This window comes from Dietzia sp. 179-F 9C3 NHS (assembly GCF_045369825.1).
Classification (GTDB): domain Bacteria; phylum Actinomycetota; class Actinomycetes; order Mycobacteriales; family Mycobacteriaceae; genus Dietzia.
Genome location: NZ_JBIQES010000003.1, coordinates 315440 through 369770 on the forward strand (window position 1 = coordinate 315440; position 54331 = coordinate 369770).

Annotated in this window: 43 protein-coding genes, 1 tRNA gene and 1 riboswitch; of the genes, 24 read left to right on the forward strand and 20 right to left on the reverse strand. The window is 72.7% G+C overall.

Features of this window, described 5'->3' with window-relative positions; translation table 11 throughout:
* The coding region (locus ACH0BZ_RS06085; protein ID WP_406897134.1) for a pentapeptide repeat-containing protein at positions 1-635 on the reverse strand (635 nt) is incomplete at its 3' end.
* A gap of 174 nt (positions 636-809) precedes the next feature.
* On the opposite strand from ACH0BZ_RS06085, the gene ACH0BZ_RS06090 reads away from it, so the two are divergent.
* The 4 genes from ACH0BZ_RS06090 (at position 810) to ACH0BZ_RS06105 (ending at position 3911) form a co-directional block, all read left to right on the forward strand.
* Positions 810-1325 carry an NUDIX hydrolase gene (locus tag ACH0BZ_RS06090; protein ID WP_406897083.1) on the forward strand — a complete coding sequence of 172 codons (516 nt, stop codon included), beginning with the start codon at positions 810-812 and terminating at the stop codon, positions 1323-1325.
* A gap of 33 nt (positions 1326-1358) precedes the next feature.
* Complete coding sequence (locus ACH0BZ_RS06095; RefSeq protein WP_406897084.1) at positions 1359-1967, forward strand: hypothetical protein; 609 nt, start codon at positions 1359-1361, stop codon at positions 1965-1967.
* A 68-nt stretch (positions 1968-2035) separates the two neighbouring features.
* Positions 2036-2668 carry a copper chaperone PCu(A)C gene (locus ACH0BZ_RS06100; RefSeq protein WP_406897085.1) on the forward strand — a complete coding sequence of 211 codons (633 nt, stop codon included), beginning with the start codon at positions 2036-2038 and terminating at the stop codon, positions 2666-2668.
* The gene (locus ACH0BZ_RS06105; RefSeq protein ID WP_406897086.1) at positions 2661-3911 is read left to right on the forward strand and encodes a Dyp-type peroxidase; all 1251 of its coding nucleotides are present in this window, start codon (positions 2661-2663) and stop codon (positions 3909-3911) included. The genes ACH0BZ_RS06100 and ACH0BZ_RS06105 overlap by 8 nt, the downstream gene beginning before the upstream one ends.
* A 5-nt stretch (positions 3912-3916) precedes the next feature.
* On the opposite strand, the gene ACH0BZ_RS06110 is transcribed toward ACH0BZ_RS06105, so the two are convergent.
* The 5 genes from ACH0BZ_RS06110 to ACH0BZ_RS06130 all read right to left on the reverse strand — a co-directional run bounded on the left by ACH0BZ_RS06110 (position 3917) and on the right by ACH0BZ_RS06130 (position 9570).
* Positions 3917-4870 carry an SGNH/GDSL hydrolase family protein gene (locus tag ACH0BZ_RS06110; RefSeq protein WP_406897087.1) on the reverse strand — a complete coding sequence of 318 codons (954 nt, stop codon included), beginning with the start codon at positions 4868-4870 and terminating at the stop codon, positions 3917-3919.
* Positions 4871-5092: 222 nt separating this feature from the next.
* Positions 5093-6166 carry an SGNH/GDSL hydrolase family protein gene (locus ACH0BZ_RS06115; RefSeq protein WP_406897088.1) on the reverse strand — a complete coding sequence of 358 codons (1074 nt, stop codon included), beginning with the start codon at positions 6164-6166 and terminating at the stop codon, positions 5093-5095.
* 178 nt (positions 6167-6344) lie between these two features.
* Positions 6345-7397 (reverse strand): beta-ketoacyl-ACP synthase III, encoded by a 1053-nt coding sequence (locus tag ACH0BZ_RS06120; protein WP_406897089.1) that lies wholly within the window; start codon positions 7395-7397, stop codon positions 6345-6347.
* 105 nt (positions 7398-7502) lie between these two features.
* A complete protein-coding gene (locus ACH0BZ_RS06125; RefSeq protein WP_406897090.1) occupies positions 7503-8576 on the reverse strand; it encodes an NAD(P)-dependent alcohol dehydrogenase in 1074 nt (357 codons plus the stop codon).
* Positions 8577-8604: 28 nt separating this feature from the next.
* A complete protein-coding gene (locus ACH0BZ_RS06130) occupies positions 8605-9570 on the reverse strand; it encodes an SRPBCC domain-containing protein (protein WP_406897091.1) in 966 nt (321 codons plus the stop codon).
* 69 nt (positions 9571-9639) lie between these two features.
* Between ACH0BZ_RS06130 and ACH0BZ_RS06135 the strand changes: the two genes are divergently transcribed.
* Positions 9640-10974, forward strand: coding sequence for an MFS transporter (locus tag ACH0BZ_RS06135; RefSeq protein ID WP_406897092.1), 1335 nt, complete (start codon positions 9640-9642; stop codon positions 10972-10974).
* A 5-nt stretch (positions 10975-10979) separates the two neighbouring features.
* Complete coding sequence (locus tag ACH0BZ_RS06140; protein ID WP_406897093.1) at positions 10980-11798, forward strand: fructosamine kinase family protein; 819 nt, start codon at positions 10980-10982, stop codon at positions 11796-11798.
* A 183-nt stretch (positions 11799-11981) separates the two neighbouring features.
* On the opposite strand, the gene ACH0BZ_RS06145 is transcribed toward ACH0BZ_RS06140, so the two are convergent.
* On the reverse strand, positions 11982-12935 hold the full coding sequence (locus ACH0BZ_RS06145) for a MaoC/PaaZ C-terminal domain-containing protein (RefSeq protein WP_406897094.1): 954 nt from the start codon (positions 12933-12935) through the stop codon (positions 11982-11984).
* Positions 12936-12939: 4 nt separating this feature from the next.
* Positions 12940-14289 carry a 3-oxoacyl-ACP reductase gene (locus ACH0BZ_RS06150; protein ID WP_406897095.1) on the reverse strand — a complete coding sequence of 450 codons (1350 nt, stop codon included), beginning with the start codon at positions 14287-14289 and terminating at the stop codon, positions 12940-12942.
* Between the two features lie 175 nt (positions 14290-14464).
* Between ACH0BZ_RS06150 and ACH0BZ_RS06155 the strand changes: the two genes are divergently transcribed.
* Complete coding sequence (locus ACH0BZ_RS06155; RefSeq protein WP_406897096.1) at positions 14465-15778, forward strand: acetyl-CoA C-acetyltransferase; 1314 nt, start codon at positions 14465-14467, stop codon at positions 15776-15778.
* 268 nt (positions 15779-16046) lie between these two features.
* Positions 16047-17996, forward strand: a complete 1950-nt coding sequence (locus ACH0BZ_RS06160; protein ID WP_406897097.1) for a VanW family protein — start codon at positions 16047-16049, stop codon at positions 17994-17996.
* Between the two features lie 136 nt (positions 17997-18132).
* On the opposite strand, the gene ACH0BZ_RS06165 is transcribed toward ACH0BZ_RS06160, so the two are convergent.
* The 5 genes from ACH0BZ_RS06165 to ACH0BZ_RS06185 form a co-directional block, all read right to left on the reverse strand.
* Entirely contained in the window at positions 18133-18843 is a 711-nt protein-coding gene (locus ACH0BZ_RS06165) for a (2Fe-2S)-binding protein (RefSeq protein ID WP_406897098.1), read from the reverse strand.
* Complete coding sequence (locus ACH0BZ_RS06170) at positions 18836-19618, reverse strand: ABC transporter ATP-binding protein (protein WP_406897099.1); 783 nt, start codon at positions 19616-19618, stop codon at positions 18836-18838. The genes ACH0BZ_RS06165 and ACH0BZ_RS06170 overlap by 8 nt, the downstream gene beginning before the upstream one ends.
* Positions 19615-20676 carry a FecCD family ABC transporter permease gene (locus tag ACH0BZ_RS06175; RefSeq protein WP_406897100.1) on the reverse strand — a complete coding sequence of 354 codons (1062 nt, stop codon included), beginning with the start codon at positions 20674-20676 and terminating at the stop codon, positions 19615-19617. The genes ACH0BZ_RS06170 and ACH0BZ_RS06175 overlap by 4 nt, the downstream gene beginning before the upstream one ends.
* 4 nt (positions 20677-20680) lie before the next feature.
* Positions 20681-21709 carry an ABC transporter substrate-binding protein gene (locus tag ACH0BZ_RS06180; RefSeq protein ID WP_406897101.1) on the reverse strand — a complete coding sequence of 343 codons (1029 nt, stop codon included), beginning with the start codon at positions 21707-21709 and terminating at the stop codon, positions 20681-20683.
* Positions 21710-21820: 111 nt separating this feature from the next.
* Positions 21821-21963, reverse strand: a riboswitch (cobalamin riboswitch).
* Between the two features lie 187 nt (positions 21964-22150).
* Positions 22151-23989, reverse strand: a complete 1839-nt coding sequence (locus ACH0BZ_RS06185) for an acyl-CoA dehydrogenase (RefSeq protein WP_406897102.1) — start codon at positions 23987-23989, stop codon at positions 22151-22153.
* 263 nt (positions 23990-24252) lie between these two features.
* Between ACH0BZ_RS06185 and ACH0BZ_RS06190 the strand changes: the two genes are divergently transcribed.
* A complete protein-coding gene (locus ACH0BZ_RS06190; protein WP_406897103.1) occupies positions 24253-25551 on the forward strand; it encodes a methyl-accepting chemotaxis protein in 1299 nt (432 codons plus the stop codon).
* A gap of 175 nt (positions 25552-25726) precedes the next feature.
* On the opposite strand, the gene ACH0BZ_RS06195 is transcribed toward ACH0BZ_RS06190, so the two are convergent.
* Positions 25727-25800 (reverse strand) — tRNA-Gly (locus tag ACH0BZ_RS06195).
* A 17-nt stretch (positions 25801-25817) separates the two neighbouring features.
* Positions 25818-26132 (reverse strand): hypothetical protein, encoded by a 315-nt coding sequence (locus tag ACH0BZ_RS06200; RefSeq protein ID WP_406897104.1) that lies wholly within the window; start codon positions 26130-26132, stop codon positions 25818-25820.
* Between the two features lie 208 nt (positions 26133-26340).
* Between ACH0BZ_RS06200 and ACH0BZ_RS06205 the strand changes: the two genes are divergently transcribed.
* The 5 genes from ACH0BZ_RS06205 (at position 26341) to ACH0BZ_RS06225 (ending at position 32034) form a co-directional block, all read left to right on the forward strand.
* The gene (locus tag ACH0BZ_RS06205; RefSeq protein ID WP_406897105.1) at positions 26341-27168 is read left to right on the forward strand and encodes a hypothetical protein; all 828 of its coding nucleotides are present in this window, start codon (positions 26341-26343) and stop codon (positions 27166-27168) included.
* A gap of 156 nt (positions 27169-27324) precedes the next feature.
* Complete coding sequence (locus ACH0BZ_RS06210; protein ID WP_406897106.1) at positions 27325-28233, forward strand: hypothetical protein; 909 nt, start codon at positions 27325-27327, stop codon at positions 28231-28233.
* A 376-nt stretch (positions 28234-28609) separates the two neighbouring features.
* Positions 28610-29173: a dCTP deaminase gene (gene dcd / locus ACH0BZ_RS06215; RefSeq protein WP_406897107.1), complete on the forward strand. Its 564-nt coding sequence runs from the start codon at positions 28610-28612 to the stop codon at positions 29171-29173.
* A 103-nt stretch (positions 29174-29276) separates the two neighbouring features.
* The gene (locus ACH0BZ_RS06220) at positions 29277-30665 is read left to right on the forward strand and encodes a UDP-glucose dehydrogenase family protein (RefSeq protein ID WP_406897108.1); all 1389 of its coding nucleotides are present in this window, start codon (positions 29277-29279) and stop codon (positions 30663-30665) included.
* Positions 30666-30720: 55 nt separating this feature from the next.
* On the forward strand, positions 30721-32034 hold the full coding sequence (locus ACH0BZ_RS06225) for a YibE/F family protein (protein WP_406897109.1): 1314 nt from the start codon (positions 30721-30723) through the stop codon (positions 32032-32034).
* A 38-nt stretch (positions 32035-32072) separates the two neighbouring features.
* Here ACH0BZ_RS06225 and ACH0BZ_RS06230 read toward each other — a convergent pair whose 3' ends face one another.
* Both ACH0BZ_RS06230 and ACH0BZ_RS06235 read right to left on the reverse strand, forming a co-directional pair.
* Complete coding sequence (locus ACH0BZ_RS06230) at positions 32073-33326, reverse strand: pyridoxal phosphate-dependent aminotransferase (protein WP_406897110.1); 1254 nt, start codon at positions 33324-33326, stop codon at positions 32073-32075.
* Between the two features lie 89 nt (positions 33327-33415).
* Positions 33416-34504, reverse strand: a complete 1089-nt coding sequence (locus ACH0BZ_RS06235; RefSeq protein WP_406897111.1) for a GAF domain-containing protein — start codon at positions 34502-34504, stop codon at positions 33416-33418.
* A 69-nt stretch (positions 34505-34573) separates the two neighbouring features.
* On the opposite strand from ACH0BZ_RS06235, the gene ACH0BZ_RS06240 reads away from it, so the two are divergent.
* Positions 34574-36391, forward strand: coding sequence for an NAD(P)/FAD-dependent oxidoreductase (locus ACH0BZ_RS06240; protein ID WP_406897112.1), 1818 nt, complete (start codon positions 34574-34576; stop codon positions 36389-36391).
* A gap of 89 nt (positions 36392-36480) precedes the next feature.
* Here ACH0BZ_RS06240 and ACH0BZ_RS06245 read toward each other — a convergent pair whose 3' ends face one another.
* The 3 genes from ACH0BZ_RS06245 to ACH0BZ_RS06255 form a co-directional block, all read right to left on the reverse strand.
* Positions 36481-39627 (reverse strand): (Fe-S)-binding protein, encoded by a 3147-nt coding sequence (locus ACH0BZ_RS06245; RefSeq protein WP_406897113.1) that lies wholly within the window; start codon positions 39625-39627, stop codon positions 36481-36483.
* Between the two features lie 171 nt (positions 39628-39798).
* Positions 39799-41418, reverse strand: a complete 1620-nt coding sequence (locus ACH0BZ_RS06250) for a serine protease (protein ID WP_406897114.1) — start codon at positions 41416-41418, stop codon at positions 39799-39801.
* Between the two features lie 325 nt (positions 41419-41743).
* Positions 41744-43075, reverse strand: coding sequence for a S1 family peptidase (locus tag ACH0BZ_RS06255; protein ID WP_406897115.1), 1332 nt, complete (start codon positions 43073-43075; stop codon positions 41744-41746).
* Between the two features lie 213 nt (positions 43076-43288).
* On the opposite strand from ACH0BZ_RS06255, the gene gdhA reads away from it, so the two are divergent.
* The 9 genes from gdhA to ACH0BZ_RS06300 all read left to right on the forward strand — a co-directional run bounded on the left by gdhA (position 43289) and on the right by ACH0BZ_RS06300 (position 54258).
* Entirely contained in the window at positions 43289-44635 is a 1347-nt protein-coding gene (gdhA, locus tag ACH0BZ_RS06260; protein ID WP_406897116.1) for an NADP-specific glutamate dehydrogenase, read from the forward strand.
* A 367-nt stretch (positions 44636-45002) separates the two neighbouring features.
* Complete coding sequence (gene dnaK / locus ACH0BZ_RS06265; RefSeq protein ID WP_406897117.1) at positions 45003-46862, forward strand: molecular chaperone DnaK; 1860 nt, start codon at positions 45003-45005, stop codon at positions 46860-46862.
* Positions 46859-47056, forward strand: a complete 198-nt coding sequence (locus tag ACH0BZ_RS06270; RefSeq protein WP_406897118.1) for a hypothetical protein — start codon at positions 46859-46861, stop codon at positions 47054-47056. Before dnaK ends, ACH0BZ_RS06270 begins: the two co-directional genes overlap by 4 nt.
* A complete protein-coding gene (grpE, locus tag ACH0BZ_RS06275; RefSeq protein ID WP_406897119.1) occupies positions 47053-47676 on the forward strand; it encodes a nucleotide exchange factor GrpE in 624 nt (207 codons plus the stop codon). The genes ACH0BZ_RS06270 and grpE overlap by 4 nt, the downstream gene beginning before the upstream one ends.
* Positions 47677-47767: 91 nt before the next feature.
* Complete coding sequence (dnaJ, locus tag ACH0BZ_RS06280) at positions 47768-48961, forward strand: molecular chaperone DnaJ (protein ID WP_406897120.1); 1194 nt, start codon at positions 47768-47770, stop codon at positions 48959-48961.
* Positions 48958-49398 (forward strand): heat shock protein transcriptional repressor HspR, encoded by a 441-nt coding sequence (locus ACH0BZ_RS06285; RefSeq protein ID WP_406897121.1) that lies wholly within the window; start codon positions 48958-48960, stop codon positions 49396-49398. Before dnaJ ends, ACH0BZ_RS06285 begins: the two co-directional genes overlap by 4 nt.
* Before the next feature lie 142 nt (positions 49399-49540).
* Positions 49541-52231: an AMP-binding protein gene (locus ACH0BZ_RS06290; protein ID WP_406897122.1), complete on the forward strand. Its 2691-nt coding sequence runs from the start codon at positions 49541-49543 to the stop codon at positions 52229-52231.
* Positions 52232-52321: 90 nt separating this feature from the next.
* Positions 52322-53194 (forward strand): nitrilase-related carbon-nitrogen hydrolase, encoded by an 873-nt coding sequence (locus tag ACH0BZ_RS06295; protein WP_406897123.1) that lies wholly within the window; start codon positions 52322-52324, stop codon positions 53192-53194.
* On the forward strand, positions 53191-54258 hold the full coding sequence (locus ACH0BZ_RS06300; RefSeq protein ID WP_406897124.1) for a hypothetical protein: 1068 nt from the start codon (positions 53191-53193) through the stop codon (positions 54256-54258). Before ACH0BZ_RS06295 ends, ACH0BZ_RS06300 begins: the two co-directional genes overlap by 4 nt.
* Positions 54259-54331 lie beyond the last annotated feature (73 nt).

The following is a 54331-nucleotide window of genomic DNA, read 5'->3' on the forward strand; positions in this document are numbered from 1 at the left end:
TCGGATTCGCTGAAGTCGGATTCCCTGAAGTCGGATTCGCTGAAGTCGGATTCGCTCAAGTCGGATTCGCTGAAGTCTGACTCGCTGAAGTCGGACTCGGGCGATGGGGCGAGTGGTTCGCTCACCTCGATCATTGCTGCTATCACGGCTGGCTCGACGGGTATCTCTTCGGGCGGTTCGCTCAAGTCGGATTCGCTCAAGTCGGATTCGCTGAAGTCGGATTCGCTCAAGTCGGATTCGCTGAAGTCTGACTCGCTGAAGTCTGACTCGCTCAAGTCGGATTCGCTGAAGTCTGACTCGCTCAAGTCGGATTCGCTGAAGTCTGACTCGCTGGACTCCGAGTCGCTGAAGACGGGTGACGGCGGCTCGCTCGCCGAGATCCTCGGCGCCCTGGGCAGCTCGAACAACAGCTCGGTGACCAACATCGTCTCCGGCGGTTCGCTCAGTGGCGGCACCGGCTCGGAGGCCGCTGTCGGCGCTGCCCTCGCCATCGGTTCGCTCGCGGCCGTCGGTGTCGGCGTCCACTCGGTCGCCAACGCCGGCGTCCAGCTCCCGCCGCTGCCGCGGATCAACGTCGCCGCCGTCTGCAACCTGCCGCAGGAGGCCATCGACTTCCTCAAGGACAACGGTTCCATGGAGCAGCAGGAGTGCGAGCCGGAGGACCAGGAGACCAACTGAGTCGCCTCGCCCACGTCCGGCCTGACCGGCACGTGAACGGCTAACTCCCCGCGATCCCCCGCAGGCCACACGGTCGGCGGGGGATCGCGCAATTCCGGGGACCGTACCGGCGCCCGCGTACCGTCACAGTCATGACCATCCCGGACTTCGTCGCCGAACTCCGCCGCCACATGGGCACCGCACCCCTTTGGCTCGCCGGCGCCACCGCCGTCATCCGCGACGCCACCGGCCACCAGATCCTCCTCGTCCGCCGCGCCGACAACGGCTGGTGGACCCCCGTCACCGGCATCGTCGACCCCGGCGAACACCCCGCCCACACCGCACAACGCGAGGCGCGGGAGGAGGCCGGCGTCCGCATCCGCGTCGACCGCCTGGCCTCGCTCGGCGTCTCGCGCATGATCACCCACGCCAACGGCGACCGCGCCCAGTACATCGACCACACCTTCGCGTGCACCCACCTCGACGGCGACCCCCACCCCGCCGACGACGAGAACACCGACGTCCGCTGGTTCCCCGTCGACGACCTGCCCGACATGCCCCCGCACATGCTCGCCCGGATCGACGCGGGCCTCGCGGACGAGGAGCGCACCCGCCTCGCCACCGAGACCGAGACCGCCACCGATACGGCCGGGGGTGTCCCCGGATAGGCTGACCGGCCCGTGACCACTACAATCGTGGTCATGTCCGCCCGACTCCGCTCCGAGGTCCCACCCGTGGTGACCTCGCTCGTCGGAGTCGTGGTGGCGATGGTCAGCGCCGTGTTCGGCATCAGCGCCCACGGCCTCGCCGCGGGCGCCGCCGCCACCGCCCCCACCTCGGGCCAGATCCTCAGCGTGCTCGCCGCCGGCGCGGGCATCGGCGCCGTCACCGCCGCACTCGCCCGCCATCGCTCGCCCGTCCCCGTGGCCGCCGCCGGCCTCGTCGCCGGACAGGGGCTCGTCCACCTGGTGCTGGCCTCCGGCCACGCCCACGGCCCGGCCGGGCACACGCACGGGGCCGACGCCGCCACCGTCCGCGCCGCGATGGACGCGACCGCGGTCACCCCCCACGACCTGTGGACGCCCGCCATGCTCGGCGCCCACGCCGCGGCGATCGTCGTCACCCTCGCCGTGGTGGCCGTCCTCGCGCGCACGCTCGCCTGGGTCGCCGCCCGGGTCGCCCCCCTCCTCGGCCGGATCCTGCTCGCGGCAGCCGACCTCGTCGTCGTCCCCACCCTCCCCACCCCGGTGCCCGACCCCGGGTACCTCCTCGCGCGGGGCGGCACCCGCGCACCGCCCGTGGCCGTGTGAACCGCCCACCCCACACCCCGGCCGGCCGATCGGCGCCGCCGGGTTCACACACCACGTAAGGACACCCCATGCGTAAGACCACGCGTACCGCCGCTGCCGCGGCCTCCGCCCTCGCCCTCGCCGTCGCCATGACCGCCTGTGGTGCCGACGACGAGGCGACCGACACCACCGCGGACACCGGCACGAGCGCCGTCGAGACGGCCACCGACACCGCCACCGACACCGCCGACGCGGACGCCGGTGACCAGCTCGTCGAGTACTCCGACGGCTGGGTCAAGGCCACCGACAAGGACATGACCGGCGTCTTCGGCGTCATCAAGAACACCGGCACCGAGGACCTGCATCTCACCGGCGTCAAGAGCGACCTCGGCAAGCGCCAGGAGCTGCACGAGACCGTGCCCGGGGGCGGCGGCATGATGATGCGCGAGAAGGAGGACGGGTTCGTGATCCCCGCCGGCGGCGAGCTCGAGCTCAAGCCCGGTGGCAACCACATCATGCTCATGGAGCTCGACGAGCCCATCACCACCGGCCAGGAGATCACCCTGACCCTCGAGTTCGAGGGTGGCAAGATCCAGGACGTCACCGTCTCCGCCCGCTCCTTCGAGGGCGGCCAGGAGGAGTACGTGCCCTCCGGTGGCATGGACCACGAAGGCATGGACCACGAGGGCATGGACCATGGAGACATGAACCACGATGGCTGACCCCGCCCCCCGCGGTCTGTCCCGGCGCTCGATCCTCACCGGCGGCGTCGCGGCGGTCGTGGGCGGCGGAGTCGCGGGGTACGCCGGGCGCGTCGTTCAGGAGGACGGCGCGCCCGGCGCCCCGGGCTGGAAGGCGGTCGCCGACTCTCAGGCCGTGGGCGCCGCCACCGAGCCGTTCCACGGCGAGCACCAGTCCGGGATCGTCACCCCGCCGCAGGCCCACGCCGCCTTTGTCGCCTTTGACGCGGCCGACGGCGCCACCCGTGCGGAACTCCAGGGCGTCCTGCGCGCCTGGTCCCAGGACGCCGCCCGGCTCACCACCGGCATGGGCGGCTTGGCCGACCTCGAGCCCGAACTCGCCGCAGACCCCGCCCGCCTCACGGTGACCATCGGGCTCGGCCCCGGCTTCTTCGACGCCATCGGCATGCCCGAGCGCCGGCCCTCGTGGCTCAAGCCGCTGCCCGCGTTCCCTCAGATCGACCAGCTCGAGGACCGCTGGTCCGGCGGCGACTTCCTGCTGCAGATCTGCGCCGACGACCCGCTGATCGTCTCCCACGCCGCCCGCATCCTCGCCTCCGGCGTGCGCGGCGTCGCCGACCAGAAGTGGTCCCAGCGCGGCTTCCGCAAGGCCGTGGGCACCGACCCGAGCGGCCGCACCCAGCGGAACCTCTTCGGGCAGATCGACGGCACGGTCAACCCGCACCCGGACGTCGACTCGGACTTCGATCAGGTGCTGTTCTCGGACGGTTCCGACCAGCGGTGGATGCGCGGCGGCTCGTCGCTCGTCCTGCGCCGGATCCGGATGACCATGGACACCTGGGAGCAGATCGACCGCACCTCGCGCGAACTCTCGGTGGGGCGCACACTCGACACCGGTGCCCCGCTCACCGGGACCGAGGAGCACGACGCGGCCGACTTCGAGGCGATCGACGAGATCGGCCTGCCCGTGATCCCGCACGAGTCGCACATCGCCCGGGCCCGGCAGCGGGACCGCTCCGAGGCCATGCTGCGGAGGCCGTACAACTACGACGACCCGCCCGAGGGCAGCGAGATGAGCAACATCGGCCTCCTCTTTACCGCCTACCAGGCCGACCCCGTGCGGACCTTCGTGCCCGTCCAGCGCCGGCTCGCCGAACTGGACGCGCTCAACGAGTGGACCATCCCCATCGGGTCCGCCGTATTCGCGCTCCCGCCCGGCGCGGCCGAGGGCGAATACGTGGGGCAGGGGATCTTCGAGGGGTAGCTCCCCTAGATCGCGGCCCCGATCGCCTCGGCCATGGCGGTCTGCCCGAGCGTGGTCGGGTGCATCGGCGCCGCGTTGGTGGGCGCACCGCCCTGGAAGTCCGTCCAGCGCTGGTCCGCCGGCGCGCAGGCGCTGCGGTCCACGGTGTCGGTGGGCAGCACCGAGACGTGGCCGTGGCGCTCGGCCGCGGCGTCCACGGCGGCGTTGATCCGGGTGGTCACGTCGCGAGCCCACGCCACGTCGGCCGGGTGGAGCTGTTCGATGAACGCGCACGAGCCCTCGGTGGGCATCAACGGCAGGTACCGAGTAGCGACGACCGTCGCGTCGGGGGACCGCTCGGCGATCGCCGCATAGACGGCTTTGATCGCGCCGCCGTCGCCGTAGACGGCGGCGATGTCGCCGTCGACCTGGTCGCCGATCGCGTCGTCGCAGGTCGTCGTCGCAGGGAGGTCCGCGAACGGCCCCTGCCGGGTGATGCACCCGACCATCGTGCTGAACCCGACGTCGTTGCCGCCGATGGACAGCGTGACGAGGTCCGTCCCGGCGTCGAGGGCTTTGACCTGGCTCTCGAGGACCTGGGGGATCTGCGCACCGCCGCACGAGGCGTCTGTGAGCTCACCGACCCGCGGGTTCGCGTCGAGTTGGTTGGGGTAGTTGGTCGCGCTGTTGTCGCAGTCCTCGACACCGGGCGCGAGCTGCGTCTGGTCACCCAGCGCCGCGTACGAGTCGCCGAGCGCGACATAGGAGTCGTACGTCCGCGGTCCGGGAGCGGGCAGGCTCGAGCCGAGCGAGCCGAGCGGGGCGAACGATCCGGTGGCCTCCACGACGACCGCCGAGCCGAGCGAGCCGGTGTCGAGCGCGCCTGTCTCGGACTGCGCCGACGCGGCGGGGGAGGCGGCGAGGGCTGCGGAGGCTGCCAGGGCGAGGGAGGCGACGAGCGCGCGAGGGGATGTGAACATGGTCACATTCTGCTCGGTCTGGTGCTGGTCCGCGGGGGAATCGCCGTTGCCCGACGCGGGCCCACCGCGCCCCACCAGTTCGCTTCGTTCGCATAAGCGTGCCGACCTCGCCGGAAACGCTGAATCTCATGCGGTTATGCGTACGAAGCGGGGGCGGGGCGACGAAGCAGCGGCGGGGCGACGAAGCGGGGGCGGGGCGACGAAGCAGCGGCGGGGCCGCGCCTACCCGCCCAGCGCGCCGAGCACCCGCTGCGCCACGTGCGCGTGGCCGGCGCTCGTCGGGTGGATGGGCGCCGCGCCGGTCTGCATGCCGGTGAGGTCGACCCAGCGCTCCGCGACGGGCGCGCACATCGAGTGCCCGGGCTCGTCCGGGATGACAGCGGTGGCCCCGTTACGCTCGGCGGCGGCCGCGACGACCCGGTTGATGTCCTCCTGGAAGCGCCGCACGCCGTCGCGCTCCTCGGCCGACACCACCGTGAGCGGCGCGCAGTCCGGTTCCGCGAACAGTGTCGCGTCGTCGGGCACGGCGGTCAGGTAGCCGACGGCCACCACGCGGGCGTCCGGCGAGCGCCGGTGGATCTCCGCGTAGACCTCGTCGAGCCGCGAGTCGAGAGCGGCGAGCGCGGCGGGGGCCTGCCGTTCCACCACGTCGGGGCAACCGGCCCGGGTGTCGAACTTCTCGGCCAGTTCGTCGGCCATCGGCTCGACCAGCGGCAGCACGCCCGCGCGTTCGGCGTTGGGGCGGATGGCGCACGCGTCGATCACGGCGCCGAACCCGACGTCGTTGCCGCCGATCGTCAGCGTGACCAGGTCGGTCCCCGCGTCCAGGGCGTCGAGCTGCGGCGGCACGCCGTCCTCGTTGGGGCCGAGCAGGTCGTCGGTGATCGCGCCGCCGCACGTGGCGTTGACGAACGTCGCGGCCCCGAGCCCGCGCGCGACCAGGGGCGGGTAGGCGTCGGCCGTCCGCACGCACGACGACGGGCCGTCCAGCCACGCCGCCGGCACGATCCTGCCGACCGAGGCGAACGAGTCGCCCAGCGCCACGTACCGCGACGGCGCCCCCGCCGGCGCGTCCGGCGTGCCGTAGACCGCGGGGCCGTCGCCGCCGCCGACGCCCGGCACGATCCCGGTGCCGCGCGTCATCCCCTCGACCGATCCCGCGACCTGCGTGGCCGGGTCGGTCGGGGGCACGGGCACGGGTGCGGGCTCGGTGGCGCCGGCCAGGGGTGGGGCCAGCACAAGACCTGCAGCGAGGGCGAGGGTGAGGACCGGGGAGGACGACGACGAGGCTCGCATGAGGTGAGTGTGCGTCACACGCGACCGTGCCGCCATCGCTTCGTCCACATAAGCGCACCGAATGCGGGGGTATCCCTGACTTTCGTGCGGTTACGGGAACGAGGCGATCGAGGTCGAGGCGATCGAGGGATGAAGCGATCGAGGGGACGATGCGATCGAGGGTCGAGGCGCCCGAGGGTCAGTCGACCGGCGGGGCCTTGGGAAGTCGCACCACCTGGCCGGCGTAGGACAGACCAGCGCCGAAACCGATGCACAGGGCCAGGTCGCCCTCCTTGGCCTCGCCGTTGCGCAGCATCGTCTCCATGGCCAGCGGGATCGAGGCGGCCGAGGTGTTGCCGGTCTGCTCGATGTCGTTGGCGATCGCCACCGAGTCCGGCATGCCGACGTGCTGGGCCATCGCCGAGTTGATGCGGCCGTTGGCCTGGTGGGGGATGAAGGCCTGGATCTGGTCGGCCGTGACCCCGGCCTGCTCGAGGGTCCGCTGCGCGACCTTGGCCACGGTGAACGCGGCCCAGCGGAAGACCTTGGACCCGTCCATGACCAGGTAGGGCTGCGCGATGTCCTCCTCCCCGGCTTCGACCTCGTCGACGAGCTGCCGGAAGTCCTTGGTCTGCCGGATGGCCTGGCCGAGTTTGCCGTCTGAACCCCACACGACGGGACCGAGGTCGTTGGTCTCCGAGGGGCCGACGACGACGGCGCCCGCGCCGTCGCCGAAGATGAAGGCTGTGTTGCGGTCCGTGGGGTCGATGCCGTCGCTCATCCGCTCCACGCCCACCACCAGGACGTAGCGCGCCGCCCCGGACCGGATCATGCTCGTGGCCACCGCGAGGCCGTACCCGAAGCCCGCGCATCCCGCGGTGAGGTCGAAGGCGGCGATGCCGTTGCGGCCCAGCTCGGTGGCCACCTGAGGGGCGGCGTGCGGCGTCATGGTCCAGTTCGTGGAAGTGCACACGAGGATGGCGTCGATCAGGTCGGTATCCACCCCGGAACTCTCGATTGCCTTGCGTCCCGCCTCGGTGGACATGAAGACGGTCGTCTCATCGCGGTCGGCGAAACGGCGGTTGAGGATGCCGGAGCGCTCGTAGATCCACTCGGAGGTGGAGTCGATCTTCTCGCAGATCTCCTCGTTGCTCACCACGCGGCGGGGCCGGTAGGCGCCGATGCCCAGGAGGGTCGTGCCGGGCGCGCCCTCGCCGGTCGCGATGGTCACGGTGTCGTTGGAATCCGCCATGCGGGTCTCGCTCCTCGTCGGTTCTACGATCGTGCGGTGCGCACGGGTGCGCGTTACCTCACTCTATGTCGGCGCCCGCGCGATCCGCGTTTCCGGCCCGGTGGGTCAGAATGTGGCCGCGTCGATGACGAACCGGTAGCGCACGTCCGAGGACACGACCCGGTCATAGGCCTCGTTGATCTTGTCGGCCGCGATGAGCTCGATCTCGGCGGTGATCCCGTGGTCGGCGCAGAAGTCGAGCATCTCCTGCGTCTCGGCGATCCCGCCGATCATCGAGCCGGTGAGCACCCGCCGGCCGGCCGCGAGCGTCCCGGGCCGCAGACGCGCGGGCTCGGTGGGCAGGCCGATCTCCACCATCACCCCCCGCGGCCGGAGCAGCCGCAGGTACGGGTCCAGCGGCAGGTCGGCGGACACCGTGTTGAGCAACAGATCGAACTGTCCGCGCAGCGCCTTGAGATTCGCCGCGCCCTCCTCGCCGCCGGTGGCGTAGTGCTCCACGGCGCCGAAGCGCAGGGAGTCCTCCCGCTTGGAGGTGGACTGCGAGAGCACGGTGACCTCGGCGCCCATCGCCACGGCGAGCTTGACCCCCACGTGCCCGAGCCCGCCCATGCCGAGGATCGCGACCTTCGACCCCGGCCCCACGTTCCACTGCCGAAGCGGCGAGTACAGGGTGATCCCGGCGCACAACAGCGGCGTGGCGGACGCCGGATCGAGCGATTCCGGTACGCGCACCACCATCCGCTCCTCCACCACGATGTGCGTGGAGTAGCCGCCCTGCGTCACCTCGCCCTCGACCGACCCCTCAGGAAGCGGGGAGGCGTACGTCATCACAGCGCCGTTCTCGCACTCCTGCTCCTGGTCCTCGTCACACGCCGCGCACTCGTGGCAGGCGCCGACCATGCAGCCCACGCCCACCCGGTCGCCCGGCGCGTGGCGGGTGACCTCGGCGCCCACCTCGCGCACGATGCCCACGACCTCGTGCCCCGGCACCAGCGGGTAGACGACCGGACCCCACTCGGAGCGCGCGGTGTGGATGTCGGAGTGGCAGATGCCCGCGTACTCGGTCTCGATGAGCACGTCGTGCGGCCCCACCGGGCGGCGGGTGATGGTGGTCTTCTCCAGTGGGGCGTCGGCGGCCACAGCGGCAACGGCCGCGACGGCGGTGGGGGTACCGGTCATCTCGATCTCTTTCTCCTCGGTGTGCGCCCTATTCGGCCGGCGCGGCCAGGTCGTCGAGCCAGGCCCGCCAGCGCGGCGCGTCCCACGTGGGCTCGACGCCGTCCACGGCCGCGGCGCCCAGTGGCTCGTCGCCCCCGCCCGGGACGGTGACGTACTCGTAGACCCGCACGGCCACCGCCGCGTGGTGGGCCGCGGACTCGGGGGTCTCGCCGGCCGGGAAGGCGTACAGCTCCACCACGCCGTCCAGCGGGGCGGAGAGCAGGATGGTGGCAGAGGCGTCCGACGAGGCCGCCACGATGCCGCCCACCTCGCCGGAGCGGGCGACGCCACCCTCGTCGTCACCCTTTCCCGCCGGTCCCGCGGCGCCCACGCCGGCGGCCGGCGCCGCCAGGCGCCCCCACACGCGGTCCCATAGCAGCGGGACGGTGAGGCGGACCGGATCCGTGGCCGCGTCCACCGCCACCACGCCGTCGGCCGGCCGGTGCGTGAGCCGGTGGGCGAGGACGGTCAGGGCGTGCCGCCAGCCGTCCACGCTGCCGTCGACCGACTCCGCGGCGAGCTGCCCCTCCGAACCGAACCCGGAGCGCAGGGTGAGGACGGTGCCGCCCTCGCCGTCGGGCGCCACCTCGCACGAGGTCTCCCACGGCGGCACCGGCACGCCCTCGCCCATCCAGTCGCGCTCGGCGTAGACAAAGCGGCCCGGGGCGCCGGCGGCGGGCGGGGTGTACGCGGTGATCTCGCCGACCGTCGCCGTGAGCAGCGCCTCGGCCGCCGCCTCCGGACCCGCCGTGGGGTCCGGCGCCCCGGGGTCGGCGAACTGCACGATCCGGCCGCCCACCTGGGGCTCCAGCGCGCACGGCACGAACCAGGAACTGATGCCCTCGCCGGTGGCCACGGCGTCGAACACCACCGCCGGCTCCACCGGCAGCGGCACCGTACACACCACGCGCCGGCCGCCGTCGTGGGACTCGATCCCCGCCGTCACGTCGTACATGTCCGCCCTTTCGTCGGCCGTCTCGGCGACCGCCTCGGCGTCGAGGTTACCGCCGCTAGGGTGGCGGTTGTGAACGGGCGGGCACGGGAATCGGTGCGGGGCCCCGCGCTGGCCACCGCCCTGCTCTTCGTGGCCAACGGCGCCGTCTTCGGCGCGATCGTGCCGCGCCTACCGGACCTCAAGGACGCCCTCGATCTCGGCCCGGCCGCGTTCGGTCTGGCGATGGCCTGCTACCCGGCCGGCGCGCTGGTCGGCGGAATCTTTGCACCCCTGCTCATGCGTCGCCGCTCCGACGGCGCCGTGGCCGTGGCGACCATGGTCGGCGCCTCGCTCGTCGCCGCCGTGCTCGGACTCTCGCCCGTCGTGGCGGTGTTCGCCGCGCTGCTGCTGGCGTTCGGGGTGTGCGACGCCCTCACGGACGTGGCCATGAACGCGCACGGGATCCGCGTCCAGCTCCTGCACGGGCGCTCGCTCATCAACCGCTTCCACGCCGTGTGGTCGCTCGGCGCCGTGCTCGGCGCGCTCGGCGGCTCCCTCGGCGCCGGGCTCGGCGCGACCGTCGTGGGCCAGATGGCCGTGGCCGGCCTGGTCTGCGCGCTGCTCGCCGCCGCTGCGCTGCCCCTGCGCCTGGGCGCCGGCGTGGCCGAGGCCGCCGACGGCCGCGACCTCGACACCGTGCCGGGGGGCGACGGCGAGGTCGGCGGGGCTGCTGCCGGCAGTGCTGCTGCCTCTGGGGCCGCCGCCCGCAGCCTGCCCAGCCGCCGGGCCCTCCTGCTGCTCGTGTCGCTGGGCCTGCTCGCGTGCAGCGCGGAGGTCGTCGAGGACTTCGCCCAGACCTGGTCCGCCCTCTACCTGCGGGAGCTGACGATCGCCGGCGCGGCGCTCGCCGGCCTCGGTTTTATCTCCGTCCAGGGCATGCAGCTCGTGGGCCGACTCACCGGGGACCGCCTGGTGGACCGCTTCGGTGCCGCCCACGTGGGCCGCGCGGGCGGGGTGTGCGTGGTGGCCGGCACCGCCACGGCGCTCGCGGTGTCGTTCGTCCTCGACGGCCCGGCCCTGCTCGTCGTGCTCCTCGCCGGGTTCGCGCTGGCCGGCTGGGGCATCGCCACCGTCATCCCCGGCGCGATGGTCGGCGCCGACTCCGTTCCGGGCCTGCCCCCGGGCGCAGGCCTCGCGGTGCTCAACTGGGTGATGCGCCTGGGCTTCCTGCTCTCCCCGCCGCTCGTCGGCCTGATCGCCGAATACGCGGGCATGCTTTGGACCGTCACACCCATGGTCGTGGGTGGCGCGTTGATCGTGCTGCTCGCCGGGCCGCTGCTCGGGCGCCGCGCGCCAGGGCAGACGTACGCAAACGGTGGCGGAGATCCCGGCGGCACGGACGGCGCCCCGGAGAAAGGCAGGTGAGCGGCGTGAGCGATGACGCCACGAGCAGGACACGGACCTTCGTCAAACGCGGCTCCCGCCACGTCCCCGACTTCTTCCGCCACGAGGCCGCCGGCCTGGCCTGGCTCGCCGCGGCCCCCGGCGGGCCGCGCGTGGTGGAGGTCGTGGGGGTCGACGACGACGAGATCACCCTCGAGCGGGTGGACGACCGTCGGGCGACCCCCGACGCCGCCCGCCGGTTCGGCCGGTCGCTGGCCGCTATGCACTCCGCCGGGGCCGCCGCCTGGGGCGCGCCCGCCGACGGCTGGACCGGCCGGTGCTTCATCGGCAACCGGGAGCAGTCCTGTCGGCCCACCGACTCGTGGGGCGAGTTCTACGCCGAGCAGCGCGTCCGGCCGTTCGTCCGGATCGCGGTGGACCTGGGCGTGCTGGACGGCGCCGACCTCGCCGTGGTGGAACGGGCCTGCGACCGGGTGGCCGCCGGCGAACTCGACCACCCGGATGACAGCCCCGCCCGCCTCCACGGCGACCTGTGGACCGGGAACGTCCTGTGGGCCTCGTCGTCGGGCGGCTCCGGCGCCGCGCAGGGCGTCGAGGCCGTGCTCATCGACCCCGCCGCGCACGGCGGGCACCGCGAGACCGACCTCGCGATGCTCGCGCTGTTCGGGGCGCCGCACCTGGGAGAGATCCTCGCCGGCTACGAGGAGGCGCACCCGCTGCGCCCCGGGTGGCGCGACCGCGTCCCGCTGCACCAGCTGCACCCCCTGGCCACGCACTCGGCCGGGCACGGCGCCGGCTACGCGGTGGCGCTGGCCGACGCCGCCCGCGCGGTGCTCAGGCTGTAGACGGCCCCGCCCCGCATCGGCCCGGCCCGCCCACCCCGCACGCCTCACACACGCGAAAATCGGCGACTCCCCTGCCGGGTCGGCGCCCCTCACAGGGGTAGCCGATCCACCAGCGGAGTCGCCGATTTCGGGGGCGGGGGCGGCGGATGGGGAGTTGGTGGGCGCCGCCGGGGCGCGCGGGGGTTAGAGCGCCTCGATCGAGGCGGTGGCGTGCACGGTGCCCAGCTTCTTGGGATTGCGCACGGTGAGCGACCACGCCGGGGCGCCGGAACCGCCCGAGCCGGCGGCCTCGTCGCGGCGCGCGTAGACGCCGAGCCTGGCCGGGAGCACGACGGGCTTGCCGAACTCCACCGAGTAGCGGGCCCGCTCCGGGATGGCGCCCTCGACCACGCCGAGCAACGTGGCCGCGGTCCACATGCCGTGGGCGATCACGTTGGGGAAGCCGAACGCCTTGGCGCCGACCTTGGACACGTGGATCGGGTTGCGGTCGCCGGAGACGGCCGCGTACTCGGCGATCTGCGCCTCGGTCACCGATTTCACGACCGTGGGGTCGCCGATCTCGGCGGCCGTCGGCGGCTCGGGCCTCGGCGGCCGGGGCGCGTCCTTGGGCGGGGTCAGTGAGGTGCGTCGCTTGGACAGCAGGCCGGAGCGCTGGACCCACGCCGGGTCGGGGTCGTCGCCCGTCCGGATCTCCGTGACGATGTCGAGCAGCAGGCCCGCGGGGTGCTCCCGCAGGTTCTCGGCCCGCGCGCGGATGGTGAGCTCGTCGCCCACGCGCAGCGGCCGGTGCGACTCGATCTCGTTGGTCAGGTGCACCGAGCCCATGGCCGGCACCGGGTAGTCCGGGTCCAGCATGAGCTGCATGCTCAGCGGGAACGCCAGCGTGAACGGGTAGGTCAGCGGCAGGGCGTCGCCGAGCCGCAGCCCGCACACGCGGGTGTAGGCCGCCAGGTTGGCCACGTCGACCGTCACGCCCTGCACCTCGACGCCCTTGGCGGGCATCGAGTCGGCGCTGCGGGAGCCGCCCACCACGGGGACGGCGCCCACGGCGGCCTTGCCGTACTGCGCGAGCAGGTTGGGGATGGCGGGCAGCGTCGTGTACTCGACGTCCGCGCCGGGGCTGTTCGGGGTGCTCATGCGATCACGCACCCAGCAGCGACTGGCCGCACACGCGGATGGTGTTGCCGGTGACGGCGGAGGAGGCCGGGCTCGCGAAGTAGGCGATCGCCTCGGCCACATCGACCGGCTGGCCGCCCTGCTGCATGGAGTTCATGCGGCGGCCGGCCTCGCGGGTGGCGAAGGGGATCGCGGCGGTCATCTGGGTCTCGATGAAGCCCGGGGCGACGGCGTTGACCGTGACCTTGTGCGAGGCGAGCTCGGCGGAGGCGCCGTCCACGAAGCCGATGACGCCGGCCTTGGAGGCGGCGTAGTTGGTCTGTCCGCGGTTGCCCGCGATGCCGGCCATCGAGGAGACGCCCACGACGCGGCCGCCCTCGGCGAGCACGCCCTTCTCGGCGAGCTCGGCGGTGATCCGCTCGGGGGCGACGAGGTTCACGGCCATGACGGAGTCCCAGCGGGCGGCGTCCATGCCGGCGAGGGTCTTGTCGCGCGTGATGCCGGCGTTGTGGACGAGCACGTCCACCACGCCCTCGTGGCGCTCCTTGACGTGCTGGGCCAGCACCTCGGCGGCGTCGGCGGCGGTCACGTCGAGCGGCAGCGAGGTGCCGCCGACCTTGTTGGCGGTGGCGGAGAGGGCCTCGCCGGCGGCCGGGACGTCGCAGCAGATGACGTGGGCGCCGTCACGGGCCAGGACGGCGGCGATCTCGGCGCCGATGCCGCGGGCGGCACCGGTGACGACGGCGACCTTGCCGTCGAGCGGCGTGTCCCACGAGGCGGGGGCGGTCGCGCCACCCGCGCCGACGCGGAACACCTGGCCGTCGACGTACGCCGACTTGCCCGAGAGGATGAAGCGCAGGGTGGACTCGAGGCCGGAGGCGCCCGCGTCGGCATCGGCCGAGACGTAGACGAGCTGGACGGTGGCGCCGCGCTTCATCTCCTTGCCGAGGGAGCGGGTGAAGCCCTCGAGGGCGCGCTGCGCGATGCGTTCCTCGACCGAGCCGGTCTCCTCCGGGGTGGTGCCCAACACCACGACGCGACCGCTCGCGGCGACGCGGCGGATGACGGGGTTGAAGAAGTCGAAGAGCGCGCGCAGGTCCTCGGCGCGACGGATGCCGGTGGCGTCAAAGACGAGGCCGGCGAACTTGCCCTCGGCGTCCGTGCCGGCGAGCTCGTAGCCGTTCTCGAGCATCGCGCGCACGGGCTCGGCCAGGCGGCCCTCGCCGCCGACGAGCACCGGGCCGTCGAGCGCCGGCTGCCCGTCCTCGTGGCGGCGGAGCTGCTCCGGCTGGGGGAGGCCGACCTTGCCGGCGATGAAGGACCCCGGTGCCGAGGTCACGAACTGCGAGTAGAGGTCGAGGTTGCCCTGGGCCATGTTCCGATCAACTCCTGGTGCGGTGCTGGTACGTCGACGTTCGGTGACGGCGGCGGCGTTTCCGGCCATCCTGCCGTGCCCGTGTGGGGTCGACAAGTAACTTACTGCTGAGTAACAATACGCGGAGGGCCGCCACGTAGGCCACCGCAATCCTCGATCAACGGAGTTGACACACGTGACCACCAGCCCCCGCAAGGTCGCCATCGTCGGCGGCAACCGCATCCCCTTCGCCCGGTCCAACGGCGCGTACGCCGACGCCTCCAACCAGGACATGCTCACCGCGGCGATCGACGGCCTCGCGAGCCGCTACCACCTGCAGGGCGCCAAGCTCGGCATGGTCGCCGCCGGCGCCGTACTCAAGCACTCCCGCGACTTCAACCTCACCCGCGAGTCCGTGATCGGCTCCGTGCTGGACTCCCACACCCCGGCCTTCGACCTGCAGCAGGCCTGCGGCACCGGCCTCGCCTCGGCCGTCCAGGTGGCCGACGCCATCGCGCTGGGCCGCATCGAGGCCGGCATCGCCGGCGGCGTCGATACCACCTCGGACGCCCCGCTCGCCGTCAACGACGACCTGCGCAAGACCCTCATCAAGGTCTCCGCCGCCAAGTCCACGCTCGACCGCGTCAAGCTCCTCGGCGAGATCCGCCCGCAGGGCCTGGTCCCCGAGCAGCCGCAGAACTCCGAGCCCCGCACCGGCCTGTCGATGGGCGAGCACGCCGCGATCACCGCCCGCGAGATGGGAGTGACCCGCGAGGACCAGGACGCGCTCGCCGCCGCCAGCCACCAGAAGCTCGCAGCCTCCTACGACGCCGGCTTCCAGGACGACCTGGTGACCCCGTTCCTCGGTGTGGCCCGCGACAACAACCTGCGCGCCGACTCCACGGCCGAGAAGCTGGCCAAGCTCAAGCCGGTGTTCGGCAAGCGCGACGCCGAGGCCCATGGCACCGAGGCCACCATGACCGCCGGCAACTCCACGCCGCTCACCGACGGCGCCTCCGCCGTGCTGCTCGCCAGCGAGGCCTGGGCCGAGGAGAACAAGCTCCCCGTCCGCGCCTACCTCGTGGACTCCGAGACCGCCTCCGTCGACTTCGTCCACGGCCACCACGGCCGCACCCCGGACGGCCTGCTCATGGCCCCCACCTACGCGGTCCCGCGCCTGCTCGAGCGCAACGGCCTGACCCTGCAGGACTTCGACTTCTACGAGATCCACGAGGCCTTCGCCTCGCAGGTGCTCGCCACGCTCGCCGCGTGGGAGTCGGCGGAGTACTGCTCCGAGCGTCTCGGCCTGGACGCCCCGCTCGGCGCGATCGACCGCAACAAGCTCAACGTCAACGGCTCCTCGCTCGCCGCGGGCCACCCGTTCGCCGCGACCGGCGGCCGTATCCTCGCGGCCACCGCCAAGCTGCTCGAGCAGAAGGGCTCGGGCCGCGCGCTCATCTCGATCTGCGCCGCCGGCGGTCAGGGCATCACCGCCATCGTGGAGCGCTGAGCCGACACCGCGCCGCGCTGAGAAGCGCCCCTCGGCCCGCACCGGCCCCCGCCCACTCCCGGGCGGGGGCCGGTCTCGTCGTCGTAACATCCGGGCTCTACCACGCGAAACCCCAGGGAACAGGGCGCCGGCGCGGCGCGCGTCCCGCGAGGTGGGCCCGGAGTCCGCCATAGTGGGATTCATCACGACAGAACGGGTGTGGACATCCCCCGGTCGCGGCGCTCACCCGGTCGCCGTGATCCCCACCCGTGAGGAGGCATGAGGACGCGTGGACGAGCGCACCACCGGCGGCGACGACGGGCACGCCCGGCCCGTCGTGCTCGAGGGCGCCGACCCGCGCCCGGCCGCCGCCGACCGCCGCCGGTACCGCGTGCGGTCGCGGTGGATCTACACGGCCGTCGGCGTCTTCATGGCCCTGTCCGTCCTCTACGGGTTTGACCTGGTCCACAGCATCGGCCGGGTGCCGCGCGGCACGGTCGTGGCCGGGATCGACGTGGGTGGGATGAAGACCGTCGACGCCGAGCAGCGCCTCATCCGGGAACTGGGACCCAAGGTCGACGACGAGGTGGCGTTGCGCGCCGGGGTCGTCTCCACCTCGCTCGATCCGCGCTCCGTGGGACTGTCCGTGGACTGGCAGGGCACCCTCGACCGGGGCGGCGAGCAGCCGCTCAACCCGTTCACCCGTTTCTTCAGCCTGTTCCTCTCCCGCGAGGTGGGCATCGCCAGCATCATCCCCGACGCGCGCCTCACCGAGTTCCTCGAGAAGCTGGCGCTGCAGGCCGACTTCGAGCCGCGCGAGGGCGCCATCTGGTTTGACCGCGAGGAGGTCCGCTCGGCCATCCCACTCGACGGGCAGCGTCTGCAGATCGAACGGTCGCGGGACGAGATCCTGGCGCACTGGCTCGACGACGACGGCGTGGACCTCGCCGTCGTCTACACCCCCACCGAGACCGACGCCGACCAGGTCCGGGCCCTGATCCGCGACATCGCCGAGCCCGCCGCCGGCCGAGACGTGACCCTCCTGGCCTCCCGGATGCGGCCCGACGGTACCGAGCCGCCGGTCACCACCGTCAGCACCACGCCGCCGCCCCCGCCCGCCCAGCCCGGACAGGAGCGCGCCCGGCCACCCGGGCGCGAGATCGAGATGGTGGACCCCGCGGGGCCGGACGCCGTGCCGATCGTGTTCCCGCGCGACCGGATCGGCGAGTACCTGAGCTTTGTCCGCAACGGCGACGTCCTGGAGCCGCGGTTCGACGCCGACGTCGCCAAGGGCATCCTCGAGCCGATGTTGGCCGAGACCGAGCAGGAGGGGCGCGACGCCACCTTCTCGTTCAGCGGCACCACCGCCAGCGTCGTCCCCGCCGTGCAGGGCCGCACCGTCAACTGGGGCCCACTGCTCGGCGGACTGCCGGGGCAGATGACGGACACGGAGGGGCCACGGGTGATGCCCGTCGCCTACGTGGGGCGCGACCCCGAACTCACCACCGAGGACGCCGAGAAGGCCGGCATCCGCGCCCCCGTCGGCGAGTTCACCGTGGCCGTGGGCGCGGGCGGCGGGGCGCAGTCGATGCTCGCCTCCCTGGCCGGGCACCTCGTCCCCGCCGGCGAGTCGTTCTCCATGGCCGACGTCGCCGGGACGGCCACCTCGGGCGTGTCCACCGACGCCGTGGCCACCGCACTGTTCAACGCCGCCTACGAGGCCGGCGCCCAGGACCTCGTCCGCACCGGCCGGGGCGTGGCCCACGACGCCTTTCCTGCCGGCCGCGACGCCACCGGTACCTCCGACGTGGGCTTCCGCAACGCGCAGAGTACCGGGCTGGTGATCGACGCCTTCGGCACCGGCACCTCCGTGACCGTGCGACTGTGGGGCACCCCGGAGTACGACGTGCGCACCTCGACCTCGCCGCGGACCGACCTCCGGCGGCCCGAGACGCGGGTGTTGAACGGCGAGGGGTGCAGCCCCGAGCCCGGTGAGGACGGCTACACCGTGCGCGTCACCCGCACCGTCACGCGCGGCGACGACACGGTCAGCACTGACTCGTTCGCCTCCACCTACGCGCCGGTCGATCGCATCGAGTGCCGGCCGGCGCCGCGCCCCGAGTCCGGCGACGACCGACCGGGCGGCGACGCGCCCCCGCCCCCGCCGCCCGGGCCCGGCCCGATCGAGATCCCCGGGCTGCCGCCCCTCGAACTGCCCGGCCTGCCCGGACCCGGCTGACCCGGCGGGCCCCGCTGACGCGCCCGCTGTCCCGGAATCGGCGACTCCACAGCTGGGTCGGCTACCCCTGTGGGGGTCGCCGACCCAGCTGTGGAGTCGCCGATGTGGGGAGGGGCCGGGAGCCGGGGGCGGGGCGTCAGATGCGCTTCTCGAGCTCGGCCCGGCGGTCGGCGGGCGTGCGCCGGGGGCAACTCGCGCACTTGGGGCCGTCGGTCGCCTGGTAGATGAGACAACACGAGGAACGGTGCACGAACCGGCGGGAGCCGCTCGGTGCCGTCACGTCCGTGAAGCGGGCGGGCAGGAACGGTGGTCGGGTGACTGCCCGGGCCAGTGCGACGGCCTCGTCCTCGCGGGCGAGCCGGCGGCCGGCGTCGAGCGCGCGGTTCGCCACCGAGTCGGTGGCGATCGCCCACAGCGCGCGGGTCGACGCGCCGGAGACGGCCGCGAGAGGCGCGATCACGGCGTCGAGGGCCCGGTGCAGCGCGGCGACGAACTCCTCCCGGGACGAACAGCGCCGGTCCGAGCGGGCCGCGGCGAGGTAGCCGTTCTCGCGCAGGCAGATCGTGAGCCGGTCCGGACGCGGGTCGGGGGCGGCGCCGGTGGCGAGCAGCATCGACAGGGGTGCGGCCACGAGCGTCGAACTCGCGGAGTACCACCACAGCGTGCCGTTGACCCGGTCGCCGGTGTGCGACCAGCGCACACCCGTGTCGCGGATGCGGTCGGCCAGCCACGTCGGGGACGTCAGGAGTTCTCCCGGGAGCGGCGTGGGGACCGGGTCCACGGTCGGGGAGAACGGGCCGAGCGCCGGCGCGACCGCCAGGTAGGCGCGGGCGAGGGCGTCAGTCACGGGCGATCCCCCTGATCTCGAGCGTGCGGGTGCCGTCGTCGCGGGCCGTCACCTCGCCACGGACCCGGAAGACCGAACGCAGCAGGTCGGCGTCGAGGATCTCCTCGGGCGCGCCGGCCGCCACGAGCCGGCCCTCCGAGAGCACCGCCATCGCATCGCAGTACTCGACGGCCAGCCGCAGGTCGTGGACGGTGAGCAGCACGGCGAGACCGTCCTGCGCCAGTGTCCGGAGCAGGTCGAGTACGGAGAGCTGCTGGTGCAGGTCGAGGTGGTTGGTGGGCTCGTCGAGCATCAGGATCCGCGGCTCCTGGGCGAGCGCGCGGGCGATGGAGACCCGCTGGCGCTGCCCACCGGAGAGCGTGAGTACATCACGGTCGGCGAGGTCGGCGAGCCCGACCTGGGAGAGGACGGTGTCGACGACGTCGACGTCGTCCGCGCCGAAGGACTCGAACAGGCCACGCTGCACGGTGCGCCCGAGGCGGACCGATTCGCGGACGGTGATCCCGCCGAGGGTGGCCGGCTCCTGGGTGCTCACGCCGACGGTGCGGGCGAGGCTGCGTCGGCGTAGACGGCGGATGTCGGTGTCGTCCACCTCGACCACTCCGGCCGCCGCGGGCAGCGCGCGGTAGCAGGTGCGTAGGAGCGTCGTCTTGCCGCTGCCGTTCGGTCCCACCAGTGCCGTGACCCGGCCCGGGACCACCTGCAGGTCGACGCCGTCCAGGACGAGGTGGCCGCCGAGGCGTGCCGCTACGGATGTCGCGGAGAGGTGACTCATGGGGTCTCCTGTCGGTGGCGACGCCACAGCATCGCCACGAAGAGCGGGCCGCCGACGATGCCCGTGACGACACCGACGGGCAGCTCGGAGTCGGGGCTGACGGAGCGCGCGGCGATGTCGGCCAGGACGAGCGCGAGCGCGCCGAGGACCGCGGCGGTGGGCAACAGGCGCGCGGCGGTGCGTCCGGTGAGGTATCCGGCGAGGTGGGGAACGAGGAGTCCGATGAATCCGATGGTGCCGGACACCGCGACCGCGCCCGCCGTGAGCAACGAGACCGTGAGCAACAGGAGCACGCGGAACCGGGGGACGTTCATCCCCATCGCCGTGGCCCCGTCGTCGCCGGTGAGGAGCAGGTCGAGGCGCCGCGAGGCGAGCATGACGGCGGTGCCCGTGACGGCGAGGACCACCATCGGGACCGCGACCATCCGCCACGAGGCGTCCCCGAATCCGCCGGCGAGCCACCGCATCACGGTGCCCAGCTGGTGGACGTCTCCCAGGACGAGCAGCGTGAAGGTGATGAGGGCGGAGAAGACCATCGTCATGGCCGCGCCCACGAGGACGATCGCCGTGGGGTCGTGCGCTCGGCGGGCGACCAGCACGGTCCCGACCAGGGGGAGGAGGGCGCCGAGGAACGCGGCGGCGGGAAGGGTGAAGAGGCCGAGGGTGCCCGCGCCGAGGCCGAAGACGGTGAGGACGACGACGCCGAAGCCCGCCCCCGAGGACACCCCGAGCAGGTACGGGTCGGCCAGCGGGTTACGGGTCACCGCCTGGGCGACGCCGCCGGCGAGCGCCAACGACGCACCGACGGCGGCCGCGGTGAGCACGCGTGGCAGGCGGGACTCGAGGACGATCGCCGCTCGGGCCTCCGACCACCACGGGGCGAACGCGCCGGGGGCGATGCGGTGGGCGACGATCGCGGCCACGTCGCCGACCGGGATGGAGATCGTGCCGAGTGCGACCCCGCCGGCCAGCGCACAGGCGAGGGCGACGAGGAGCGGCAGGAGGAGCGCCCGCAGACGGCGGCGTCCGGGTGGGGCGCTGGTCGCGAGCCGGGCCATCCGGTCAGTCCTCGACGGCGTCGGGGTGCAGGGCCGCGGCGATCGTCTCCACCGACGTGACCATGCGTGAGCTCTCGAAGAAGTCCGCGAGCGGGACCGTGACGATCCGGCCTTCGCGGATCGCCGGCGTGGTCGCCATGATCGGCTGTGCCTCGAGATGGCGGATCTTGTCCTCGGCGCTCGTCTTGCCGTAGTCCAGCACGACCACGGCCTCGGGCGCACGCTCGCCGATCACCTCCCAACTGGTGGCGAGGTAGGGGCGGTCGCCCTCCGGGAAGACGTTGGCCGCGCCCGCGTACCGGCCGATGAGGTGGCCGATGCCGACTCCGCCGATGGTGACGGGTTCGGCCTCGCCGCCGTCGTAGAAGAACGTGGGCACGTCTGCGACGCCGGCCGCGTCGAGCTTCTCGCGGACCGCGTCGAGGCCGTTGGTGATCCGCTCGGTGAGCTGCACCGCACCCTCCTCGACGGCGAGGATCCGTCCGAGTTGTGCGAAGTCGTTCTCCAGGAGCGCGATATCGGAGAAGCCCTCGCCGCAGTACTCGGAGAAGAGGAACGTGGGGATCCCGGCGGCGGCGAGCGCGTCGCGACTGCGGCCCTCCTTCTCGTCGAAGGCGCTGCGCATGCCGCCCACGACGAGGTCCGGCTCGAGGTCACGGATCTGTTCGGCGGTCGGGTACTCCTCGGCGAGCGAGGGGATCGCGTGGAACCGGTCCGCGACCTCGGGGAGCACGTCCGTGCTCTCGCCGTAGCCCATTCCGACGATCCGGTCTCCGGCACCCATCTGGATGAGGGTCTCCGTGACGTGGTCGTTCATCGACACGATGCGCTGCGGCGGGGTGTCGTAGGTCGTCTCGCGGTCGCAGTTCGTGATGGTGACGGGCTCGGCGAACGGCTCGGCCGCCGCGGCCGTGTTCCCGGGCTCCCCGCGGGAACAGCCGGTGACGGCGAGGACGACGGCGGTGGTGACGGCGACGGCGGCGGTGCGCCGGCGGCGGGTCGGGCTCGGCTGGGGCAGGCTTCGGCGGGACATGCGGACCTCGGTTCCTCTGGCGGGTCCGGCGGGCCGGGACCCGTCGGCGCCGAGGTGCACGGGTGCACCACATGGCCTGCGGGGCTCCGGATCGCAGACCACGGCGATGGGTGGAGCCGCGGACGTCCGGGCAGGCGATCGGGCTCGCCACCTGTCGAGGGGTGGCACACCGTTGCGGGTCAGCGCCGGACTCTCACCGGACTTCCCCTGCCATGGATGTCAGCAGTGTGTCCGCTCAGTATGGACCAGTGCCCGGCCCGCGGGCGCACCGGGTCCCCGACGAGGACGCGGTGGACCCGGCCCGCAGCCCGGCACCTACACGATCGGCGACTCCACCGCCGGATCTGCTACCCCTGAGGGGGTCGCCGAAGCAGCAGTGGAGTCGCCGATGTCGGGAGGGGCGGGCGGGTACGCCGTGGGGCGGCGACCGCGCGCGTCAGATCAGAACGCGGCCTCGTCCATCTCCATGAGCTCGGTGCCGAGGCCGGCCACGATGCCGCGGGTCGCCGTGAGGAGCGGCAGCTCGTTGTGGGCGAACCACTTGGCGGCCTCGACCTTGCCGGTGTAGAAGGCCTTGTCGTCGCCGGTCGCGGAGTCGAGCTTGCCCAGGGCGATCTCGGCGCCCTCGAGCAGGCGCCAGCCCATCATGAGGTCGCCGAAGCCCATGAGCAGGCGCACGGAGGCCAGGCCGATGATGTAGAGGCGCTTGGGGTCCTCCTGTGCGGCCATGAGGTGCTCGAAGCAGCCGCCGATCATGGCCTCGACGTCGGCCAGCGCGGTGGTGAGCAGCTCGCGCTCGGCGGCCAGCTCGGGCCGGGCGTCGGCGGACTCGAGGAACTTCTTGATCTGTGCCGACACGTGACCGACGGCGGTGCCGCGGTCGCGGGCGATCTTGCGGAAGAAGAAGTCCTGCGCCTGGATCGCGGTGGTTCCCTCGTAGAGCGAGTCGATCTTGGCGTCGCGGATGTACTGCTCGATGGGGTAGTCCTGCAGGAAGCCGGAGCCGCCGAGGGTCTGGAGCGACTCGGTGAGCAGCTCGTAGGCGCGCTCGGAGCCGACGCCCTTGACGATGGGCAGCAGGAGGTCGTTGACGCGGTGGGCGAGCTCGCCGTCGGCGCCGGAGACGCGCTGGGCGATGGTCACGTCCTGGTGCGCGGTGGTGTACAGGTACACCGAGCGCAGGCCCTCGGCGAACGCCTTCTGGCGCATGAGCGCGCGGCGGACGTCGGGGTGGTGGGTGATGGTGACGCGCGGGGCGTTCTTGTCCGCCATCTCGGCCATGTCGCCGCCCTGGACGCGCTCCTTGGCGTACTCGAGGGCGTTGAGGTAGCCGGTGGACAGGGTGGAGATGGCCTTGGTCCCGACCATCATGCGGGCGTGCTCGATCACGTCGAACATCTGGCGGATGCCCTGGTTGAGCTCGTCGCCGCCCACCATCCAGCCCTTGGCGGGGACGCCGTGGCCGCCGAAGGTGACCTCACACGTGGCGGAGACCTTGAGGCCCATCTTGTGCTCGACACCGGTGACGAAGACGCCGTTGCGCTCGCCGATCGTGTCGGTATCGAAGTCCCAGTGGAACTTGGGGACGAAGAACAGGGACAGGCCCTTGGTGCCCGGGCCGGCGCCCTCGGGGCGGGCCAGGACCAGGTGGAAGATGTTCTCGAAGAGGTCGTCGGAGTCGCCCGAGGTGATGAAGCGCTTGACGCCCTCGATGTGCCACGAGCCGTCGTCCTGCTTGATGGCCTTGGTGACGCCGGCGCCGACGTCGGAGCCGGCGTCCGGCTCGGTGAGCACCATGGTGGCACCCCAGCCGCGCTCGGCGCAGGTGGCGGCCCACTTCTTCTGCTCCTCGGTGCCGTTCTCGTACATCACGGCGGCGAAGGCCGGGCCGGCCGAGTACATGTAGGCGGCCGGGTTGGCGCCGAGCATCATCTCGCCCACGGCCCAGGTCAGGGCGCGGGGAGCGGGCATACCACCGAGATCCTCGGGCAGGCCCATGTACACGTAGCCGGCCTCGTACCAGGCGCGGAAGGACTTCTTGAAGTCCTCGGGGATCGAGACGGAGTGGGTCTCCGGGTCGAACACCGGCGGGTTGCGGTCCGCGGAGGCGAAGGATTCGGCCACGGGACCCTCGGTGAGGGTCGCGGCCTCGGCGAGGATGCCCTTGGCGGTGTCGGTGTCCATGTCGCCAAACTCGCCGGCGTCGAGCGCCTCGTCGATCCCGAGGACCTCGAACATGTTGAACTCGAGGTCGCGGACGTTGCTCTTGTAGTGACCCATGACGGTGCTTCTCCATTCGGAGTGTGATGGCGTTGTCGTGAATGCGGCCGGTTGAGGGGTCCGGGGGCGTTGGGCGCAGCGGAACCTACTCGCCGGTAACAACGACGATGCTAATGCCTTTCTGGCCATCCGTCCAAGGTGAGGAAGTGCTCTGATTTGCATGGACGCCGCCTGCCCGCACAGGGAGACGGTGATGCCGGTCGCGCGTCCCATGGTGACCGGATCCGGGGGCCGGAGCGGGCCGGGTCGGGCAGAATCGGTGCATGGCAGAGATCCAGCTGCGGATTCCCGGGCCCTCGTCGCTCGTCCGGGCCGCGTTCCGGGTGGTCGAGTGGGAGCTCGAGGTGGTGCGGCTCGTCGGCTCGCTGCCGGCGCGCGTGGTGGGGCTGCTGGAGAGCGTCGACGACATCATGGAGCGGGTCGAGGCGCTGCTCGACGACGCCGAGCGCACCGTCAACGCGATCGACGGGATCGTCGCCTCCGCCGCGGAGACGGTCGACGGGGTCCGGGCCACGGTGCAGCGGGCGAACGAGGTGGTCGATGACGTGGCGCGCACCGTCGAGTCGGCTGACGGGATCGTGGGCCGGGTCGGGTCCACCGTGGACTCGGCGGACGCGATCGTCGGTCGGGTGGGCGGCACGGTCGACGCCGCCGACGCCATGGTCGCGCGCGTCGAGCCGCTGCTCGACTTCGCGGACTCCGCGCTGGCGCCCGTGCGCCCCGTGGTGGAGGCGCTGCTCGTGGACGCCGAGCTGGATCCCGCCGCGGCCCGGCGGGTGGCTGCGCGCCTCGCGGAGGTCCTGGTCTACGCCGACCAGACCCTGGCCGCGGTGCAGCCGATCGCCGACGAGCTCCTGGATTCGGTGGACCCGCGCGAGGTCGCGGCGGTGGTCGGTCTCGTCGGTCGGGTGGCGAACCTGGTGGAGTTCGCCGACACCGCCCTGGGGCCCGTGCGTCCCCTGGTGGAGGCGATGGTCGCCGAGGCCGAGCTCGACCCGGACGCCGCCCGGCTCGTCGCCTCCCGCCTGGTCGAGGTGCTGGTCTACGCGGACCGGACCCTCGCGTCGGTCGAACCGATCACCGACGAGATCCTGGCGTCGGTCGACCCGCGGGAGCTGGCGGGCGTGGTCGAGCTCGTGGGCCGGGTGGAGCCGCTGCTGGATTTTGCCGACACCGCCCTGGCGCCCGTGCGGCCGGTCGTGGAGACGCTGCTCGCAAACGCGGAGCTCGACCCCGACACCGTCCGGGACGTGGCCACGCGGGTCGTCGAGGTGCTGGCCTACGCGGACCGGACCCTCGCGTCGGTCGAGCCGATCACCGACGAGGTCCTCACCTCGATCGACCCACACGAGGTCGCGGCCACGGTCAAGCTCATCGATCACCTGCCGCTCATCGTGGGCACTCTCGAGAACGACGTCCTGCCCGTCCTGTCCTCGCTGGACAACGTCGGCCCCGAGGTCCACCAGATCCTCGAGGTGGCGCAGCAGTGCCTCGAGGCGCTGGCCGGCATCCCCGGCTTCCAGTTCCTGCGCCGCCGCGGCGAGAACGGCAAGGACGGCTAGGGCAGCAGGGCGGCGGGGACGTCGGGAACGGGAGCGGATGACGGCGAAGCGGCCGGCCGCGTCCTCGCAGCGGTCCGTCTAGCCCGGGTCGCCGGCGGACGGGATGTGGGAGAGCCCCACGACACATGGGCGATGTCCCGGACCGCTCGTCGAGCGGCGGTCCGGGACATCGCGGTGGAGCCGATGACGGGAATCGAACCCGCGCTGTCTGCTTGGGAAGCAGAAGTTCTACCATTGAACTACATCGGCAGTGCCGGAACAGAATATCACGCGGCTGGCTCGGTGCCCTTCTCCCCGGTCCCGGAACCCGTCCCGCCGGCGCCGCGGCTCTTCTCGGTGGCCTTGCGCTTGGCCTTCTCGGTCATGGGCCGCTTCTTCTGTGCCAGCGAGGCGCGGGGGACGAAGCCGAACGCGACGCCGCCGACCACCGCCACGGCCACGCCTCCGATGATCCAGGGCGCCACCGAGCCGCCGCCGGTGACGCCCATGAGCACGATGAGCACGCCGAGCCCGACGCACACCCACGACCACGTGGTCCAGCGCCAGATGTACGTCGAGGGCTCTTCCCTGAACTCGTCCATGTCCCCGATTCCACCACGTCAGGCGGTGTGAACGCATATCGCCCGCCCCCTCCAACCCGACGTCGCCCTCATGTTGTGGCTGGTCTCACGGCATTTTCGGGTGCACCCGGGTATTGAATCGGCCCTCTCGGGCGCTTAAGAGGAGGAGAGTCCATTTTAGTAGGACGGTTGTCCGGATAGCGGGCGCCGACGGGGCGAGGAGGAGTCGATGAGGGACGAGAGCGTGGAGCGGTCCGGGGTGCGCCCGGTCGCGGAGCGCGTCCGCACGGTCCTCGCGCGCGGTGCGGGCGGCACGGTCGAGGCCGGCATGCTCTGCCGGCCCCTGCGGTCGGCGCGGGTGCGCGACGACGGTGTGGTCGTCCTCGTGGTGGACGTCGGCGGCATGTCCCGCGACGCCGTCGACGCCCCCGGCGTCACCACGCCCGGCGGGTCCGCCACCGTCGAGATCGTGGACACCGTGTGCACGGGCCGGTGCCGGGGCCGGTCCGTCCGGCCGTCGTTCGCGATCGACGGCCGTCCCGCCGGGGGAGGGGTCGGGTGTGACGACGAGTGTGCGGTCACCCGGGGAGTGGTCCGGATCTCGGGGATCGTCACCTCGTCGTCGTCGGCCCGCCGTCGCCGCCTGGTGGCGGCGGACGGTGCCGAGGCCGGGCCCGACGGCGACGTGGGCGCGCTGCGGCTCTCCGAGCTGCGCCCGCTCGAGGTGACGTACCTGTCCGACGACGGTGTGTACGTGGTGCCACGGGGCGAGCTGGTCGCGGCCGCCGTCGATCCGATCGGCGTCGACGAGCAGGTGTGGCTGCGCCGGCTCGGCGTCGACGGCGGCACGCTGGCCGTGCGTCTCGCCCTGGGGGCGGGGCGCCAGGTGGCCGGTGCCGATCCGTGGATCGTGGGCCTCGACCGGCACGGGATCGACGTGGCGATCGCCGCCCCGGAGGCGATTTTTCGCGAGCGGCTCCGGATCCCGTTCTCGCAGGTCTGCGCGAGTGTCGACGACGTCGAGCGCGAACTCGCGGCCCTGCTCGACGGGAACTGACACGAGAAACCCCTTGCGCTTTGAGGTAAGCCTTACCTAAGTTGTACGTGCGGGTAGTCACGTCCCCGCGGCCGTGGAACCCCGGCGTCCCCCGCTCGTCGGACGCCGGGGTGCCACGGGCCCTCCGGTAGTAGGAGACGACGACGAGGAGAAGCCATGCGTCCACTCGTGGGACCCGTCCCCGAGCCCGCCGAACGAACGCTCTCGGCGCTGCGGCGGTCCGCCCGCGCCACGCTGACCCCGGGCGACCCGGCCCGCGGCAGGCTCTCCCGCGACGGGCTTTTCCGCGGCGGCACCGCTGTCGCCGTCCCCCTGGTCCACGCGATCCCCGGAACCGCCGAGCTGTGCCTCGTCGTGCCGGCGGCGGTCGCCCGCGAGGTGGCGGCACGCGAGGCCGGCGCCGGGGAGGGACAGATGCCCGCGCGGCTCGAGGTGCTGGACGTGCTCGTCGGCGGTGCGGCCGACGGGCGGTGCCGGCGGGTCGTCGTCGTCGAGGGGCGGATCTTTGTGCCCTCCACGCCCGAGCAACGCCGGGTGGCCAGCGACATCGCGCGCGAGCTCGCCGACCCCGCCCTTCTCGACGTGGGCACCGCGGCCGCACTCGTGCGGCTGGCGCCCGAGCGGATCGTACTCACCGACCACGACGGCGTGACCGCCATCGACCCGGACGACCTCGCCACCTCCGGCCCCGACCCCTTCGCCGACCTCGAGGGACTCTGGCTGGCCCACCTCGGCGACCCGCGCTGCCCCGTGGTCGAGCGGATCGCAGCCCGGCTCGCGCGCTGCGTCCCCGCCGAACGGCCGCTGCTCGTGGGCCTCGACCGGGCCGGCGTGGACCTCGAGGTGACCGGCCCCGACGGGGCGGTGCGCCGGCACCGGCTGCCGTTCGCGCAGACCTGTGTGGGTGTCGCCGACCTCGGGATGCAGATCCGCCTGCTCGCCGGCTGCCCGCGGTCGGTCGCGCCGCTCGCCGGCCGCGACTCCCGACCGGTGGGCCGGGACGGCCGGGCCGACCAGACCGCGCGCGATTCCGCGTCCGGCCCCGCGTCCGCACCCGAGCGTTAGCCCGCTTCCGCCCCCCGCGGGCGGCTCTGCCCGGCAGTTGCTCGGGCAGCTGCCCGGCGCTTGACACGGGTGTGGCATCTGCTCCGGCGCCTGCCAGCCGGTGTGGCATCTGCTCCGGCATGTGCCGGGCTCTGGGAAGGTCGCCCCTCTTCGTGCCTATCCGCTACGACAATAGCCGTGGCAGACGAGCGCGATCAGGGGCGGCTGTCGGCGCGCGCTGGGCTGCGTGCGCTGGGCTGCGTGCGCTGGCGGCCCGCGGGCAGGCGGCAGGCGGCCCGCAGGCAGGTCGCGGGCCCGGGCAGCCGAACATGCGCCCGCCACCCGACGGCCGCCCTTCGGGCCGGGCGACACGCCCGATCGCGATACCCTCGACCCCGTGCTGCTCTCCGACCGTGACCTCCGCGCCGAGTTCGACTCCGGCCGCCTCGTGCTGGACCCGCTCGACCCGTCGATGATCCAGCCGTCCAGCATCGACGTGTGCCTGGACCGCTTCTTCCGCGTGTTCAACAACTCCCGCTACACGCACATCGACCCGGCGCGGCAGCAGGACGACCTCACCGAGATGGTCGAGCCGGCGGAGGGCGACCCCTTCGTCCTCCACCCGGGCGAGTTCGTCCTGGGCGCGACGCTCGAGCGCGTGGGGCTGCCCGACGACCTCGCCGGCCGCCTCGAGGGCAAGTCCTCGCTCGGCCGTCTGGGCCTGCTCACGCACTCGACGGCCGGGTTCATCGACCCGGGCTTCGAGGGGCACATCACGCTGGAGCTGTCCAACGTGGCCAACCTGCCCATCACGCTGTGGCCGGGCATGAAGATCGGCCAGCTCTGCCTGTTCCGCCTGTCCAGCCCGGCGGAGACGCCGTACGGCAGCGCCAAGGTCGGGTCCAAGTACCAGGGGCAGCGCGGGCCCACGCCGTCGCGCGCCTACCTCAACTTCCGCTGACGGCCACCTCGGCGTAACCCGTCCCCGGAGTCCTCGTCCGGCGTTCACCGGGACGTGCACGGGGCGTTCCCGGGGCGTTGTGTGCCGCCGATAGAACGGCGACATGCGTATGACCGTGTTCGGGACCGGATACCTCGGCGCCACCCACGCCGCCTGCATGGCCGAGCTCGGCCACGAGGTGCTGGGGGTGGATGTCGACGACGAGAAGATCGCTCGCCTCACCGCCGGCGAGGTCCCGTTCTACGAGCCGGGCCTGCCCGAGATCCTGCGTCGGCACGTGGAGTCCGGCCGCCTGCGGTTCACCACCGACTACGCGGAGGCCGCCGAGTTCGCTGATCTGCACTTCATCGGCGTGGGGACCCCGCAGCGCAAGGGTGAGTTCGCGGCGGACACCACCTATGTCGAGGCCGTGGTGACGGGCCTGGCGCCGCTGCTGAGCCGCGACGCGGTGCTCGTGGGCAAGTCCACCGTGCCGGTGGGCACCGCCGCGCGTCTGCAGGACCTGGCCGACCTGCACGCCCCGGTCGGCGTGCGCGCCGAGGTCGTGTGGAATCCCGAGTTCCTGCGCGAGGGCTTCGCGGTCAGGGACACGCTCACGCCGGACCGCATCGTCGTGGGGTTGGCCGATCCGGCCAGCCCGGCCCGCGCCCTGGTGGACGAGGCGTACGCGCCGATCCTCGAGAGCGACCCGTGCCCGGTGATCGTCACCGACCTGCCCACCGCCGAGTTGGTCAAGGTGAGCGCCAACGCGTTCCTGGCCACCAAGATCAGCTTCATCAACGCCGTCTCCGAGGTGTGCGAGGCCGCCGGTGCCGACGTCACGGTGCTCGCCGACGCGATCGGGATGGACCCGCGGATCGGCCGCCGGTTCCTCGGCGCCGGCCTCGGCTTCGGCGGCGGCTGCCTGCCCAAGGACATCCGCGCCTTCATGGCCCGCGCCGGCGAGCTGGGCGCCGACCAGGCGCTCACCTTCCTGCGCGAGGTGGACTCGATCAACATGCGGCGCCGCGAGAAGATGGTCGAGCTCGCCGCCGAGGTGTGCGGCGGCACGCTACTGGGTCGCACGGTCGCCGTGCTCGGCGCCGCGTTCAAGCCCAACTCCGACGACGTCCGCGACTCCCCGGCGCTGGCGGTGGCGGGGATGCTCTCGCTCAAGGGCGCGCAGACCGTGGTCTACGACCCGCAGGCCATGGACAACAGCCGCCGGCTGTACCCGACGCTCGCCTACGCCGACTCGGCGATCGCCGCGTGCGAGGGCGCCGACGTGGTGCTCGTGGCCACCGAGTGGGGCGAGTTCGTGGAGCTCGACCCCGCCGCCGTGGCCGCCGTGGCCCGGGGCCGGGTCCTCCTCGACGGCCGTAATTGTATGCCGGGCGAGCGCTGGACAGCCGCCGGCTGGACGTACCGGGCCCTGGGCCGCGGTGTGCCCGAGGTGCCCGCGCCGGTGCCGGCCACCCCGGTGGCGGCGATCGCGGAGCTCGTCAGGGCGTGAACGTCGACGCGGGAGCCTCCCGCACGACCCCACACGCCCGACTACAGTGACGCGGATGGTCAGCACGCCCCCCGAGTCACACCGCCCCCGCGCACACCGCCGCCGCGCCTCCGGTCGGCGTTCGGCCCCGCGGATCGGTGGTCTGGTCCCCGAGGGGCGGGCAGGGCGGATCGCGGTGCTGGTCCTCGCCGTCGCGGCCCTGGCCACGGCGATCGGCGTGGCCGTGCTGTGGCCGAGCTATGCGGAACCCACCGTCGACCCCACCTACGCGTGGTCGGCGGGCACCTCCGTGGTCACCGAGGGCGCCGAGGTGGTCTCGACCGACGTGGGTCCCTGCGGGTCGCCGGACAACGGGCGTGTCCTGCCCGGTTCGCCGCTCGAACCGCGCTTCCCCGGGCCGGAGTGCTCGCGCTCGATCGTGCAGCTCACGAGCGGCCCGGACGAGGGCCGGCAGGTCCTGCTGGAGATCCCACCCGGCCCCGGCTCGCCCGACCTGGGCCCCGGCGACGAGATCCAGCTCGGCCGCTCGGACGCCGGGGGCGGTGCCGTCACCTACGCCTTCGAGGACTTCACCCGCACCGTGCCGCTCGTGCTGTGGCTGCTGTTCGGCGCGATCGTCATGGTGGCCGTGGGCGCGTGGAAGGGACTGCGGGCCGTGGCGGGGATCGTCATCGCCCTCGGCGTCATCGTGGGCTGGGTGCTCCCATCGATCCTCGACGGCCACTCCGCGCTGCTCGTCGCAGTGGTGGGCGGCTCGGCGGTGCTCTACCTGGTGATCTACCTCGTCCACGGGGTCAACCTCAAGACGCACGCGGCGTTGCTCGGCACGCTCACCGCCATGCTCGGAGCCGCGGCCCTGAGCTGGCTGGTCATCGAGACCACCCGGCTCACCGGCCTGAGCTCGGAGAGCACCACCCAGGTGCAGGTGTACCTCCAGCACGTCTCGGTGAGCGGGCTGCTGCTCGCCGGGTTCGTCATCGGCGCGCTGGGCGTGCTCAACGATGTCACGGTGAGCCAGTCGGCGACCGTTTTCGAGATGCGCCACCTCGACCCCGACGCCGGGCCGGTGGAGATCTTCCGCGCCGCGATGGGCGTCGGCCGGGACCACGTGGCGTCCATGGTCTACACCCTGGTCCTGGCCTATACGGGCACGGCGCTGCCACTGCTCCTGCTGTTCTCCGTGGGCACGCGCGGTCCGCTGTCCATCCTCACCTCGGACGTCGTGGCGGTGGAGGTGCTGCGCTCGCTCGTCGGCGCCGTCGCGCTGGCCCTGTGCGTGCCGCTGACGACCGCCGCCGCCGTGTGGCTCTCCCGGACCGCGTCCGCCGCCGAGCTCGACCGGGCCACCGTGGGCACGACCGCCCGCTGAGGCGCGCCGGGCCGGGGTCCGGCCCAGGCGACGGGCCGCTACTGCCGGTACGAGGCCAGGAAGTTGCCGATCCGCTCGATCGCCACGGCCAGGTCGCGCCCGGGCGGCAGGGTGACGATCCGGAAGTGGTCCGGGTCCGGCCAGTTGAAGCCGGTGCCCTGCGTGACCAGGATCCGCTCCGATTCGAGCAGGTCCAGGGCGAACTGGCGGTCGTCGTGGATCTCGTGGACCTCGGGATCCAGCCGGGGGAACACGTACAGCGCGCCCATCGGCCGGACGCAGCTCACGCCGGGGATCGCGTTGAGCTTCTCCCAGGCGATGGCGCGCTGCTCGTGCAGCCGCCCGCCGGGCTCGATCAGCTCATTGATCGACTGGTACCCGCCGAGCGCCACCTGGATGGCGTGCTGCGCGGGCACGTTGGGGCACAGGCGCGTCGAGGCCAGCAGCTCCAGGCCCTCGAGGAAACCGGCCGCGTGCGCCTGGGGGCCTGTGATGGCGACCCAGCCCGCCCGGTAGCCGGCCACGCGGTACGTCTTGGACAGGCCGTTGAAGGTCAGGACCAGCAGGTCGTGTGCGAGCGAGGCGATCGAGATGTGCTGCGCCTCGTCGTAGACGATCCGGTCGTAGATCTCGTCGGCCAGGATGAGCAGGTTGTGCTCGCGCGCCAGGTCCACGATCCCCTGCAGCACCTCGCGCGAGTACACGGCGCCGGTGGGGTTGTTGGGGTTGATCACGACGATCGCCTTGGTACGCGGCGTGATCTTGGCGGCGATGTCCTCGAGCGACGGGTTCCAGTCGTCGTCCTCGTCGCACAGGTAGTGCACCGGGGTGCCGCCGGCGAGGGAGGTCATGGCCGTCCACAGCGGGTAGTCCGGGGCGGGGATGAGCACCTCGTCGCCGTCGTCGAGCAGCGCCTGCATGGTCATGGTGATGAGCTCGGAGACGCCGTTGCCCAGGAAGATGTCGTCCACGTCCAGCTTGGGGAAGCCGGGCTCGAGTTCGTAGCGGGTGTAGATGGCCCGCCGCGCCGAGAGGATGCCCTTGGACTCCGAGTAGCCCTGCGCGTGGGGGAGCGCCGCGATCATGTCGCGCATGATCACGTCCGGCGCCTCGAACCCGAACGGCGCCGGGTTGCCGATGTTGAGCTTGAGGATGCGGTGCCCCTCCGCCTCGAGCTGGTTCGCCCGCGCCAGCACCGGGCCGCGGATCTCGTAGAGGACGTCCTTGAGCTTGGAGGACTGGTCGAGCGTGCGCGGCTGGCGGAGCGCGCGTCCCGTGGTCTCAGGAGTCATACCTGCTGATTGTGCCACCCGTCTCGTCGTGCCCGGCGCCACATGCCCGGTCGGAGGAGGAGTCGTCGATCCCGGGCGGATCGCTGCGGTCAGATCCCGTATCGGAGGTCGACGATCGCCGGGATCTCCGAGTCCGGGAGGAGCTCGTCGGGATGCTCGACGCGCAGGAAATCCACACACTCGCGCTCGAGCGGGCACAGCGAGTACGGCTGTGACTCGATCGACAGCCCGGTGGCCCGGCGGAGACGACGCACCTCACCGCGCACCGTCGTGGTGGCCGTCGGGTCCTCGTAGAGAGCCTCCGACAGCGCCCGCGCCGACCACGCTTCCCGGGAGGCCAGCAGCGCCAAGAGTTCGGCCCGCCGGGGCGTGAGCGGAATCGAGGTCCCGTCCGCCCGGATCACGGCCGGTTTCCACCCGAGCAGCCGGATCGCGGTGACAGGGTTGGAACGGGCGGCCGGGTCGTGGCCGGGTTCGTGGGCGGCGGGGTTGTCGTTGTGCCCGGGGTCGGCGGCCGCGCCGGGGGACGACGGTAGCGCGGCGAGAAGAGACTCGGCGAGTCGCGCGCCGCAGCGCACCAGCGCGGCGGTCTCCATCGACGAGAACCGCAGCGGGTGGGACACGTCGAGGACCCCGATGATCCGCCCCCGCCGATCCCTGATCGGACTCGCGGTGCACGTCCAGCCGTGGTGGGCGCGGACGAAGTGCTCGCCCGCGGTGGCGTGGGTGAGGGCCCCGGATTCGAGAGCCAGCGAGATGCCGTTGGCGCCGATGCCCCTCTCGGACCAGTCCGCGCCCTCCGCGAACGCGATCGAGTCCGCGCGGCGCAACGCCTGTGCGCTGCCCGCGCGCCACAGCACGCGCCCCCGGGTGTCGGAGACGACGACGAGGTGGCGCCCGGCCGCCGAGGTGTCCGCCACCGATGCCACGACCTCCGCCGCGACCGGGTGCAGCGGCGTCATCTCGCGTGCGGTCGCGAGCTCGTCCCGCGACAGAAAGCTGCGGGGGGCCTGCTGGTCGGGGGAGATTCCCGCGTCCCCGCTGCGTTGCCAGGCGCGCAGCACGCGCGCGTCCAGGCCGGGCGGCTTTCCGCCGGACAGCGCGATCTCGTGGGCCTCGATCGACCGGGCCGCGAAGGTCTTCGGGTCGGAGAACCGCAACGTCGGGTGCAACGACATTGCCACCCCCTCGGGAACACAGTGTGATCTACGTCATGAAAAACGCTACAGCACACCGAAGGAGTGGTCATGACACAGACAGCGCAAGCACCCGCCCGAGCCGGCAGTGCCGATCGGGCCGTGGAGACGTGGCTGGCGGAGTTCGGCGAGGCGCTGCGTGCAGGCGACATCGAGCGTGCGGCCGACATGTTCGAGACCGAGGGCTTCTGGCGTGACTTCGTGTCCTTCACCTGGAACCTGCGGACCCTCGAGGGGCGCGATGAGATCCGGGACATGCTCGAAACCCAACTGGCCGCCGTCGCGCCGGACGGATGGGCGCTGGCCGAGCCGGCGACCGAGGCCGACGGGGTGACCGAGGCGTGGATCACTTTCGAGACCGCGGCGGGCCGTGGCTGGGGTCATCTCCGGCTGCGCGACGGCCGCGCGTGGACCCTTCTCACCACGCTGCAGGAACTCAAGGGGCACGAGGAGAAGAAGGGCCGCGACCGCGACAAGGGCGTCGAGCACGTCATCCGCCGTGGACGCCGGACCTGGCTCGAGCAGCAGACCGAGCGGAGGGAATCGCTCGGTTACACCGAGCAGCCCTACGCGGTGATCATCGGCGGCGGACAGGGCGGTATCGGCCTCGCGGCCCGGCTCAAGCGGCTCGGTGTGCCGACGATCGTGGTCGAGAAGAACGAGCGCGCCGGCGACTCGTGGCGCAAGCGCTACAAGTCGCTGCACCTGCACGACCCGGTCTGGTACGACCACCTGCCCTACATCCCGTTCCCGGACGACTGGCCGGTGTTCCCCGCCAAGGACAAGGTGGGCGACTGGCTGGAGCACTACACGGCGATCATGGACCTCGACTACTGGTCCGGCACGCAGTGTCTGGGTGCCGAGTTCGACGAGGCGGACGGGACGTGGCGCGTCCGCGTCGACCGGCGGGGCGAGGAGATCGAGCTCAGGCCGACCCAGCTGATCTTTGCGCTCGGGGTGTCCGGCTACCCCAACATCCCGCACTTCGCCGGCGCCGAGGACTTCACCGGCGACCAGTGGCACTCGTCCGAGTTCACCGGCGAGGGCGACGTCGAGGGCAAGCGGGCCGTGGTGATCGGTTCGAACAACTCCGCCCACGACATCTGCGCCGCTCTCTGGGATCACGGTGCGGACGTGACGATGGTCCAGCGCTCGTCCACCCACATCTCGCGGAGCGAGTCCCTGATGTCGCTCGCGCTCGGTCCGCTCTACTCGGAGGAGGCGCTCGAGGCCGGCGTGACCACCGAGAAGGCGGATATGCTGTTCGCCTCCTGGCCCTACCGGCTGCTGCCGGACGCGCAGATCCCCGTCTACGACCAGATGGCGGAGAAGGACGCCGAGTTCTACGGCAAGCTCCGGGACATAGGTTTCGACCTCGACTTCGGCGAGGACGGGTCGGGCCTGTTCCTGAAGTACCTCCGGCGCGGCTCCGGGTACTACATCGACGTGGGTGCCAGCCAGCTCCTGATCGACGGAGAAGTGGCCCTCGAACGCGGGCAGGTGACGCGGATCCTGCCGGACGGCGTCGAGCTCGACGGCGAGCGCGTGCTGCCCGCCGACCTGATCGTCTACGCCACCGGATACGGCTCGATGAACCAGTGGCTCGTGGACCTGGTGTCCCAGGAGGTCGCGGACCAGGTCGGAAAGGTGTGGGGCTACGGCTCCGACACCACGCGCGATCCGGGTCCGTGGGAGGGGGAGCTGCGCAACATGTGGAAGCCGACCAACGTGAAGCAGCTGTGGATCCACGGCGGGAATCTGCACCAGTCGCGCCACTACTCCAAGTACCTCGCGCTACAGCTCAAGGCGCGGATGGAGGGCATCCCGACGCCGGTGTACCGGGTCCAGGAGACGCACCACACCTGCTGACCGGCGGTTGGCGTCTTGTGCGCGACAGGAAGAGACCGCGGCCCGTGATCACAGAGGTGATCACGGGCCGCGGTCGCGTCCGGCGGGAATCAGCCCAGGGACAGGCCGTAGCCGCCGGGCTTCTTCGCCTTGGGGATGGCACCGCCCTTGGCGGGCGGAGAGGCCTCGGTCGCCTCGGCGGGGGCGGCCTCGGCAGCCGTCTCCTCAGTGGCGGACGTGTCGGCAGCGGGGGTCGCGTCGGCCGGTGCATCGGCCGGGGCCTGCGCATCAGCCGGCGCCTTCGCAGTGGCCTTCGGCGCGCCGGACGCCTTGGGCGCACCCGGGGCCTTGGCACCGCCCTTGAGCCCGAGGCCGACCGTCGGCTTCGCGGCAGCGGACGCCCCGGTCTCGGCGGGCGGCTCAGCGGCCGCGGCCTTGGCGTCGCCGGGGGCCCCGGCTCCGCCGGGAGCCTTCGCGCCACCGGGCGCCTTCGCACCGCCGGGCGCCTTCGCCTTGCCGCCGCCGAGTGTGAGCCCACCCGACTTGGGTGCGCCGGCGCCCGCCTCGGGAGCACCCGAGGTGGCCGGAGCCGAACCCTGGGCCGCCTCGCGCGTCTCCTCGGTGCGCTCCGCGTCCTTCACCGCGGACTGCTCCTCGACCGCGGCTTCGCCACCGGCCTTCGGGGCGCCGGGTGCCTTCGCGCCGCCCGGAGCCTTGGCCCCGCCGGGGGCCCTGCCCCCGCCGCCCAGCGAGAGACCGCCGGACTTGGGCGCACCCTTCGAGTCGGCCACGGAGGGCCCGGCGGCGGCCGCGCTCACGGCACCGGCGGTCCCGGCGGCCGCCACCTCGGCGCCGTCGCCGGTGTCGGTGACGGCGTTGTGGGGCTTCTCCCGCGCGGGCGCGGCGGCGGAGGCGGTCGCCTCGTCGTCGTCACCCTTCTCGGCCTCGAGCTCCGCGGACTTCTTCTCGCGGCGCGGCTTCTCGAGCCACTCGGGCTCGCGCGGCTCGGGCAGGCCGTCGCGGGAGACGGACTCGAGCAGCAGCTGGGAGACGTCCACGACCTCGACGTTGCCCTCGAGGTCGGTGCCGTCGGTCTGCGCCGTGGTGCCGTCGGAGAGCATGACGCGGCAGAACGGGCAGCCCGTCGCGATCTTGGTCGGGGCGGCCCCACCGAGCGTGTCCAGGGCCTCGTCCACACGGTCGATGTTGATCCGCTTGCCGACCGTCTCCTCCATCCACATGCGCGCGCCGCCGGCGCCACAGCACATGGACCGCTGGCCGTGCCGCGGCATCTCCTTGAGCGTGACGCCCGAGCCGTCCATGAGCTCGCGCGGCGCCTCGTAGATCTTGTTGTGGCGGCCCAGGTAGCACGGGTCGTGGTAGGTCACGGCGCCGTCGATCGGGGCCACCGGCACGAGGCGCTTCTCGCGCACGAGGCGGTTGAGCAGCTGCGTGTGGTGGACCACCTGGTAGTCACCGCCCAGCTCGCCGTACTCGTTCTTGATGGCGTTGAGGCAGTGGGCGCAGGTCACGACGATCTTGCGCTGCTGGGCGGGGACGCCGTCGAACGCGTCGTTGATCGTCTCGATGTTCTGCTCGGCGAGCATCTGGAAGAGGAACTCGTTGCCCGCGCGGCGGGCCGAGTCACCGGTACAGGTCTCGCCCTGGCCCAGCACCGCGAACTTGACGCCCGCGGTGTGCAGGAGAGTGGCCACGGCCTGCGTGGTCTTCTTGGCGCGGTCCTCGAAGGCGCCGGCGCAGCCGACCCAGAACAAGTACTCGGTGTCGGCGAAGTCCTCGATGTCCTTGCCGACCACCGGGATGTCGAAGTCGAGGGAGTTCATCCACTCGTCGCGGCCCGAGTTGTTCTGGCCCCAGGGGTTGCCCTTGTTCTCCAGGTTCTTGAACAGGCCCGCGAGCTCGGTGGGGAACTCGGACTCGATGAGCACCTGGTAGCGGCGCATGTCCACGAAGTGGTCGACGTGCTCGATGTCCACCGGGCACTGCTCGACGCAGGCGCCACAGGTGGTGCAGGACCACAGGGCCTCCGGGTCGATGATGCCGGCGGCCGTCGGGTCGTCCAGGACGTCGGCGGTGGTGTGGCCGACGAGCGGGCGCTGCGCCTCGCGGCGGGCGGCCTCGTCGATCCGGTCCAGCTTCTTCTCGTCCGGGTTGCCGTCGGCGTCGACCAGGCCCGTCTCCTCACCCATGGTGGTCTTGCCACCGGCGAGCAGGTACGGCGCCTTGGCGTAGGCGTGGTCGCGCAGCGACATGATCATGAGCTTGGGGCTCAGCGGCTTACCCGTGTTCCAGGCGGGGCACTGCTCCTGGCAGCGGCCGCACTCGGTGCAGGTGGTGAAGTCCAGCCAGCCCTTCCACGAGAAGTCCTCGATGGCGCCGGCGCCGAGCTGCGGCTCGAAGTCCTCGTCCGCCTCGGTGAGCTCCTCGATCTTCTCCATGGACAGCGCCTGGCCGTCCATGGTCATGGGCTTGAGGCCGCCGAGCGCGGTGCGGCCGTCGGCTTCGCGCTTGGTGTAGATGTTGACGAACGCCGCGAACCGGTGCCAGGCCACGCCCCACGTGATGTTCCGGCCCACGACGTACAGCCAGATCATGGCGGACATGAGCTTGACAAAGGCGAAGACGGACACCATGGTCTCGTTGGCCGGCAGGAGCTGCGCGACCTGCATGGTGAAGAAGTCGGTGGCGGGGTTGGCCCCGCCGTACGTGGCGATCTTCCCGGCCTTGACCATGATCATGCCCAGGCCCTCGATGAGCACGATGGCCTCGACGAAGTAGGCCGCGCGGCGGTCCGAGCCGGTGAAGCGGTTGAAGCCCTTCCGGATCGAGCGCTGGCGGATGATGATCAGCACGATGATGCCGATCGTGGTCCCCAGGCCCAACAGCTCGTCGATGAAGTGGTACCAGGCGGTGCCGCCGATGATGGGCCAGTGGCCCTCGGGGTTGAAGGTCTGGATGTAGGCCTCCATGGCCACGACCGACCCGAGCAGGAAGCCGAACATCACCAACCAGTGCGAGACGCCCACGGTCTTCTTGCGCAGCATCCGCGTGTGCGCGAGGAACTCCACGATGAGCGTCTTGAGGCGCGGGAAGAACGGGGTCCAGCGCGAGTAGCCGTCCTTCTGGCCCAGCCGGATGGACCGCACCATCCTACCGATGCCCAGGAAGAACGATCCCCAGGCGAACAAGGAGACCAGGACGCCGATCGCCCCGAGAGTGATGGTCACGCCGTTCATGTGTCGCGGCCTTTCGTCGCTCGTCTGGCCGTCCCCGGGCCCCGAGGCCGTCGGGGGTCCGCGGACGGTCTTGACCTCAACGGTATGTCACGAAGGCCCCGCGCCACGAGTCGAGGTGCCACTTTGGTGAACACCCGACACGCGGCGCGGGGCCCGTGGGGCCGGAGGGGGTCAGCTCGTGCGGAGCGAGAGCCCCGGGTGGGCGGCCAGCACGTCGTCGATCGGGACCACCGACAGGCGCGGCGTGAAGCCGTTCGCCGCGGCCACCTTCTCGGCGTTGGCGCAGTTCCCCGTTTCGGCGACGTTGGACGCGCTGGAGACGCCGAGCGCCTTGTCGCCGGAGAACACCACTCCGCCGCTGTCGCCGGGCAGGGCGCACAGGTCCACGGTAAAGGCGTCCTCGATCGTCCGGCTGCCGGCCACGTCGATCGTCGCGCCGACCTCCGAGATCGTGCCGCACGAGAACCCGGTGCGCGAGCCGCTCTTGCACGCCTTCTGGCCCACCACCGGGGCCGTGGTCCCGGTGATCGCCTGCGTCGTGTCCGGGCCGGTGCCCACGAGGTTGGTGCGGAAGCGGTCGACGTGCTCGTCGTCGATCCGGATGAGCGCCGTGTCGATGCCCTCCTTGCGGACATCGGTCATGGTGCCGAACTCGTCGCCGCCGGGGAAGGAGGCGCGGGTGCCGTCGGCGCCGGCGCAGTGCGCGGCGGTGATGACGACGGGCTTGCCGTCGAGCTCCCCGTTGAACCCGGTCGAGCACTCCAGAAGCCCGCCGGGCACGGGCACCTCGTAGGCCGTGCCGCCCACAACGGGGCCGGTCTCGGCGGGCGCGCGCGTCGTGCGCTGCTCCGAGGGCGTGGGGTTGGGGACGAGCTCGTTCATGCCGTCGATGATCGACCCGGTGCCCGGCGTGAGGCCCGCGAGCAGGTCCACGACCGTCTGCAGGGGGCCCTCCGGAACCACGCCGAGCTGGTTGAGCAGCGTCAGGCTCCCGAGCGAGCCGGCCGTGGCCTCCGGGTCGGCGGCACCGCCCTCGTCGTCCGCGCTTCCGGGGTCGAGGCCCTGGAGCGTGGGGCCGCCGGTGCCGGGGCCGCCCTGGCTGCCGAACGGCGCGGTGTCCTCGGCCGGGGTCGGGGCCTCGACCATGTCGATCTCGGCGAGGTTCTTGAGGCGGGCGGTGAGGTTGCCGAGCTGCGCCTGGTCGCCGCCGCGGGTGGTGACGACGACGGCGTTCCGCGTCGGATCCGTGCGCACGTTCGTGACCAGCTCCCCGAGCTCCTCCGGGAGGCCCTCGACGATCTTGGTGACCTGACGCTCGCGTGCCGCGAGCTCGGAGGCGGTGAGCGCCACGTCCTGCACGGTGAACCCGGCCTCGGTGGCCTCGGAACGCAGCTCGTCGGCGTCCGTGCCGGGGGCCACGCCCACCAGACCGGTGCCGTCCTCGTCCAGCCAGACGCCACCGAAGGAGTCGCGGAACAGCTGCTCCCAGCGGGGCTGTGACTCGGCCAGGCGGGCGCCGACGCCGGCCTGGTCGAGGAACTGCTCGGGCGTCAGGCCCAGGTCACGGCGCAGCGCCTCGACGAGCGAGGTCAGCTGTGCCGCCGCCGCGGGGCCGAAGACGTCGGTGAGGGCCGGGATGGCGGCGGCGCCCGGCGTGGTGCCGGGTGCGGTCGGAGCGGTCGCGGTGGGGCCGGTGGGTTCCTGGGGGGCGGGCGCGGCGCCGACGGGGCCCGCGGTGACGACGAGCGCCGCGGTGGCGGCGAGGGCGGCGAGCGATCTGGTGGTGCGCATGGTGGCCTTCCGTGGTGCACGGTCGGTCGCCCACGGGGGCGACCGGGGTCGAGGGAGGTCGACCGGTCGCGGGCCAGATTACGGAGATGTGATTAGTGAGTCCAGTGTGACACGACGTTGCTTATGTGATTTGTGGGATTTGAGTGGCGGGCGCGGCGGGTCGGGCGCGCCGGAGCCGGCTCGGCGAGCGCGGCGGGCCGGGCCGGTTGGTGAACGCTCCGACGGTCCCCCGAAATCGGCGACTCCGCTGCTGGATCGGCTACCCCTGTGAGGGCTGCGGATACAACAGCGGAGTCGCCGATTTGGCGAGGGGGCCGGCGCCGGGTCAGGAGGTCCGGACGCTGAGCCCCGGGAACTGCTCGACGATCGCGGGGACGGCCACGACGATCGCCTGCAGCGGCGCCCGCACGCCGGCCCCCGCCTCCCGGCACGAGGTGTAGGGGATCGGCTGCCCGGTGGACATGTCGAAGGCGTTGGACATGCTCGTGATGGCCAGCGCCCGCGAACCGGCGAAGAACACCCCGCCGCTGTCGCCCGCGAGCACGCAGATGTCCACGGTGACCTGCCCGGGCGCGCGCGTCGAGTCGAGAGCGCTGACCTTGCCGCACGTGTACGCCGAAGTCCGGCCGTACTTGCAGACGGTCTGGCCCACGACCGGCGACGCCGTGCCGGTGATCGCGAGCGGCGCGCCGCCGGACGAGCGCACGAGGTTATTGGTGAAGCGCGGGCGGGCGTCGTCGGCGATCGTCACCAGGGCCGCGTCCATGTCGTGGTCGGCCTCGGCGGCGCTGAAGTGGCCGAGCTCGGTATCGCCGTGGGCCTGCGACACCGTCCCCCAGCGGGACGTCGCCGGGGAGGCGCCGGCGAACTCGCCGCAGTGGGTGGCGGTGATGTTGACCACGCGGCCGTCGCGGATCCCGTTGAAGCCGAACGAGCACCACACGCCGGCCCCCGTCGCCGGGTCGGTGGCGAGGTAGCGGTCCCCGCCGAGCAGCGCGCCGTCCGGGACGGTGGGCGGGGTCGGGTCGGTGGGGGTGGGGTCGATCGGGGTGACGGCGCCGCCGCCCGACCCCAGGCTCTGCGCCTTGTGGAACGTGCCGCGGCGCAGCTCGGCGCCCAGGTCGGCGGGCGGGGCCGGGGCCCGGTCGGAGTCGGTGACGACGACGGTGACGTCGCCGGTCGCCGGGTCCACCTCGGTGACGGCGACCTCCTCGCGCTGCTCGGGTGGGAGCGAGTCGGTCCAGGACTCCACGCGCTCCGCCGTCCGGTCCAGCGACTTCGCCGGGACGGGGGCGGCGAAGGTGGAGAAGCCGCGGGAGCGGGCGTCGGAGGTGAGCGCGTCCTCGTCGTCGGCGCCCGGGAGCACCCCCACCTGGCCGCGCGCACCCACCACGCGGACCCCGGCGAACGCCTCCGGGTAGCGCGCCGCGTACTCCTCGGCCGCGGCGGACAGTCGGTCGGCGGTCTCGGCCTGGGTCTCGAAGGTCGCCCGGTCCATGCCGACGGCGCCGAGCGCGCCCTCGAGCGTGGTGTGCTCGGTGGCCTCGGGCGGCGGCCCGGGCTGCGGGTCGGCGTGGGCGGCGGGAACGGCGACGGCCAGGGCCACGACGAGAAGCGGTGCGGCTCCTCGGAAGGGCAGGCGGGCGTGGCGGGTCAACGGGGGTCCTCGGGGGAGTGCGAACGGGGGAGGCCGAGCGATTCGCCGGTCAGGGCACCACAATAGTGCTTGGCGGGACGCCCCGGACACGCTCGGTGAAGCGGGGCCCATCGGCCTGAGACCAGCCTGAGTCGGAGATTTCGGGTGCCAGCCGATAGGCTCACCTTTCGGCAACGACACCACTGCCCAGTTTGCCCCTACACCGGAGGTCCCATGTCCGACGCCGACGCCGCCCTGCACGCCGCCCTCGCGACGGTGGAGCGACGCAATCCCGGACAGCATCTCTTCCGGCAGGCCGCCCACGAGGTCCTCGAGTCGCTGGCCCCGGTGGTCAAGCAGCACCCCGAGTACGTCGAGGGCGCGATCCTCGAGCGCATGATGGAGCCGGAGCGCGTCATCTCCTTCCGTGTGCCGTGGGTGGACGACTCCGGCAAGATCCACGTCCAGCGCGGTTTCCGCGTGCAGTTCAACTCGGCCCTGGGCCCCTACAAGGGCGGGCTGCGCTTCCACAAGACGGTCGACGAGGACACGCTCAAGTTCCTCGGCTTCGAGCAGGTCTTCAAGAACGCCCTCACCGGCCTCGAGCTGGGCGGCGGCAAGGGCGGGTCCGACTTCGACCCGCACGGGCGCAGCGACAACGAGGTCATGCGCTTCTGTCAGTCGTTCATGGCCGAGCTGGCCCACCACATCGGCGAGTACACCGACGTGCCCGCGGGCGACATCGGCGTGGGCAGCCGCGAGATCGGCTACATGTTCGGCCAGTACCGCAAGATCACCGGCCGCTTCGAGTCCGGCGTGCTCACCGGCAAGGGCATCGGCTACGGCGGCTCGTGGGCCCGCACCGAGGCCACCGGCTACGGCCTCGTCTACTTCGTCCGCGAGATGCTCCGCGAGACCGACTACAGCCTCGAGGGCTCGAGGGTCGTGGTCTCCGGCTCCGGAAACGTCGCCATCTACGCCGCCAAGAAGGCCTCTCAGCTCGGCGCCACCGTCGTGGGCTGCTCCGACAGCTCGGGCTACGTGGTCGACGAGGACGGCCTCGACCTGGACCTGCTCTGCGAGGTCAAGGAGGTCCGCCGTGAGCGTCTCTCCGCCTACGCCTCCGAGCGGGGATCTGCCGAATTCGTCGAGGGCGGCTCGGTGTGGGACATCGACTGCGACATCGCGCTGCCCTGCGCCACCCAGAACGAGCTCGACGGCGACGCCGCGCGCACGCTCGCCGAGAACGGCTGCCGTGTGGTCGCCGAGGGCGCCAACATGCCGTGCACCGAGGAGGCCGTCCACGTCTTCCGGGACAAGGGCGTGCTCTTCGGCCCCGCCAAGGCCGCCAACGCCGGCGGCGTGGCCACCTCGGGCCTGGAGATGCGGCAGAACGCCGGCCGCCTGCAGTGGGACTTCGAGCGCGTCGACTCCGAGCTCGACCGCATCATGACCAACATCCACGCCACCGCCGCCTCGACCGCCGAGGAGTACGGTATGCCCGGCGACCTCGTCGCGGGGGCCAACATCGCCGGCTTCCGCAAGGTCGCCGACGCGATGCTCGCCCAGGGCGTCATCTGACCCTGGTCGCATCCCCCGCATTCCCAACACATTCCCGAAATCGGCGACTCCGCTGCGGGATCGGCGCCCCTGACAGGGGTAGCTGATCCGGCAGCGGGGTCGCCGATTTGGGAGGGGGCGGGATCGCTGGAGGGAGCGCCGGGTTGAGTGGGGCGCACGCAATCGTGCCTGTGATCTACGCCACCCCGGGAATGTCCCGGCGCTGCGCATAGTTATACGGAGCGTCAAACCTCAGCGTATTCGGCTCAACTTCAGTTGACGATGTCCGACCGGGAGGGCACTCTGGTGTCAACGGCCCGGGCTCTTGAGTCGGGTCCGCTGAACCAAGCCCTGTCAGACCATGTCAACTGCAGCAAAGGAGATCACCATGGGACGTGCAGTCGGGATCGACCTCGGCACCACCAACTCGTGCGTCGCCGTCCTCGAGGGCGGCGAGGCCAACGTCATCGCCAACGCCGAGGGGTCGCGCACGACCCCGTCGGTCGTCGCCTTCGCCAAGAACGGCGAGGTCCTCGTGGGTCAGCCGGCCAAGAACCAGGCCGTCACCAACGTGGACCGCACCATCCGCTCGGTCAAGCGCCATATCGGCACCGACTGGAAGTCGGACACGATCGACGGCAAGAACTACACCCCGCAGGAGATCAGCGCGCGCACGCTCCAGAAGCTCAAGCGCGACGCCGAGGCGTACCTCGGTGAGGACGTGACCGACGCCGTCGTCACCGTTCCCGCCTACTTCAACGACGCGCAGCGACAGGCCACCAAGGACGCCGGCCAGATCGCGGGCCTCAACGTGCTCCGCATCGTCAACGAGCCCACCGCCGCCGCGCTCGCGTACGGCCTGGACAAGGGAGACAAGGAGCAGACCATCCTCGTCTTTGACCTGGGTGGCGGCACGTTCGACGTCTCGCTGCTCGACATCGGCGACGGCGTCGTGGAGGTCCGCGCCACGTCGGGCGACAACGAGCTCGGCGGCGACGACTGGGACCAGCGCGTCGTGGACTGGCTCGTGGAGAAGTTCAAGGCGCAGAACGGCATCGACCTGACCAAGGACAAGATGGCGATGCAGCGACTGCGCGAGGCGGCCGAGAAGGCCAAGATCGAGCTGTCGAGCGGTCAGTCCACGTCGATCAACCTGCCGTACATCACGGTGGACGCCGACAAGAACCCGCTCTTCCTCGACGAGACGCTCTCGCGCGCCGAGTTCCAGCGGATCACGCAGGACCTGCTCGACCGCTGCCGTCAGCCGTTCCAGGCCGTCATCAAGGACGCCGGAATCGCGGTGTCGTCGATCGACCACGTGGTGCTGGTCGGCGGCTCGACCCGCATGCCCGCCGTCACCGACCTGGTCAAGGAGCTCACCGGCGGGAAGGAGCCCAACAAGGGCGTCAACCCGGACGAGGTCGTGGCCGTGGGCGCCGCGCTGCAGGCCGGCGTGCTCCGCGGCGAGGTCAAGGACGTGCTGCTGCTCGACGTGACCCCGCTCTCGCTGGGCATCGAGACCAAGGGCGGCGTCATGACCAAGCTCATCGAGCGCAACACCACCATCCCGACCAAGCGGTCGGAGACCTTCACCACGGCGGACGACAACCAGCCGTCCGTACAGATCCAGGTGTTCCAGGGTGAGCGCGAGATGGCCGCGCAGAACAAGCTGCTCGGCTCGTTCGAGCTCGCCGGCATCGCCCCCGCGCCACGCGGCGTGCCGCAGATCGAGGTCACCTTCGACATCGACGCCAACGGCATCGTCCACGTCACGGCCAAGGACAAGGGCACCGGCAAGGAGAACACGATCATCATCCAGGACGGTTCCGGCCTGTCCAAGGAGGAGATCGACCAGATGATCAAGGACGCGGAGGAGCACGCCGCCGAGGACGCCAAGCGTCGCGAGGAGGCCGACACCCGCAACCAGGCCGAGTCCACGATCTACCAGACGGAGAAGTTCGTCTCGGAGAACTCGGACAAGGTCCCGGCCGACAAGAAGGAGTCGCTCGAGGCGGCGATTGCCGAGGCCAAGACCGCGCTCGAGGGCAACGACGTCGAGGCGCTGAAGAGGGCCGTCGAGAAGGTCAACACCGAGGCGCAGGCCGTCGGCCAGGCGATCTACGAGGCCTCCGCGGCCGAGGGTGCCGCCGCCGGCGAGGGCGCCGAGGGTGCCGCCGCCGGCCAGGACGACGACGTCGTGGACGCCGAGGTCGTGGACGAGGACGACGACAAGGGTGAGTCCAAGTGACCCGCTCCGACGGCACGCCGGACCCCGGCGCCCCGGAGAACACGGACGAGGAGGCGGTCGACGCCGAGTTCGTCCAGGACGATCCGGTCGCGCCGGAGGCGGACGCCGTCGCCCGCGGTGAGGCCGACGTCGAGACCGACGAGGTCGAGGACGCCGCGGCCGACGACGAGACCAGGAAGGGTGAGGTCCAGTGACCGAACACGCTGACGGTCCGGAGACGGACAAGGCGGCCTGGGCCGGCGGTGACGCCGCGGACGTGGCCGAGGCCCAGCGGGTCGAGGAACAGGCCGAGGGCGGCGGGAGCGGCACCGACGGTGATCACGGACCGGTGGTCAACGACGGCACCGCGGCCGACGACGGCGGCGAGGAACCCATCGAGACCTCCACGGAGGCGGACCCGCTCGTCGAGCTGCAGGCGCAGCTCGACGAGCGGACCGCGGACCTGCAGCGGGTCTCCGCGGAGTTCGCCAACTACCGGCGCCGGATGGACCGCGAGCGGACCGCCGGCATCGAGGCCGCCCGGGCGGGCGTGCTCACCGAGCTGCTGGCGGTGGTCGACGACCTCGATCGCGCCCGCGCCCACGGCGACCTCGAGGAGGGCCCGCTCCGGGCCTTCGCCGACAAGATGACGGCGCTCCTGGCGTCGCAGGGCGTCGAGGCGTTCGGCGAGGAGGGCGACCCCTTCGACCCGAACGTCCACGAGGCCGTGCAGGACGAGTCCGACGGCGGCGAGCCCGTGCTCGGCACCGTCCTGCGCAAGGGGTACCGCATGGGCGAGCGCACCCTGCGGACCGCCATGGTCATCGTGCGCTGACGTACCGCTGTGCGGTCGACCCCGCGATCGCGGGGTCGACCGCACGCCAGGTCGTTCACACTTGTCGTAGAGAGCAGAAAGGAGGCGTCTGGTGAGCCAGCGCGAATGGGTCGAGAAGGACTACTACGCCGAGCTGGGCGTCTCCAAGAGCGCCACGCAGGACGAGATCCGCAAGGCGTACCGCAAGCTCGCGCGCGAGAACCACCCGGACTCCAACCCCGGCAACACCGCCGCGGAGGAGAAGTTCAAGCGGATCAGCGAGGCCAACGACGTCATCGGTGATCCCGCCAAGCGCAAGGAGTACGACGAGTTCCGCGCGATGGTCTCCTCGGGCGGAGGCTTCGGCGGGTTCCGTCCCGGCGGGGCCGGCGGACCGGGCGGCGCCACGTTCACGACCGGCGGCGCGGACTTCGACCTCGGCGACCTCTTCGGCGGCGCCGGCGGAGGGGCCGGCGGCTTCTCCGACCTGTTCGGGGGTCTGTTCAACCAGGCCCGCGGCGGGGGCGGTGGTGCCGGCCGCACCCAGGCCCGGCGCCCGCGCGGGGGCCAGGACGTGGAGACCGCGCTCACGCTGACGTTCCGTGAGGCGGCGCTCGGCGAGACCGTGCAGATCAAGGTCTCCTCGGCGTCGCCGTGCCTAACCTGTCACGGCAGCGGCGCCCGGCCCGGCACGAGCCCCAAGGTGTGCGGCACGTGTCACGGCGCGGGGGTCACCCAGCGCACGCAGGGCGCGTTCGGGTTCGCCGAACCCTGCGCGGACTGCGGCGGCACCGGCTCGACGATCGACGACCCGTGCCCCGACTGCACTGGCAGCGGCGTCACCCACCGCAACCGCAACGTCAACGTCAAGGTGCCGGCGGGCGTCGAGGATGGCCAGCGCATCCGCGTCACGGGGCAGGGCGAGGCAGGCTTCAGGGGCGCGCCGTCCGGCGACCTCTACGTGACCGTCACCGTCCGCAAGGACGAGGTCTTCACCCGCGACGGGGCCGACCTGTTCGTGGACCTGCCCGTCTCGTACCCGGAGCTCGTGCGGGGCGCACAGGTCTCCGTGCCCACGCTCACCGGCCGGGTCACGGTCAAGGTCCCCGCCGGGTCGCGGGACGGCCAGATCCTGCGGGTCCGGGGCCGCGGCATCGCCCGCAAGTCCGGGACCGGCGACCTCAAGGTGACGCTCCGGGTGGCCACCCCGCCCGCCGGGATGGCGGAGGCCGAGCTGGCCGCCTACGACGACGCCCTGCGCGCCGCCGGCTACGACCCGCGCGCGGATTGGGCCGGGTCGTCATGACCCGGCCCGGCGCGGGGGGCCGGGGCCTGGACGGGCTCGGGCCCGACGAGAGCGTGCTGGTGATCTCCGTGGCCGCGGAACTCTCCGGCCTCCACGCGCAGACGCTGCGCACCTACGACCGGCTCGGTCTGGTGAGTCCGGCTCGGACGAGCGGCGGGGGCCGGCGGTACTCCCTGCGGGACGTGGCGATGCTCCGCGAGGTGCAACGTCTGAGCCAGGACGAGGGCATCAACCTCGCCGGCGTCAAGCGGATCATGGAGCTGACCAACCAGGTCGATGCGCTCCGTGGCCGGGTCGAGGAACTGCTCGACGAGGTGGCGGAGCTCCGTGGCCGGGCGGGCGCGTCGGCGCGGTCCCGGGGCGAGCTCGTCCACGTGCCACGCTCGACCTCGGTCGTGGTCTGGCGGCCCCGGCACGAGCGCGACGACCGGCGCTGACGCCGCGTCCGGCGATCCCGGGGGCCTCCCCGTCGGTGGGCGGCGGGATGGATTCTCCAGCCGCGCGATGCTCGAGTTCGCCGACCGCTGGCCGCCCCGCCGGGAATTGCCTCAGGGTAGCCTTTCCTAATACGATCGCGCGGTGACGATCACGCAGGTGGACGCGGCGCGCAGCCCGCTCGGGCTCGCCTCGGCCTTCGCCGCCCGGGGCCCGGCGCCAGCCCTCATCGACGACAACGGGCCCCTGACCTACGCCGACCTCGCCCGCCGCGTGGACGAGCGCGCGGCCGCGTACCCGCCCGTGGCCACCGGCCGCCGGATGATCGGCCTCGTCGGCGCCAACACGGTCGCCTTCCTCGTCGACTACCTGGCCGCCCTCGAGGCCGGGCACGCGGTCCTCCTCCTGCCGCCCGAGAGCGCGGCCACCCGCGCCCTCGTCGCGTCGTGGACGCCGGACGTCCTGGCGGGCGCGGGCGAGCCGATCCCGGCCGCAGCCCATCTCACCCCGCCGCGTCACGTGCTCCACCCCGACCTGGCGCTGCTGCTCAGCACGTCGGGCTCGACGGGCGCGCCCAAGCTCGTCCGCCAGTCGCGCGAGGCGGTGCTCGCCAACGCGGCGGCGATCGCCGAGTACCTGCGCATCACGCCTGCCGACCGCGCCATCACCACGCTGCCACCGCACTACTGCTACGGCCTGTCGGTGCTGCACAGCCACCTCCTCGTGGGCGCGTCGGTGGTGCTCAACGAGGACTCTGTGGCCACCCCCGGGTTCTGGGGGCGCGCGGGCGCGCACGGGGTGACGACCTTCGCCGCCGTGCCGCACACGGTCGAGCTCCTCGAGCGCGCGGGCCTGGATCGCCTGGACGCCCTCCCGCGCCTGCGCTATCTCACGCAGGCCGGCGGCCGCCTCGCGCCGGAGAAGGTCCGCGTCCTCGCCCGGCGCCTGGAGTCGCGCGGCGCCGAGCTCGTGGTGATGTACGGCCAGACCGAGGCCACCGCCCGTATGGGCTACCTGCCGCCGCACCTCGCCCGCAGCCGCGCCGAGGCGATCGGCGTCGCGATCCCCGGTGGCGCGTTCCGCGTGGACCGCCCGGCCGGCGCCGGTCCCGACGACCCCGGCGAACTCGTCTACACCGGCCCCAACGTCATGATGGGCTACGCGCGCGCTTCCGCCGACCTCGCGCGCGGCGCCGAGCTCACCGAGCTGCGCACCGGCGACCTCGCCCGGATCGCCGACGACGGGCTCGTGGAGATCGTCGGCCGCATGGGCCGCGAGGCCAAGATCTTCGGCCATCGCATCGACCTCGGCCGCGTCGAGGCCATGCTCGCCGACGCCCACGGCTTGGACGCCTGGTGTGTGGGGGAGCCGGACCGGCTCGTCGTGGTGACCCGGGAGCCCGGAGGGGAGCGGCCCGGCGGGGTGGGGACCGGCGGATCCGGGAACGACGGCGAGGTCGCCGACCCCTGCCGGCGGGCCGACCTCGTGGGGGGCGCCGCGCAGGCCTCGGGACTGCCCCGGTCGGCGGTGGAGGTTGTCGTCGTCGACCCGCCCCGCACCCCCGCCGGGAAGGTCGACCACGCCGCGTTGCGTGACCTCGTCGCCGGCCGGGACCGGTCGGCCGCGGCGCCGGTGGCGGGGGCACCGGGGGTCGCCGACGCCGCGTCGCCGTCGGGGCTCGTGGCCCACGCCCTCGGGTTGACGGGCGAGGACCTCGCCGCCGCCGGGCCCGGGGTGACCTTCGTGGATCTCGGCGGAGACTCGCTGACCTACGTCGTGCTCTCCGCCCGGCTCGAGGAGGCGGTGCCCGACCTGCCGCGGGACTGGCACCTGCGCCCGATCGCCGAGCTCGACGCGCGGGCCGCGACCGGAACCCGCGCACCGGCGCGGTGGTGGGCGCCGTGGCGGGCGTGGGCGCGGGTGGACACCTCGATCGTGCTGCGGGCGCTGTTCATCCTCACGATCGTCGGCACCCACACCCGAGCGCTGACGATCATCGGCGGGGCCCACGTGCTCGTGGCGCTCACGGGCTACTCGCTGGCCCGCTTCCGGCTCCACGGAGCCGCGGACACGGCCGCCGACGCCCGCGAGCGCGCCCGGGGCGTGCTGCGGACCGCGGGCCGGATCGCGGGACCGGCCGTGGTGTGGCTGCTGCTCGTCACCCCGTTCACCACGCGCTACCACTGGTACTCGCCGCTGCTCGCCACCAACGTGTTCGGTCCGCGGTCCTGGTGGGCGGACCGCTGGTGGAACCCCTGGCAGATGTGGTTCGTCGAGGCCGTGGTGTACGCGCTGCTCGGGGTGGCGGGTCTCATGGCGGTCCCCGCCGTGGCGCGGCTCGACCGCCGGTGGCCGCTGGCGCTGCCGGCCGCGCTCGTCGCCGCCGGGCTCACCGTCCGGTTCGGGCTCTTCGACCTCGGCGGCGGCCCGCAGGTCTGGTATTCCGCGCCGGCGGTGCTGTGGCTGTTCGGGCTGGGGTGGGCCATCGCGCGCAGTCGCTCGGTGTGGGCCCGGGTGTCGGCCTCCGCCGTCGCGCTGCTGTGTGTGCCCGGCTGGTTCGGCGATCCGGGCCGGGAGGCGGTGATCGTGGGCGGGCTGCTCGCGCTCACCTGGATCCCCGCGGTCCGGCTGCCGCGCCCGCTGGTCCGCGTGCTCACGCCGCTCGCCGCGGGTTCGCTGTTCATCTACCTCACCCACTTCCTCGTGTACCCGCCGATCCGCGACGCCGGGTACCCGTGGCTCTCGGTGGCGGCGTCGCTCGCCGTGGGGCTCGCGGCGTGGGCGCTGTGGGAGCGCGGCGCGCGGGCGGCCCGGCGGCTGGTGCGTCGCTGGTGACCCGACGGTCGCGGCGAACCCGCATAGCCCAACGGCCACGACGACGCGGGTAGCGTCGAGGGAACGACCCCACCAGCAGGAGGACGCACCGTGCGCATCGCCGCCGCCCAGATCCTGTCCGGACGCGACCCCGCGGCCAACCTCGACCTGGTCCGCGCGTCGGTCGCCGGTGCCGCTGGGCGCGGAGCCCGACTCGTGGTGTTCCCGGAGGCCACCATGCGGGCCTTCGGCGCCGGCCGGCTCGACGAGATCGCCGAGCCCCTCGACGGGCCCTGGGCGACCGGCGTCGCCGGTGTCGCCCGCGAGTACGGCGTGGTGGTGGCCGCGGGAATGTTCACCCCGGGCGAGGGCGGCCGGGTCCGTAACACGCTCCTCGTCACCGGCCCGTCCGGGGGCGGCGGCTCCGCGGGCGACGGCGGTGACCTGCACCTGGGCTACGACAAGATCCACCTCTTCGACGCCTTCGGTTTTGCCGAGTCCGACACGGTCGAGCCCGGCGACACCACCCGCGTGGTGACGATCGACGGCGTGGGCGTGGGCCTGAGCACCTGCTACGACATCCGCTTCCCCGGGCAGTACCGCGCCCTGGCCGCGGCGGGCGCGCGCCTCACCGTGTGCGCGGCGTCGTGGGGCGCCGGGCCGGGCAAGGTGGACCAGTGGCGGCTCCTCGCGCGGGCGCGGGCCCTCGACGCCACCACGTTCCTGCTCGCCGCCGGCCAGGCCGACCCCGCCGAGGAGGGGATCGAGGTCAAGAAGGGCGCCCCGACGGGTGTGGGGCACTCGCTGCTCGCCGGCCCCGACGGCACCGTGCGCGCCGAGGCCGGTGCCGGCTCGGAGCTGCTGGTGGTGGACGTCGATGTGGAGGGTGACGACGACGAGGTCACGTCGGTCCGCAAGGCCATCCCGGTGCTGGCCAACGGGCGTGTGACCGAGGAGCCCCGGGCGCCGGAGGACGGCTCGTGACCGGGCCGGACGACCCGCGCGGCCGCGGCTCGGGGCCGGATGGCGCGGACGCGGGCGGCCGGGACGCGGGCGGCGACCCGGGCAGGAACACCGGTGGCGACACTCCCACGGACCGGATTCCGGCCGTCGGGGGCGACGGCCCGGCGGACGCGCCCCCGCCCACCCAGCAGCTCCCGCCTGTCGGCGGTGGGCCGGTGGAGGGGGCCCCGCCCACGGAGCAGATTCCGGCGGTCGGCGCCGACGGCTCGACCGCAGCGTGGTCGCAGTACCCCGCCGACGCGGTGGCGGGGCCCGCGCCCGAGGACTGGTACCAGGACCATGACGCGACGGGTCGGTGGGACGGCGAGTCGGTCGTCCCGCCCGCCGGTGCCGCCGTGAGTGCGGCCGGGGGACCTCCCGGCGGGCCGCCGCCCGAGGGGCCGCCGCCCGGCGACGGCGCGGGCGGCCGCGGCGAGGCCACGCCGTGGATGGCGCTGGCGGCGGTGCTGACGCTCCTGCTGGTGGGGGCGCTGCTGGTGTGGCTCGTCACCGCCGGGGGCGGTCGCGGGGACGAAGAGGCCGCGACGACCCCCTCGACCACGACGCTCACCTCGTCGTCGACCCCGTCCCCCACGACGTCGGCCACGCCCACCACCACGACGAGCGGGCCGCCCGGGATGGCCGAGCGTTGCTCCGAGGAGTTCCTCCGCGACGAGCTGGGGGACGGGATCCGGGTGCGCGAGTGCGACGAGCGCTTCGCCCTGGTGGACCACGACGGCGAGCAGATCCTCTACACCTGGAGTGGTGAGCGGTGGGGCGAGCTCGCCACCACCGACTCGGACGTGTGCCGCGAGCAGCTCGAGCAGATCGGCGTGCCGGACCGGTTCCGGCAGGTCTTCCCGCCGTGTAACGCCCCGGCACCGACCACCGACGACGAGCCCGGCCCCGACCCGGATCCGGGCGGCGGCGACGGTGGCGATCCCGGCAACGGAGACGAGACCGGCGGCGACGAGGAGGAGGTGCAGGAGGTCCCGGGCGACGACACCGCTGAATCCGGCGACGCGGCGGGGGAGGGGGTCGCCTAGGAGACTGCTGAACAATCAGGGTGTCCGCCCCGCGGGGTGACCCGGGCCTGAAATACTTGGTTCATGCAGGGTG

Bases quoted from the DNA above. Each gene is read 5' to 3' on its own strand.
- ACH0BZ_RS06090 (WP_406897083.1), top strand. From the start codon at position 810: ATGACCATCCCGGACTTCGTCGCCGAACTCCGCCGCCACATGGGCACC.
- ACH0BZ_RS06095 (WP_406897084.1), top strand. From the start codon at position 1,359: ATGTCCGCCCGACTCCGCTCCGAGGTCCCACCCGTGGTGACCTCGCTC.
- ACH0BZ_RS06100 (WP_406897085.1), top strand. From the start codon at position 2,036: ATGCGTAAGACCACGCGTACCGCCGCTGCCGCGGCCTCCGCCCTCGCC.
- ACH0BZ_RS06105 (WP_406897086.1), top strand. From the start codon at position 2,661: ATGGCTGACCCCGCCCCCCGCGGTCTGTCCCGGCGCTCGATCCTCACC.
- ACH0BZ_RS06110 (WP_406897087.1), bottom strand. From the start codon at position 4,870: ATGTTCACATCCCCTCGCGCGCTCGTCGCCTCCCTCGCCCTGGCAGCC.
- ACH0BZ_RS06115 (WP_406897088.1), bottom strand. From the start codon at position 6,166: ATGCGAGCCTCGTCGTCGTCCTCCCCGGTCCTCACCCTCGCCCTCGCT.
- ACH0BZ_RS06120 (WP_406897089.1), bottom strand. From the start codon at position 7,397: ATGGCGGATTCCAACGACACCGTGACCATCGCGACCGGCGAGGGCGCG.
- ACH0BZ_RS06125 (WP_406897090.1), bottom strand. From the start codon at position 8,576: ATGACCGGTACCCCCACCGCCGTCGCGGCCGTTGCCGCTGTGGCCGCC.
- ACH0BZ_RS06130 (WP_406897091.1), bottom strand. From the start codon at position 9,570: ATGTACGACGTGACGGCGGGGATCGAGTCCCACGACGGCGGCCGGCGC.
- ACH0BZ_RS06145 (WP_406897094.1), bottom strand. From the start codon at position 12,935: ATGAGCACCCCGAACAGCCCCGGCGCGGACGTCGAGTACACGACGCTG.
- ACH0BZ_RS06150 (WP_406897095.1), bottom strand. From the start codon at position 14,289: ATGGCCCAGGGCAACCTCGACCTCTACTCGCAGTTCGTGACCTCGGCA.
- ACH0BZ_RS06170 (WP_406897099.1), bottom strand. From the start codon at position 19,618: ATGAGTCACCTCTCCGCGACATCCGTAGCGGCACGCCTCGGCGGCCAC.
- ACH0BZ_RS06175 (WP_406897100.1), bottom strand. From the start codon at position 20,676: ATGGCCCGGCTCGCGACCAGCGCCCCACCCGGACGCCGCCGTCTGCGG.
- ACH0BZ_RS06180 (WP_406897101.1), bottom strand. From the start codon at position 21,709: ATGTCCCGCCGAAGCCTGCCCCAGCCGAGCCCGACCCGCCGCCGGCGC.
- ACH0BZ_RS06185 (WP_406897102.1), bottom strand. From the start codon at position 23,989: ATGGGTCACTACAAGAGCAACGTCCGCGACCTCGAGTTCAACATGTTC.
- ACH0BZ_RS06190 (WP_406897103.1), top strand. From the start codon at position 24,253: ATGGCAGAGATCCAGCTGCGGATTCCCGGGCCCTCGTCGCTCGTCCGG.
- ACH0BZ_RS06200 (WP_406897104.1), bottom strand. From the start codon at position 26,132: ATGGACGAGTTCAGGGAAGAGCCCTCGACGTACATCTGGCGCTGGACC.
- ACH0BZ_RS06205 (WP_406897105.1), top strand. From the start codon at position 26,341: ATGAGGGACGAGAGCGTGGAGCGGTCCGGGGTGCGCCCGGTCGCGGAG.
- ACH0BZ_RS06210 (WP_406897106.1), top strand. From the start codon at position 27,325: ATGCGTCCACTCGTGGGACCCGTCCCCGAGCCCGCCGAACGAACGCTC.
- ACH0BZ_RS06220 (WP_406897108.1), top strand. From the start codon at position 29,277: ATGCGTATGACCGTGTTCGGGACCGGATACCTCGGCGCCACCCACGCC.
- ACH0BZ_RS06225 (WP_406897109.1), top strand. From the start codon at position 30,721: ATGGTCAGCACGCCCCCCGAGTCACACCGCCCCCGCGCACACCGCCGC.
- ACH0BZ_RS06230 (WP_406897110.1), bottom strand. From the start codon at position 33,326: ATGACTCCTGAGACCACGGGACGCGCGCTCCGCCAGCCGCGCACGCTC.
- ACH0BZ_RS06235 (WP_406897111.1), bottom strand. From the start codon at position 34,504: ATGTCGTTGCACCCGACGTTGCGGTTCTCCGACCCGAAGACCTTCGCG.
- ACH0BZ_RS06240 (WP_406897112.1), top strand. From the start codon at position 34,574: ATGACACAGACAGCGCAAGCACCCGCCCGAGCCGGCAGTGCCGATCGG.
- ACH0BZ_RS06245 (WP_406897113.1), bottom strand. From the start codon at position 39,627: ATGAACGGCGTGACCATCACTCTCGGGGCGATCGGCGTCCTGGTCTCC.
- ACH0BZ_RS06250 (WP_406897114.1), bottom strand. From the start codon at position 41,418: ATGCGCACCACCAGATCGCTCGCCGCCCTCGCCGCCACCGCGGCGCTC.
- gdhA (WP_406897116.1), top strand. From the start codon at position 43,289: ATGTCCGACGCCGACGCCGCCCTGCACGCCGCCCTCGCGACGGTGGAG.
- dnaK (WP_406897117.1), top strand. From the start codon at position 45,003: ATGGGACGTGCAGTCGGGATCGACCTCGGCACCACCAACTCGTGCGTC.
- ACH0BZ_RS06285 (WP_406897121.1), top strand. From the start codon at position 48,958: ATGACCCGGCCCGGCGCGGGGGGCCGGGGCCTGGACGGGCTCGGGCCC.